Source organism: Ignavibacterium sp., assembly GCA_032027145.1.
Taxonomy (GTDB): domain Bacteria; phylum Bacteroidota; class Ignavibacteria; order Ignavibacteriales; family Ignavibacteriaceae; genus IGN3.
On sequence record JAVSMP010000001.1, the window covers coordinates 230,687 to 288,357 of the forward strand.

Annotated in this window: 50 protein-coding genes (2 of these 50 running past the window's edge); 14 read left to right on the forward strand and 36 right to left on the reverse strand. The window is 33.7% G+C overall.

Translation table 11 applies throughout. From position 1 onward, the window contains the following. The 5 genes from leuS to fbp all read left to right on the forward strand — a co-directional run. Nucleotides 1-1,726, forward strand: the 3' portion of a protein-coding gene (gene leuS, locus ROY99_00870) for a leucine--tRNA ligase (GenBank protein MDT3694909.1). The gene continues 740 nt to the left of window position 1, outside the view; the window shows 1,726 of its 2,466 coding nt (coding positions 741-2,466); its start codon lies off the left edge, out of view; it ends in the stop codon at nucleotides 1,724-1,726. Nucleotides 1,727-1,968: 242 nt separating this feature from the next. Continuing rightward, nucleotides 1,969-3,246: a serine--tRNA ligase gene (gene serS / locus ROY99_00875; protein ID MDT3694910.1), complete on the forward strand. Its 1,278-nt coding sequence runs from the start codon at nucleotides 1,969-1,971 to the stop codon at nucleotides 3,244-3,246. A 179-nt stretch (nucleotides 3,247-3,425) separates the two neighbouring features. Further along, nucleotides 3,426-5,174: an ABC transporter ATP-binding protein gene (locus ROY99_00880; protein MDT3694911.1), complete on the forward strand. Its 1,749-nt coding sequence runs from the start codon at nucleotides 3,426-3,428 to the stop codon at nucleotides 5,172-5,174. Between the two features lie 115 nt (nucleotides 5,175-5,289). Beyond that, nucleotides 5,290-7,080 carry an ABC transporter ATP-binding protein gene (locus ROY99_00885; protein MDT3694912.1) on the forward strand — a complete coding sequence of 597 codons (1,791 nt, stop codon included), beginning with the start codon at nucleotides 5,290-5,292 and terminating at the stop codon, nucleotides 7,078-7,080. A 23-nt stretch (nucleotides 7,081-7,103) separates the two neighbouring features. Then, nucleotides 7,104-8,129 carry a class 1 fructose-bisphosphatase gene (gene fbp / locus ROY99_00890; protein MDT3694913.1) on the forward strand — a complete coding sequence of 342 codons (1,026 nt, stop codon included), beginning with the start codon at nucleotides 7,104-7,106 and terminating at the stop codon, nucleotides 8,127-8,129. 69 nt (nucleotides 8,130-8,198) lie between these two features. Here fbp and ROY99_00895 read toward each other — a convergent pair whose 3' ends face one another. After that, a complete protein-coding gene (locus ROY99_00895; GenBank protein ID MDT3694914.1) occupies nucleotides 8,199-8,462 on the reverse strand; it encodes a hypothetical protein in 264 nt (87 codons plus the stop codon). 234 nt (nucleotides 8,463-8,696) lie between these two features. On the opposite strand from ROY99_00895, the gene ROY99_00900 reads away from it, so the two are divergent. Continuing rightward, the gene (locus ROY99_00900) at nucleotides 8,697-9,584 is read left to right on the forward strand and encodes a glycosyltransferase family 9 protein (GenBank protein ID MDT3694915.1); all 888 of its coding nucleotides are present in this window, start codon (nucleotides 8,697-8,699) and stop codon (nucleotides 9,582-9,584) included. After that, nucleotides 9,581-10,858 carry a glycosyltransferase N-terminal domain-containing protein gene (locus tag ROY99_00905; protein MDT3694916.1) on the forward strand — a complete coding sequence of 426 codons (1,278 nt, stop codon included), beginning with the start codon at nucleotides 9,581-9,583 and terminating at the stop codon, nucleotides 10,856-10,858. Before ROY99_00900 ends, ROY99_00905 begins: the two co-directional genes overlap by 4 nt. 1 nt (nucleotide 10,859) lies before the next feature. Here the strand turns inward: ROY99_00905 and ROY99_00910 are convergent, their stop codons facing one another. Beyond that, entirely contained in the window at nucleotides 10,860-11,366 is a 507-nt protein-coding gene (locus ROY99_00910) for a DinB family protein (GenBank protein MDT3694917.1), read from the reverse strand. A gap of 27 nt (nucleotides 11,367-11,393) precedes the next feature. Continuing rightward, a complete protein-coding gene (locus ROY99_00915; GenBank protein MDT3694918.1) occupies nucleotides 11,394-12,371 on the reverse strand; it encodes an isoaspartyl peptidase/L-asparaginase in 978 nt (325 codons plus the stop codon). An 83-nt stretch (nucleotides 12,372-12,454) separates the two neighbouring features. On the opposite strand from ROY99_00915, the gene ROY99_00920 reads away from it, so the two are divergent. Then, on the forward strand, nucleotides 12,455-13,063 hold the full coding sequence (locus ROY99_00920) for a DUF2459 domain-containing protein (protein MDT3694919.1): 609 nt from the start codon (nucleotides 12,455-12,457) through the stop codon (nucleotides 13,061-13,063). Between the two features lie 26 nt (nucleotides 13,064-13,089). Here the strand turns inward: ROY99_00920 and sugE are convergent, their stop codons facing one another. The 3 genes from sugE to ROY99_00935 are packed head-to-tail and all read right to left on the reverse strand — an operon-like array spanning nucleotide 13,090 to nucleotide 16,108. Further along, nucleotides 13,090-13,419 carry a quaternary ammonium compound efflux SMR transporter SugE gene (gene sugE / locus ROY99_00925; GenBank protein MDT3694920.1) on the reverse strand — a complete coding sequence of 110 codons (330 nt, stop codon included), beginning with the start codon at nucleotides 13,417-13,419 and terminating at the stop codon, nucleotides 13,090-13,092. After that, nucleotides 13,419-13,982 (reverse strand): DUF4476 domain-containing protein, encoded by a 564-nt coding sequence (locus tag ROY99_00930; GenBank protein ID MDT3694921.1) that lies wholly within the window; start codon nucleotides 13,980-13,982, stop codon nucleotides 13,419-13,421. Before ROY99_00930 ends, sugE begins: the two co-directional genes overlap by 1 nt. Further along, on the reverse strand, nucleotides 13,979-16,108 hold the full coding sequence (locus ROY99_00935) for a S46 family peptidase (protein MDT3694922.1): 2,130 nt from the start codon (nucleotides 16,106-16,108) through the stop codon (nucleotides 13,979-13,981). Before ROY99_00935 ends, ROY99_00930 begins: the two co-directional genes overlap by 4 nt. A 115-nt stretch (nucleotides 16,109-16,223) precedes the next feature. Here ROY99_00935 and ROY99_00940 point away from each other — a divergent pair, with 115 nt between their 5' ends. Beyond that, nucleotides 16,224-16,559, forward strand: coding sequence for an ArsC family transcriptional regulator (locus ROY99_00940; GenBank protein ID MDT3694923.1), 336 nt, complete (start codon nucleotides 16,224-16,226; stop codon nucleotides 16,557-16,559). Between the two features lie 91 nt (nucleotides 16,560-16,650). Here the strand turns inward: ROY99_00940 and glnA are convergent, their stop codons facing one another. From glnA to ROY99_00985, 9 genes are all read right to left on the reverse strand, one after another. Beyond that, on the reverse strand, nucleotides 16,651-18,081 hold the full coding sequence (glnA, locus tag ROY99_00945) for a type I glutamate--ammonia ligase (GenBank protein ID MDT3694924.1): 1,431 nt from the start codon (nucleotides 18,079-18,081) through the stop codon (nucleotides 16,651-16,653). Between the two features lie 29 nt (nucleotides 18,082-18,110). Continuing rightward, nucleotides 18,111-18,557 carry an Lrp/AsnC family transcriptional regulator gene (locus ROY99_00950; protein MDT3694925.1) on the reverse strand — a complete coding sequence of 149 codons (447 nt, stop codon included), beginning with the start codon at nucleotides 18,555-18,557 and terminating at the stop codon, nucleotides 18,111-18,113. Between the two features lie 635 nt (nucleotides 18,558-19,192). After that, complete coding sequence (locus ROY99_00955) at nucleotides 19,193-19,501, reverse strand: YCF48-related protein (protein ID MDT3694926.1); 309 nt, start codon at nucleotides 19,499-19,501, stop codon at nucleotides 19,193-19,195. A 187-nt stretch (nucleotides 19,502-19,688) separates the two neighbouring features. Then, a complete protein-coding gene (locus tag ROY99_00960; protein ID MDT3694927.1) occupies nucleotides 19,689-20,501 on the reverse strand; it encodes a glycosyltransferase in 813 nt (270 codons plus the stop codon). Continuing rightward, nucleotides 20,494-20,655, reverse strand: a complete 162-nt coding sequence (locus ROY99_00965) for a hypothetical protein (protein MDT3694928.1) — start codon at nucleotides 20,653-20,655, stop codon at nucleotides 20,494-20,496. Before ROY99_00965 ends, ROY99_00960 begins: the two co-directional genes overlap by 8 nt. A gap of 46 nt (nucleotides 20,656-20,701) precedes the next feature. Continuing rightward, nucleotides 20,702-20,860: a DUF5989 family protein gene (locus ROY99_00970; GenBank protein ID MDT3694929.1), complete on the reverse strand. Its 159-nt coding sequence runs from the start codon at nucleotides 20,858-20,860 to the stop codon at nucleotides 20,702-20,704. Nucleotides 20,861-20,947: 87 nt separating this feature from the next. Further along, the gene (locus tag ROY99_00975; GenBank protein ID MDT3694930.1) at nucleotides 20,948-21,364 is read right to left on the reverse strand and encodes an SxtJ family membrane protein; all 417 of its coding nucleotides are present in this window, start codon (nucleotides 21,362-21,364) and stop codon (nucleotides 20,948-20,950) included. Nucleotides 21,365-21,367: 3 nt separating this feature from the next. Next, complete coding sequence (locus ROY99_00980) at nucleotides 21,368-23,185, reverse strand: carbamoyltransferase (protein ID MDT3694931.1); 1,818 nt, start codon at nucleotides 23,183-23,185, stop codon at nucleotides 21,368-21,370. Nucleotides 23,186-23,201: 16 nt separating this feature from the next. After that, nucleotides 23,202-25,019 (reverse strand): hypothetical protein, encoded by a 1,818-nt coding sequence (locus ROY99_00985; GenBank protein MDT3694932.1) that lies wholly within the window; start codon nucleotides 25,017-25,019, stop codon nucleotides 23,202-23,204. 111 nt (nucleotides 25,020-25,130) lie between these two features. Between ROY99_00985 and ROY99_00990 the strand changes: the two genes are divergently transcribed. Continuing rightward, nucleotides 25,131-27,068, forward strand: a complete 1,938-nt coding sequence (locus tag ROY99_00990) for a hypothetical protein (protein MDT3694933.1) — start codon at nucleotides 25,131-25,133, stop codon at nucleotides 27,066-27,068. Between the two features lie 68 nt (nucleotides 27,069-27,136). On the opposite strand, the gene ROY99_00995 is transcribed toward ROY99_00990, so the two are convergent. The 8 genes from ROY99_00995 to ROY99_01030 all read right to left on the reverse strand — a co-directional run bounded on the left by ROY99_00995 (nucleotide 27,137) and on the right by ROY99_01030 (nucleotide 37,793). Further along, the gene (locus ROY99_00995; GenBank protein MDT3694934.1) at nucleotides 27,137-28,570 is read right to left on the reverse strand and encodes a T9SS type A sorting domain-containing protein; all 1,434 of its coding nucleotides are present in this window, start codon (nucleotides 28,568-28,570) and stop codon (nucleotides 27,137-27,139) included. A 58-nt stretch (nucleotides 28,571-28,628) separates the two neighbouring features. Continuing rightward, a complete protein-coding gene (locus ROY99_01000) occupies nucleotides 28,629-29,633 on the reverse strand; it encodes a PorV/PorQ family protein (protein ID MDT3694935.1) in 1,005 nt (334 codons plus the stop codon). Nucleotides 29,634-29,643: 10 nt separating this feature from the next. After that, complete coding sequence (locus tag ROY99_01005) at nucleotides 29,644-33,207, reverse strand: hypothetical protein (GenBank protein ID MDT3694936.1); 3,564 nt, start codon at nucleotides 33,205-33,207, stop codon at nucleotides 29,644-29,646. An 18-nt stretch (nucleotides 33,208-33,225) separates the two neighbouring features. Further along, entirely contained in the window at nucleotides 33,226-36,018 is a 2,793-nt protein-coding gene (locus tag ROY99_01010; protein ID MDT3694937.1) for a TonB-dependent receptor, read from the reverse strand. A 320-nt stretch (nucleotides 36,019-36,338) separates the two neighbouring features. Next, on the reverse strand, nucleotides 36,339-36,626 hold the full coding sequence (locus ROY99_01015; GenBank protein ID MDT3694938.1) for a rhodanese-like domain-containing protein: 288 nt from the start codon (nucleotides 36,624-36,626) through the stop codon (nucleotides 36,339-36,341). Nucleotides 36,627-36,728: 102 nt separating this feature from the next. Further along, nucleotides 36,729-36,971: a zinc ribbon domain-containing protein gene (locus ROY99_01020; protein MDT3694939.1), complete on the reverse strand. Its 243-nt coding sequence runs from the start codon at nucleotides 36,969-36,971 to the stop codon at nucleotides 36,729-36,731. A 19-nt stretch (nucleotides 36,972-36,990) separates the two neighbouring features. Continuing rightward, a complete protein-coding gene (locus ROY99_01025; GenBank protein ID MDT3694940.1) occupies nucleotides 36,991-37,236 on the reverse strand; it encodes a hypothetical protein in 246 nt (81 codons plus the stop codon). Continuing rightward, the gene (locus tag ROY99_01030; GenBank protein MDT3694941.1) at nucleotides 37,233-37,793 is read right to left on the reverse strand and encodes a sigma-70 family RNA polymerase sigma factor; all 561 of its coding nucleotides are present in this window, start codon (nucleotides 37,791-37,793) and stop codon (nucleotides 37,233-37,235) included. The genes ROY99_01025 and ROY99_01030 overlap by 4 nt, the downstream gene beginning before the upstream one ends. A gap of 160 nt (nucleotides 37,794-37,953) precedes the next feature. Here ROY99_01030 and ROY99_01035 point away from each other — a divergent pair, with 160 nt between their 5' ends. From ROY99_01035 to ROY99_01050, 4 genes are all read left to right on the forward strand, one after another. Further along, the gene (locus ROY99_01035; protein MDT3694942.1) at nucleotides 37,954-39,882 is read left to right on the forward strand and encodes a cyclic nucleotide-binding domain-containing protein; all 1,929 of its coding nucleotides are present in this window, start codon (nucleotides 37,954-37,956) and stop codon (nucleotides 39,880-39,882) included. A gap of 12 nt (nucleotides 39,883-39,894) precedes the next feature. After that, nucleotides 39,895-40,803: a tRNA (adenosine(37)-N6)-dimethylallyltransferase MiaA gene (gene miaA, locus ROY99_01040; GenBank protein ID MDT3694943.1), complete on the forward strand. Its 909-nt coding sequence runs from the start codon at nucleotides 39,895-39,897 to the stop codon at nucleotides 40,801-40,803. Nucleotides 40,804-40,880: 77 nt separating this feature from the next. After that, a complete protein-coding gene (locus ROY99_01045; protein ID MDT3694944.1) occupies nucleotides 40,881-42,164 on the forward strand; it encodes a hypothetical protein in 1,284 nt (427 codons plus the stop codon). Next, nucleotides 42,165-43,649 (forward strand): FAD-binding oxidoreductase, encoded by a 1,485-nt coding sequence (locus ROY99_01050; protein MDT3694945.1) that lies wholly within the window; start codon nucleotides 42,165-42,167, stop codon nucleotides 43,647-43,649. Nucleotides 43,650-43,934: 285 nt separating this feature from the next. On the opposite strand, the gene ccsA (ROY99_01055) is transcribed toward ROY99_01050, so the two are convergent. The 13 genes from ccsA (ROY99_01055) to ROY99_01115 all read right to left on the reverse strand — a co-directional run. Then, on the reverse strand, nucleotides 43,935-46,337 hold the full coding sequence (gene ccsA / locus ROY99_01055; protein MDT3694946.1) for a cytochrome c biogenesis protein CcsA: 2,403 nt from the start codon (nucleotides 46,335-46,337) through the stop codon (nucleotides 43,935-43,937). A gap of 424 nt (nucleotides 46,338-46,761) precedes the next feature. Next, nucleotides 46,762-47,151 (reverse strand): cytochrome c maturation protein CcmE, encoded by a 390-nt coding sequence (locus tag ROY99_01060; protein ID MDT3694947.1) that lies wholly within the window; start codon nucleotides 47,149-47,151, stop codon nucleotides 46,762-46,764. Beyond that, nucleotides 47,141-47,290 carry a CcmD family protein gene (locus ROY99_01065; protein ID MDT3694948.1) on the reverse strand — a complete coding sequence of 50 codons (150 nt, stop codon included), beginning with the start codon at nucleotides 47,288-47,290 and terminating at the stop codon, nucleotides 47,141-47,143. The genes ROY99_01060 and ROY99_01065 overlap by 11 nt, the downstream gene beginning before the upstream one ends. Before the next feature lie 2 nt (nucleotides 47,291-47,292). Then, nucleotides 47,293-47,997, reverse strand: a complete 705-nt coding sequence (gene ccsA, locus ROY99_01070; GenBank protein MDT3694949.1) for a cytochrome c biogenesis protein CcsA — start codon at nucleotides 47,995-47,997, stop codon at nucleotides 47,293-47,295. 32 nt (nucleotides 47,998-48,029) lie between these two features. Then, nucleotides 48,030-48,695, reverse strand: coding sequence for a heme exporter protein CcmB (locus tag ROY99_01075; protein ID MDT3694950.1), 666 nt, complete (start codon nucleotides 48,693-48,695; stop codon nucleotides 48,030-48,032). A 153-nt stretch (nucleotides 48,696-48,848) separates the two neighbouring features. Next, the gene (locus tag ROY99_01080) at nucleotides 48,849-49,481 is read right to left on the reverse strand and encodes an ABC transporter ATP-binding protein (protein ID MDT3694951.1); all 633 of its coding nucleotides are present in this window, start codon (nucleotides 49,479-49,481) and stop codon (nucleotides 48,849-48,851) included. Beyond that, nucleotides 49,474-51,171 carry a hypothetical protein gene (locus ROY99_01085; protein ID MDT3694952.1) on the reverse strand — a complete coding sequence of 566 codons (1,698 nt, stop codon included), beginning with the start codon at nucleotides 51,169-51,171 and terminating at the stop codon, nucleotides 49,474-49,476. Before ROY99_01085 ends, ROY99_01080 begins: the two co-directional genes overlap by 8 nt. Then, nucleotides 51,171-53,297, reverse strand: a complete 2,127-nt coding sequence (locus ROY99_01090; protein ID MDT3694953.1) for a VCBS repeat-containing protein — start codon at nucleotides 53,295-53,297, stop codon at nucleotides 51,171-51,173. The genes ROY99_01085 and ROY99_01090 overlap by 1 nt, the downstream gene beginning before the upstream one ends. Beyond that, nucleotides 53,248-53,718: an acyl-CoA thioesterase gene (locus tag ROY99_01095; protein ID MDT3694954.1), complete on the reverse strand. Its 471-nt coding sequence runs from the start codon at nucleotides 53,716-53,718 to the stop codon at nucleotides 53,248-53,250. Before ROY99_01095 ends, ROY99_01090 begins: the two co-directional genes overlap by 50 nt. Then, the gene (bamD, locus tag ROY99_01100) at nucleotides 53,718-54,476 is read right to left on the reverse strand and encodes an outer membrane protein assembly factor BamD (protein ID MDT3694955.1); all 759 of its coding nucleotides are present in this window, start codon (nucleotides 54,474-54,476) and stop codon (nucleotides 53,718-53,720) included. Before bamD ends, ROY99_01095 begins: the two co-directional genes overlap by 1 nt. 67 nt (nucleotides 54,477-54,543) lie before the next feature. Beyond that, a complete protein-coding gene (locus ROY99_01105) occupies nucleotides 54,544-55,170 on the reverse strand; it encodes a hypothetical protein (protein MDT3694956.1) in 627 nt (208 codons plus the stop codon). 96 nt (nucleotides 55,171-55,266) lie between these two features. Next, nucleotides 55,267-56,109 carry a zinc metalloprotease HtpX gene (htpX, locus tag ROY99_01110; protein ID MDT3694957.1) on the reverse strand — a complete coding sequence of 281 codons (843 nt, stop codon included), beginning with the start codon at nucleotides 56,107-56,109 and terminating at the stop codon, nucleotides 55,267-55,269. Between the two features lie 214 nt (nucleotides 56,110-56,323). After that, nucleotides 56,324-57,671, reverse strand: the 3' portion of a protein-coding gene (locus ROY99_01115) for a S8 family serine peptidase (protein ID MDT3694958.1). The gene runs 884 nt beyond the window's last position; the window shows 1,348 of its 2,232 coding nt (coding positions 885-2,232); its start codon lies beyond the right edge, outside the window; the stop codon is at nucleotides 56,324-56,326.

Genomic DNA, 57,671 nt, shown 5'->3' on the forward strand with positions numbered 1-57,671 from the left:
CCGCCCTGATACTTTATTCGGTGTTACTTATGTTGTACTGGCTCCCGAGCATCCGCTTGTTGATAAAATTACAAAGCAGGAATTTAAACCAGGTATTGATAAATATCGTGAATCAACAAAGTTATTAACAGAAATTGAGCGAACTTCAACTGTAAAAGAAAAAACCGGAGTACCAACAGGTGCCTTTGCAATCAATCCTGTAAACAACGAAAAAGTTCCTGTGTGGATAGCTGACTATGCGTTAATTACTTATGGAACAGGCTGTGTTATGGCTGTGCCCGCCCACGATGAAAGAGATTTTGAGTTTGCAGCTAAGTTTAATCTTCCAATCCGCAAAGTAATTTTGCAAAACGGTACAAACGAAAATGATAAACTTGATACTGCATTTACAGAAGTCGGAACGATGATTAACTCAGGAAAATTTAATGGTGTGCGTTCTGATGAAGGAATAGGACAGGTAATAAATTATCTTGAAGAAAATAATCTTGGAAAAAGAAAAATAAATTATCGTCTGCGCGATTGGCTGATTTCAAGACAGCGTTATTGGGGAACACCAATTCCGATAATTCATTGTCCAAAGTGCGGCGAAGTTCCGGTTGATGAAAGTGAATTACCAATTAAACTTCCATATGATGTTGATTTCAAACTCGGCGGTGAATCTCCTCTTGCAAGAAACGAGAAGTACATCAATGTTAAATGCCCTAAATGCGGTACAGATGCAAAACGAGATCCAGATACGATGGATACATTTGTTGATTCATCATGGTATTATCTGAGATTTCTTGATCCTGAATTTTCTGATGCACCATTTGATAAAAACCTTGCAAACAAATGGACTCCCGTTGATATGTATGTCGGCGGAAAAGAACATTCAGTTATGCATCTTCTTTATGCAAGATTCTTTCACAAGTTTTTACGTGATATCGGTTTAGTTAACAGCGATGAACCATTTGCAAAACTTGTACATCAGGGTGTTATTACAAAAGACGGTGCTAAAATGTCCAAGTCCCGCGGTAATGTTGTTAATCCAAATGATTTTATCATTAAATATGGAACTGATGTTTTCAGAATGTACCTGATGTTTATGGGTCCTTACGATCAGGGCGGAGATTGGAGCGATAAAGGAATCTCCGGCGTTGAAAGATTTGTAATGCGGGCTTATGAACTGTTTAATGAATATAAAAATGTAAACAGAGATTATCACTCAAAAGATCAATATGATATCGCATCGCTGTCGGACAATGAGAAGAGAGTTTATAGAAAGGTAAATCAAACTTTAAATAAGTTTAATGAAGAGATAGAACATTTCAGATTCAATACTGCTATTGCTTCTTTAATGGAACTGATAAACGAACTTAAAGTTTTAGAATCTTGCAGTAAAGAAATTCAGAGTTATGTTCTTGTAAGATTTGCATATATGTTAGCACCAGTTGCACCGCATCTTGGAGAAGAATGCTGGCAGATAATCGGGAATGAAAGATCCATTTTTGAAAATCAAATTACGTTTGGAATTGATAAAGATGCATTGATTGAGGATACAGTTAACATAGCTGTTCAGGTTAATGGAAAATTGAGGGCTACAATTCCTGTTGCTATGAACAGTGAGCAGGATGCGGTTAAGCCGCTCGTTTTCGCTGATGAAAAAGTAACCAAGTTTACAAGTGGTAAAACAATAATAAAAGAGATATTCGTAAAAAATAAAATTTATAACATTGTGGTTAAATAAATAATCGCAATGGTGCACTGATTATCAGATCAAAACTGATTAATTATGATTAATGACAATTACACTCACACTAACATAACTGATTTAATCATAAAAGCGTTTTTTAATTAAAGTGGGTTTACTTTTAAACTTTGGTAAAGAGCCAAAGTTTAAAAGAAGAGTGTTAATATCTGAATTTAAAAATCATAAGAAATCATAGACATCATAATAATCAGTGTACCATTGGTTTAAAGGAAGTATAAATGTTAGACATAAAGCTTATTCGTGAAAATCCTGAAATTGTTAAGCAAGGAATCGCGAACAAAAACGAAAAAAATCGTGTTGATGAACTTCTTGAACTTGATAAACAAAGAAGAGATTTCATTGCACACGCTGATGAACTGAAGTCAAAGCGAAACACGGTTTCTCAGCAAGTTGGACAAATGAAAAAATCCGGACAGGATGCAACAGAAATTATTGCCCAGATGAAAAGAGTCGGAGAAGAAATTGCTGAATACGACAGCAAACTCAGAAATATTGAAGAAGAGATTGATACAATATTAAGATTTATTCCAAATCTTCCGCACTCTTCTGTACCTGTTGGAAAAACCGCAGACGAAAATGTTGAGGTAAAACAATGGTTACCCAAAGGATTTAAATTTGAAAATGATTTTAAACCGATGGATCATGTTGAACTTGGGAAAAAACTTAACATACTTGATTTCGAGCGAGGTGCAAAAATCAGCGGTTCAGGATTTCCACTTTATAAAGGCAAAGGTGCAACACTTGAGCGCTCCTTAATCAACTTTATGCTTGATTATCATTTACAGAACCATAGCTATTCAGAGATCTTTCCGCCGTTTTTGGTTAACAAAGAATCAATGCGCGGAACGGGTCAACTGCCTAAGATGGAAGAAGATATGTACCACATAGAAAAAGATGGTTTGTATCCGATACCGACTGCTGAAGTTCCGGTTACAAATATTCATAGAGATGAAATATTGAATGAAAAAGATCTACCTATAAAATATGTAGGATACTCAGCCTGTTTCAGAAGAGAGGCTGGATCTTATGGAAAAGAATCAAAAGGATTTTTACGGGTTCATCAATTCAATAAAGTTGAAATGGTGAAGTTCGTTAAGCCTGAAACTTCTTACAACGAATTAGAATTACTTGTAAAAGATGCTGAAGATATTTTGCAGGCGTTAAATATTCCTTATAGAATTTTAATGCTGTGTTCAGGTGATCTTAGTTTTTCAGCAGCTAAGTGTTATGATATCGAGACCTGGTCGCCTGCAGAAAATAAATGGCTAGAAGCCTCATCCTGCAGCAACTTTGAAGATTTTCAGGCAAGAAGATCGGGTATCCGTTTCAGAAACGAGCAAACAAAAAAACCTGAATTTGTTCATACATTAAACGGCAGCGGTTTAGCAACAAGCAGATTGATGGTTTCACTTTTAGAAAACTATCAAACACCAGAGGGAAAGGTAATCGTTCCAAAAATTTTGCATAAATACACAGGATTTAATGTTATTGAATAATAAGATGACTAATCTTTTTATTCTTTGGCTTGATTTGACTTAATATTACCCTGTCAATACATTTTTGAGATTTTTATCACCCCGAAACAAAGTCGGGGTTTTTATATTCGCACTATTATTTAGCGATAACACTTTTAATTTGTAACAACAAATAGAAATCTTTCTTTTAGTTTTCATTAATGAAGAATCTTCTAACTCTTAAAAAATATTTTCTGAGATATAAAACCAAATTATTTTGGGGAATTGCTTTCATTCTGATATCCAATTCAATGACAGTTTATCTTCCAATTTTATTAAAAGATGCAATTGATGAACTTCAGAAAAATACAACCTCAGCTATACTGTTAAAATACGCTGCGCTAATCGTTGTAACTTCTGTTGTAGGAGGAATATTCAGATATTCAATTAGACAAACAATAATTGTTGTTTCGAGAGAAATTGAATATGACCTTCGGGGAGATTTCTGGTCACACATTCAAAAACTTCCGCTAAGATATTTCCAGAATAATTCAACCGGAAATATTATGTCGCACGCAACCAATGATATTAATGCAATCAGATCATTTATTGGTCCGGCGGTTATGTATTCCATTGATACTTCAATAAGATTATTAATTGTGGTTGCGATAATGATGTCTATGAATTTTTCCTTAACGGTATATGCACTATTGCCGCTGCCGTTTCTATCTTACGGAGTTTATCGCGTAGGTAAACTGATACACGAAAAGTATGTTAAGATTCAGGAAAATTTTTCACAGCTTACAACACGCGCACAGGAAAATTTTTCTGGTATCAGAGTAATCAAATCTTATGTAAGGGAAGAAAATGAAATAAAACGCTGGAGAGAATTAAGCAAAGAATTCTTAAGAAAGAATATGAACCTTATTCGCATTCAGGCAATGATAACACCTATTCTGACTGTTATAACAGGAATTTCAATTATTGTTGTCATCTGGCTTGGGGGCGGAAAAGTTATCAGCGGTGAAATGAGTCTGGGAGAAATTGCTGCCTTCGTAGCTTACTTATCCATACTTATCTGGCCTGTTATTGCATTCGGCTGGGTAATGAATATTATCCAACAGGCAGAAGCTAGTATGAAAAGATTAAATAAGATTTTTTCAGAACCGTATGATATTGATGATTCAGAAAAAACAGATCTTTCAATTAAAGAATTAAAAGGTGAAATAGAATTTAGTAATGCCTCTTTCAGATATTCTGATAACTTACCCAAAGTTTTAAATAATATTAATCTTAAAATTCCCGTTGGCTCCACTCTTGCAATCATTGGTCATACCGGATCAGGAAAAACAAGTCTGATAAATCTTATTCCCCGTTTATATGATGTAACTGAAGGTGAAGTAAAAATTGATGGAAAAAATGTTAAAGAAATTCCGCTTGATATTTTACGTACAAACATTGCTGTAGTTCAACAGGAATCATTTTTATTTTCTGATACTGTTAACGGTAATATTTCCTATGGTTTAAGAGAAATTGATACAGATAAAGTTAAAGAAGTAAGTCATATTGCAAACTTTGAAAAGGACGTAGAATCTTTTACCAAAGGTTACGAAACAATGGTTGGTGAAAGAGGAATTACTTTTTCAGGCGGACAAAAACAGCGGGCATCACTTGCAAGGGCACTTGCAACCAATCCAAAGATTTTAATTCTTGATGATTCTTTCTCTGCAGTTGATACTCAAACAGAGGAAAGAATACTTAAAAACCTAAAAGAGTTTATGAAAAACAGAACAAGCATAATTATCAGCCACCGTATTTCCACAGTTAAGGATGCCGATAATATTATTGTTATTCATAATGAAACTATAGCTGAACAAGGAACTCATAACGAGCTTGTTGCATTAAATGGTATTTATGCTGATTTACATTACAGACAATTATTAGAAAAAGAGCTTGAAGAATTGAATTAGAACACTTCAAAATAATCTTTTGTTCAAGCATTGTCTGAAAATATTGAATAATTTGAAGATCAAAACAAAGCGGTAATTTTAATCTGTTTAAGTGAAAATAGAAAATTAATTTTAAATGTCAGAAAAAGTTCAAGAAGAAGAAATATTAGGCAAAGCGTACGATTCAAAATTGATGAAACGCTTGCTGGTTTATATTAAACCATATAAAAAGTATGTAATACTTGCTATTCTTCTTAACATATTTGTAGCAGCATTTGGACCCCTGCGTCCATATCTTACAAAAATCGCAATCGACGATTACATATTGAACTCAAATTATAGCGGTTTAAAAATAATTGCTTTACTGCTCTTTGCATCTTTGATTCTGCAAGCTATTATTCAATATTTTCTTACATATTACACACAATATCTTGGGCAGAGAACTCTTTATGATATCCGGACACAGATCTTCGAACATATTCAAAAGCTTGCATTAAAATATTTCGACAGAACACCGATTGGCAGAATTGTAACACGCGCTACAAACGATGTTGAGTCATTGAATGAATTGTTTTCTTCCGGAATCGTAATGGTATTCAGTGATGTGTTTATTATTATCTGGATACTTGTTTTTATGTTCTCTATGGATATTCCGCTTTCACTTGTTACGCTTTCTGTTCTGCCTGTATTGATTTATGGAACATTTCTTTTCAGAAAAAAAGTCAGAGAAACATATCGTGATGTTCGTTTTCATCTTGCAAGATTAAATTCATATATGCAGGAACATGTTATCGGCATGAGTGTTGTGCAGATATTCAGAAAAGAAAAAGATGAGTTTAAAAAATTTTCAAATATTAATGCGGATCATCGGGATGCAAACATCAGATCAATTTTTTATTATGCAATTTTCTTTCCGACTGTTGAATTACTCAGCTCAATTGCAATCTCATTGATAATCTGGTACGGAGGGGGCGAAGTTATTCAAGGCACTGTAAAACTTGGCGATCTTTTTGCTTTTATCCAGTTTACAGAAATGTTTTTCCGTCCGATCCGAGATCTTTCTGAAAAGTATAATATACTTCAAACTTCAATGGCATCATCTGAAAGGATATTTAAGCTGCTTGATAATCAGACATTTATAAAAGATCCTGATGTGCCTGTTAAACTGAACAGCGTAAAAGGTGATATTCAATTTAAGGATGTATGGTTTGCTTATGATGATGATAATTATGTTTTAAAGAATATTAATTTCAGCATTAACCCCGGCGAAGTTGTGGCAATTGTCGGGCACACCGGCGCTGGCAAATCCACACTTATTAATATTCTGACAAGATTTTATGATATTAAGAAGGGGTCAATATTATTAGATGGAATAGATATCCGGCAGATTAATAAGAAAGATCTGAGGAAATATATTTCAATAGTATTGCAGGATGTATTTCTATTTTCGGGCACAATAGAATCTAATATAAATATGGATAATGATGAGATATCTATCGAGCGGGTTATGGATGCCGCAAAAACAGTCGGTGCAGATAAATTTATTTCCAACCTGCCCAATAAATATCAGGAAGAAGTTAAGGAAAGAGGTGCAACTTTAAGTGTCGGGCAAAAACAATTAATTTCTTTTACAAGAGCTTTGGCTTATGATCCTAAAATCTTAATTTTGGACGAAGCAACATCAAGTATTGATACTGAAGCAGAAAACCTGATAAAATCAGCAATTGAAAAATTGTTAATCGGCAGAACTGCTATCGTGATAGCGCATCGTCTGTCAACTGTTCAAAATGCGAATAAAATTATTGTTCTGCACAAGGGAGAAATAAGAGAAATCGGAAATCATCAGGAACTTTTAGCAAAGCGAGGAATTTATTATAAGCTTTATCAACTCCAGTATAAGGATCAGGAAATAATCAAAACCAACTAATAAATAATAAAAGGGAGAGAATAATGAAACGAATGAAATTCAACACTCTTGCTCGTCATATTTATGAAGAAGAAAGAAAATATCCTGAAGCAACAGGTGAACTTTCTGATCTCCTTCACGATCTTTCATTAGCTGCAAAAGTTATCTCACTTGAAGTAAATAAAGCGGGTTTGGTTGATATACTCGGATTTACAGGTGATGAAAATGTACATGGTGAAAAAGTTAAGAAGCTTGATATTTATGCTCACGAAATGATGATTAAAGCTATGGACCACGGCGGACATCTTTGTGTAATGGCTAGCGAAGAAGAAGAAGATATTATTCATATTCCACAAGAGTTTCATATTGGTAAATATGTTTTACTATTTGATCCGCTTGATGGTTCTTCTAATATTGATGCTAACGTTAGCATAGGTACAATCTTTTCTATCTATAGAAGAGTATCCCCCGGAAATGAGCCCGGCACAATGGAAGATTGTTTACAGCAAGGTCTCCATCAGCTTGCAGCAGGTTATATAATTTACGGATCGAGTACTTTATTCGTATATACTGCAGGCAATGGTGTTCATGGGTTTACTCTTGATCCTTCATTCGGTGAGTTTATTTTATCACATCCAAACATTAAAACTCCCAAGAAATCCAAAATATACAGCATCAACGAAGGTAATTATCTGTACTGGCATCAGGGACTAAAAAAATATATTAAATGGCTGCAAGATGAAGATAAAGCAACCAGCAGACCTTATTCAGCACGCTACATTGGTTCTATGGTTGCTGATATTCATCGTAACCTTCTATATGGCGGTATTTTTATGTACCCTGCTGACTCACGAAACCCAAACGGTAAATTAAGATTAATGTATGAATGCAATCCGATGGCATTTCTTGTTGAGCAAGCTGGTGGCAGAGCATCTGATGGAAAACGGAGAATACTTGAAGTACAGCCAAAGTCATTACATCAGCGCACACCAATTTTTATCGGCAGTGAAGAAGATGTAATGCTTGTAGAAAAGTTTTTAAGAGAATATGAAATGATAGAGGTCAAGTAGTTTTTTAAAATGAGGCTGTTTCAAAAATCAGTTGATATATGCAGAATAGAAGAAACAGCCTCTTAAGATTTATTTTATCTTTGCTAACCCTTCATCAAGCTTTTTTGCAAGTTCTTCGAACGATATACCTGAAAAATTTATCTTTGCATTCTTTAAAGTTATCTTCGGTTCGTCGCCCTCATTATTAAGATATTTGTAGAGACAGTAAGCCAGCCTGTTTCTGTCATTTGGAATCTCAATATATTTCTCAAAGCTTTCTACAAGTGCATAAACTTTCGATTCAACCGAGTCTTCGGGAAATTTCTTTACTTTGGGCGGAGGTAAAGTCGTCATATAAAATCCTTAATTTTCTGTGCTGCAAAGTTAGGCACATATTCAAAAAGTTCAAATTGATTTATGGATATATCTATGTGAAATGATAAATTTACGTGAACAATTTTTGTTAATCATTTGACAACGGCAGAATTATCTAAATACCAAAAAATATTAATCATCAGACTTAGCTCTCTTGGTGATATCCTTTTAACAACTCCATTATTAAGAGCAATTAAAAACCTGTATCCTCTTATGAATATTGATTTCTTGTTACGTGCCGAATATGCAGATGCAGTAAAACTAAATCCTCACTTAAACAAATTTTATTTGTTCAACCGGATAGATGAAAAGAATAATTTGTTATTGGATGAACTGATACAAAATAAGTATGATGTTGTTATTGACCTTCAGAATAATCTTAGAACAAAGAAAATCACTAATCAGTTATCAGGTAAAGTCTTAAGATTTAATAAAAAGAATTTTGATAAATTCTTGTTAGTGCAGTTTAAGATCAACAGACTAAAAGACTCTAAGCAAATTCCAATAAGATATGCTTCTGTGATTCCGGATTTAATTCTTGATAAAAGAGGTCTGGAGTTAGTTACGGATAAACAACCAGATAGCAGAATAGATAATACAAAGATAAATATTGGTATTTGTCCTGGTGCTCGTCACTTTACCAAACGCTGGATTCCTGAATATTATATTGAACTTGGTAATAAATTTGCGGAAAATAATTTTCAGGTATTCTTGATGGGGGGGAAAACTGACCGGGTTATATGCAGAGAAATTAGTAAAGCAATTCCGGGTTCAATTGATTTATCAAATGATGATGATCTGCTTCAAACCGCTGCAAATATGAATTTGTGTTCGCTGGTGGTGTGTAACGATTCCGGTTTAATGCATGCTGCTACATCAACAAAAGCAAAGGTTATCACAATTTTCGGATCATCGGTTAAGGAATTTGGTTTTACACCTTATCACTGTAATAATATAATTTTAGAAAACAAATCTTTAAATTGCCGCCCGTGTTCTCATATAGGAAAAGACTATTGTCCAAAAAAACATTTTAAATGTATGATCGAGATTAAACCGGATCTGGTATTCAGAACTGCAGTTGAGTTTTTAAGAAATCAATGAAAATAGTTTTTTACATATTTTACAACTTTCTGCTTTTACCTGTACTTTATGCGGCTTTAAGACTTGCGGGAATCTTTAACAAAAAAATACGAATCGGTATAATCGGACGAAAAAGAGTTTATGAAGAATTAATTCTTAATGCGTCTGCTATTGATAAAAATAAAAAGCTTGTCTGGTTTCATTCATCTTCATTAGGAGAGTTTGAACAGGCAAAACCAATTATTGAACAGTTGAAAAAAGACAAAGATGTTAATGTTTTAATTACCTTTTTTTCTCCATCAGGATATATTAATTCAAATAAATATCCGCATGCTGATCTTATCTCCTATATTCCTTTCGATACAAGACAAAATGCAAAAAAGTTTATCTCAATTACAAATCCTGCATTAGCAATTTTTATGAGATATGATTTATGGCCAAATATTATAGAGACACTCAACAAAAAGAATATCCCTGCTTATTTGGTTGATGCTACATTGCGCGGAAACTCTCCGCGAAGCTTTCCGGTAATAAAATCATTTCATAAAATTCTTTACAACTATCTTGATAAGATTTTAACCGTTTCTTCAAAAGATGCCGGAGAATTCAGAAAATTCGGAATATCAGAAAACAAAATCGTTATAGCAGGTGATACACGATTTGACAGGGTTTATAAACGAAGTTTATTAGCAAAAGAAAAAAAATTAATCTCAGATAATATTATTAAGAATAAAAAAGTATTTGTTGCCGGAAGTACCTGGGAGCAGGATGAAGAAGTGATTTTTCCGGCATTTATTAAACTTGCAAATTTTGATGATAAAGTGATAATGATAGTTGCACCGCATGAGCCTACAGTAATCCATCTTGAAAAAATTGAAAATGAATTTTCTGGTAAGCTAAAGACTATCCGCTTTTCACATCTTAACAATTATTCTGATGAAAAAGTTATTCTGATTGATTCAATCGGCATATTGCTTACATTATACACTTATGCTGATGTTGCTTTTGTTGGCGGAAGCTTTAAGCAAAATATTCATAATGTACTTGAAGCTGCAGTATATGGGACTCCGGTTTTGTTCGGGCCGAAGATTGAGAACTCTCAGGAAGCAATCAGGCTTGTTGAGATTGGCGGAGGAATAATTATAAAAGATAAAAGAACTGCTTATAAAAATCTCAGAAAATTATTTTCAGAAGAGAAACTTAGAAAAGAGACCGGACAAATTTCATCTGAATATGTAAAAACCAATATAGGTGCAACTCAGAAAATACTTAGCATGATATATCCTGCTATCTGATTTACATATATCTTTCCATTAAAATATTAAGATGGTGCTTTTCGTGTCCTGCAATCATAAAAATCAAGGCAAGAACAGTTGTAACATTTCCGTTAACATTGCCTTTGTTTTGTAAAACCGACTTATCAAAACTGCCGAATAACAGTATATTGGATTCTCTGACCAATCTATACTCATAAATTAAATCAAACAATTGTCTGTTATTAAAGTTACCGTTTTTTACGTAATCATCCTGCTCCATAGAAGGAAGCGGTTTAGTTTCTCCGCGTGCAACGCATAAGGTGCGGTATGCAAATACTCTTTCAACATCCATTAAATGTCCGATAACCTCCTTCACAGTCCACTTCCCTTCGGCATAGCTAAAATTACCTTTGCTTTCAGGAAACGAGTTAAGAATATTTTGTGATTCCAGATTTTGTTCAACAAGCACTCTAAAAATATCATCCCCTTTTATTAAGTCAATATAAGGCTGATAATATTCTGCATAATCACCTTTTACGGGTCGCATAAATCCTCCAATAGAAATAGTTAAAGATTACTTCCAGATTTCTACCTTAAATACTCCTTTATCATTTGCCACCGCTCTCATCATACTAAAAGTGTTAAACGGCATTTCGAAATTTCCTTCGCTATCAACGGCAATAATTCCTCCGCTGTTTTCAGGCAACCGCTTATAAATTAATTCATCGCAAGCTTGTTTTAATGTGTATCCTTTATACTCCATCAACGCAGAAATATTAAAGGCAACAGTATTTTTTATAAACAGTTCTCCAATTCCAGTTGCTGATACTCCGCAAGTTTTATTGTTTGCATAAGTACCTGCATTAATAAGCGGTGAATCCCCAACTCTTCCCGGCATTTTGTTTTGTCTTCCACCAGTTGATGTACCTGCAGTAATATTACCATATTTATCAAGAGCAACGCATCCAACTGTTTCTCCCTGCTGCTTTGGTAAATTTGATTTTAACCATTTAAAGTAATTTGTAGAATCATGGAAATATGAATTAGGAACTATATCAACTCCAAACTGAATACCAAGCTCATCAGCACCTCTGCCAGCAAACAAAATGTGTTCGGTTTTTTCCATTACTAATCTGGCAAGCGAAATTGGATTTTTAATAATCGTTACACCGGCAACTGCTCCGCTGGTAAGATCTTTACCCTGCATAATTGAAGCATCGAGTTCATGCTTCCCTTCGGATGTAAATACAGCACCCCTGCCAGCATTAAATAAAATATTATCTTCCAAATAATTGATAACTTTTTCAACAGCATCTAAACTGGTTCCTCCAGTTGAAAGAATATTCTTTCCGATGTTTAATGCTTCGGTCAAAGAATTAATATATAGTTGTTTAAGTTCTTCAGGTGTGTCTTTAGAAAAATATCCTGCACCGCCATGAATTACAATTGTATATTTGCTGCTTTCCTGCTGAGCAATTAAGAAAAAAGAACTAAATGGAATGAATGATATCAGAAAAAATATTATTATTATCGGGTAGATTTTTAAGTTCAAAACGGTCTCCTCTTTTATTAGAAAACAAATAACGAGCGATGAACACTTATAACTTAATAAATATTTTTCTCATTTTCCTCTTTTTGAATCTCTCATCTCAATTTTTTGTTAAAGATAGTAAGTTAAATTCCAATCAGAAACACACAATCTACTTTATTAAACAGAACTGGCACACTGCAATTGTATTTGATACAAAAGACCTGAATTCTGTTAAATTCTTAGAGTATGATAATTTTAAAAAATATACTTTAATAGATATTGGCTGGGGCGATGAAGAATTTTATCAATCCCCCGGATTTGATTTGGGTTTGGCTATTAAGGCTTTATTTTATTCAACACCATCCGCTTTACGGGTTGAAGGACTTAATCTTACCAAAGAGCAATATTTTGATTTATCGGAAATTGTTATTGAGCTTGAGATAACAAAAGAACAGATTTCCAAAATATTTGAATTTATAAACAATTCGTTTTTGTTGGATACAAATAATACCCCGATCATTTTGAGCAATAAAGCTGAAGGCAAAATAGTTTTTTACAAAGCAAAAGACAGCTATCATCTTTTTAACACTTGTAATACTTGGCTTGCCAGATGTCTTAATAGTGCGGGAATAATAATTGATGAGAATGTTGTTCTAACTGAGCAATTGTTTAATGAACTTTCAAAAGCCGGAAGAATAATTAAACCAGAATAATTACTAATCCGCAGATTAAGTAAGAGCTAATTACTCAAATCATCAGAAAACACTTTCAATCCCACAATACCAACAACAATTAAAAAAATAAAAAATATTCTTATTAATTCTTTTGATTCGCTAAACAGAATCATTCCGAGTATTGCAGTTCCGATAGCTCCAATTCCTGTCCAAACTGCATAGGCAGTTCCAACTGGAAGATGTTTTACAGAATAAGCAAGCATTCCCATTGAGATAATCATACTTGCAATTGTAAACACTGAGGGCCAAAGTTTTGAAAAGCCTTCTGAATATTTCAATCCGACAGCCCAGGCAACCTCGAATAATCCGGCAATAAATAATATTAACCAGTACATTATCTGCCAGGATATGAACTAATAATTTTCTTTACTTCTTCTTTATCAGATGAAAACGTAAAGGCACTAATTAGTCTAAAATTATTATTCTTATCTATTACATTGGGATAAGTCATCTTAACAACTTCCAGTTTGCTGTCAGACATTACAAACAGATCCATTAATTGCAAAACCTGCTCAACTAAAAAATAATGATAATCAGCTGCAATGGAGATAACATTGAGTCTGTCAGAATCAAACCCTTCATTTTTTACACTTTCTATCAGTCCGTTAAAATCTGAATTAGAGATTGGTAAAGGCAGTTCTTCATAATGATCATCCTTTAACGGTATTGAATTAAGAAGATCATAACTATCAATCAAAATAGATTTGGCACGGTTATAATCACGATAACTTAATTTTGTTAAATACTCTCTTTCAAGCTTTTCGAAATTTGATGATATAAGCAACACGATTTCTTTAAGCTCGATATCCTGATATTTTTTTCTTTCTTTACGATGATGCTCTTGTGCAAAGGATATACTTATAAGAATAACAACTATGATTATGATTTTTAGTTTCATTTTTCCTCTTGATTTATTTTTCCATTTAAGATCTCATTAGCTAAACTATTTATTTTGTAAAGATCACGAATTGCTTCAATCATTCCCACTGCGCTTACACTAACAGTTCGGTTTGCTTCGGTTGTGTATATAAAATTACTCGGTAAACTTTCAATGTTCCCATCAAATGCGAGTCCGACAATCTCGCCTTTAACATTAACAACCGGGCTTCCTGAGTTTCCGCCGACAATATCATTTGTGCTTACAAAATTTAACGAAGCTGAAGGATCAAATTCTTTCGGAAGATTTTCCCAATATGCCGGTAAATTAAACGGAAACTTTTTATTAAACGAATAATAACGATCTAATGAGCCGTAAAAAGTAGTCTTAATTGGCGCTTCAGTACCATTATAATTATAACCTTTTACAATCCCATCAGCCAATCTTAATGTGCCTGTTGCATCAGGTGGTATAGCATCGCCATAGACTTTATATAAAGCTTCACCAAGCATTTGATTAAGGATTTCTTCTTTATCTATGCGGGATTTATTTTCATCCAGTATTTGTGCTAGCTCATCCTGAGTGTTTAATATAAAAAAGATAAAAGGATCATCAGAATTTAAAACTGCATCGGCACCTTTTCTTACAAGTTTAAGTAATTTTTCTGATGAGGTGAATACAGAATTTCTTATCATTTCATCAGCAGCCTGCTTTGTTGATTTATCACCGATCAACTTCGAAACTATTTTATCATTATCCGGCAGATTATTCTTAACAATATTCAGCTTGATAACCATTAATGTATTTTCTAATTCTTTATCAAAGTCTTGAGGAAATAATTTTGCACTTAATGAATCGAATTCTTCCTGAGTGATTTTATCATCTTTTAAATTTTTTGCATACTGAACAAGTTTATTAGCCATAGTTAAATATTGTGGTGAAACAAAGCCGCCAATTGAGTATGCAAAAACTTTCCGAAAATTTTTTCCCATTTCTTTTCTCAATTTTTCTATTTCGCTCCAAATACTTCCATAGTTTTCGTTTAATTTTTTATCGCCTTGTACTTCTTCTCTGAAGTGTTTTTCAAAATCCATCTTTCTTGCAACTAAATAAGGATCAAGCAAAGCTTTATAAGTTCCATCATACACTTTAAGTGCATTTCCAATTCCGTAAAGTCTTGCGATTAAATTAAAATCCTGTGCATTATCTTCATCAACCTTTTTTTCATAAACACTATTCATTTCCTTAAGCATATTTACCAGCATGGGATATTGAATATCTCTTGCAAATTCGATCTGTGCCATAGTATAAATTCTGTTCGTTCTGCCGGGATTTCCAATTACGAACACGGGCTGATTTTCAACAATATCCTCGCTATTCCATTTAAAATAAAAATCTGTTTTTATTGGTTTTCCATTTTCATAGGCACGAAGGAATGCACAATCCAGACCATAGCGTGGGAAAGTAAAATTATCCGGATTGCCGCCAAGCTTCGCAACAAATAACTCAGGCACAAATACTAATCTTATATCATTGTAAACTTTGTAGCCATAAAGAGAATATTTACCGCCGTTGTATAAAGAGATCACTTTAAAAGTTAATTCTGGATTTTGCTCTGATGCCTGAGATTTAATTTTATTTATTTCACTATCTCTCAATTCAACTTTTTCCTCATCAGTTTCACCTTTATCCATTGAAGATTGAACCTGATCTGTAACATCTTTAATAATTAGTAATTGTTCAACTTTCAATTTGGGTACAGCTCTTTCATCATTTAAGCTGACAGCAATAAATCCATCTCTTAAAATATTTTCATTCTCTTTCTGAACACTTTTCAATATATCGCGCACACAATGATGGTTAGTCATAATCAATCCATTTTCAGAGATGAAAGAAGCTGAACAGCCGCCGCCAAACTTTAACGCACTTTTCTGAAATTTCTCAAGTAACTCTTTTGATGGCTTAAATCCATATTCTTTTTCAAAGTAATCAATAGGCGGATTTTCAAAAGTCCACATTTTTCCCATATCAAATTTCTGCGCCTTCACAGTATCAGGATTTAACCCGTAATAAGTTTGCGGATAAGATAATTGAAAAAGGAAAATTATCAGAACAAAGAAAAAGAGAAACACATTGTTATTTTTCATATCATTACCAAATTGATTATATATTTATTGCAAATTAATTATTAAGATGCTTATTAGAAAACAGTAATCACATTCTTTGCTGATAATTTATTCTAAATATTTCTGAGGGATTTAAATGAACATCCAGATAATCGGGACTAAAAAATGTAAAGAAACTCAAAAAGCTGAGCGCTTTTTTAAAGAAAGAAGAATTCATTTTCACTTTCGTGATTTAACTGAAAAAGGATTAGCTAAAGGTGAGCTTGATAATATTACAAGAGTAATTCCTCTGGATGATCTAATTGACAGGGAAAGTAAGAGATTTAAAGATCGTGGAATGCAGTATAAGGTTTTTGATATTGAAGAGGAATTGTTGTCCGACTCGCTATTACTCAAAACGCCTGTTGTTAGGAGTGAGAAATTTGTAACGATCGGTTATCAGCCTGATGTTTGGAAAGAGTGGATAAAGTGAAAATTATTGCGAAGGAGTCTGCGAGTGAAGCAATCTGCATATTGCAAAACAGATTGCTTCGTTACACTCGCAATGACAAACGGAGAATTAACTAAACATCATAATACAAATTAAACTCATAAGGATGCGGCTGAAGAGCCATTGGTTTTACTTCTTTATCTATTTTGTATTTTATCCACGCATCAATTACATCTTCAGTAAACACATCACCCTTTAACAAATACTCGTGATCATTTTCTAAAGCTTTTAATGCGGCTTCTAGACTTCCCGGAGTTGACGGAACATCTTTTAATTCTTCCGGATCCATGTCATAAATATCTTTATCAAGTGGTTCACCCGGATCAATACGATTAATTATTCCATCCAAACCAGCTAATAGCATTGCAGAAAATCCAAGATAAGGATTACCGGATGCATCAGGACATCTAAACTCAACTCTTTTTGATTTTGGAGATGTTGAATACATAGGAATTCTGATTGATGCACTTCTGTTTCTCTGTGAGTAAGCAAGATTAACGGGTGCTTCATACCCCGGAACTAACCTCTTATAAGAGTTTGTAGTTGGATTAGTAAATGCAAGTAAACTTGGTGCGTGTTTAAGTAATCCTCCTATAAAATATAATCCCATTTCACTTAAACCTGCATAACCGGAGCCGGCAAATAAGGGTTTTCCTTTTTTCCATAACGAAGTATGAACATGCATCCCGCTTCCATTATCGCCAAAGATAGGTTTTGGCATATAGGTAACTGTCTTGTTGTGCTTCTTTGCAGTATTTTTTACAATGTATTTGAACATCAATAACTGATCGGCAGCTTTTACAAGTGGTGCAAAATGTAAATCAATTTCACACTGTCCGCCGCTGGCAACTTCATGATGCTGTGCTTCTACATCAATACCGCAATTGATTAAGTTAGTTACCATTTCATTTCTCAGGTCTAACAAAGCATCAGTTGGTGGCACAGGAAAATAACCTTCTTTATATCTTGGTTTGTAACCTAGATTTGGATTTTCTTCTCTACCGGTATTCCATTTCCCTTCGATTGAATCAACAATATAAAAACTTCCGTTTGGCTGGGAATCAAATCTTACATCATCAAACACAAAAAATTCTGCTTCCGGTCCATAGTAAACTGTATCTGCAATTCCTGTTAAAAGCAAGTAAGCTTCTGCTTTTTGTGCTATGTTTCTTGGACATCTGGAATATTTTTCTCTTGTTGCCGGTTCGTAAACATCACAAATCAAACTTATCGTTGGTGAAACAATAAACGGGTCAACAAACATTGTTTCAGCTTCTGGAATTAATAACATATCACTTTCGTGAATTGATTTCCATCCGCGGATAGATGAACCATCGAATCCATATCCATCTTCAAAAGATGAAGCGTTAAAATTTGTAACCGGAATTGTAAAATGCTGCCATTGCCCAGGAAAATCCATAAACTTCATATCAATAAATTTGATACCATTATCCTTTATAAACTTAAGAACATTTTCAATCGCACCATTAGAAGATTTTGCCATATATTTTCCTTTATAATTAGTTATTTGTTTTAAACATTAATTTCAAAAGTTTCTTTAACTGTGGAAAGCACATAAGTTGTTTTTGTACCTGTTACACCCTGCCAGGATTGAATTTCGGAAAGAATTTTTTCGAGTGCTTCTGTATTTTTAACAAGAGCTTTTAATAAATGGGATCCTTCGCCAAGTACTGCATGACACTCAAGTATCTCAGGTATCTTTTCAACTTTTGTTATAAGATTTTTATAGTGTTTTGAGGAATCCATTATTACAAGGATAAACGCCATTATATCATAGTTAAATTCCTTACGATTCAGTTTTGCGTAATAGCCTTCAATGATTCCTTTCTCCTCAAGTTTATTCAACCGCTCACTTACAGAAGGAATAGAAAGTTTAACTTCATCAGCTAGTTCATTTCGTTTTGTCCTGCCCTTTTTTTGCAGAGTGCGGAGAATCCTTAAATCTATCTCATCTACCATTATAAGCCTTAATTATTTAGGATTATTTGAAATTTCGGTTTCGAATATAAGGGGTGACAATAATTGTTCCAAATTAATTATGGTACTTTTTAATGTTTTACTAAAATAGTTGAGCCAGAATGAGATTTTGTATTATTTTTTTAGACCGATAGAATTGAATGGATATAATATTTGATCTAACAAAACAGGGACAAGCTGTAACTTGTCCCTAAAAAAGAAGTCTATCTGAGGTACAACATTTTTTTGGAAACAGAATGACCATTTGTTGTCAGATTATAAATGTAAACACCACTTGGAATATTGCTTGCATTGAATTCAACTGAATGAAACCCTGAACTTTTTTCTTCATCAACAAGTGTCGTTATTTTTTCTCCCAGGAGATTATAAATGATTAACTTAACTGGCAGCGGACCTAAACCAAAATCAGGGATGCTATATGTAATAGTAGTGCTTGGGTTAAAGGGATTTGGATGATTTTTTAATAAAATTGTATTACTTAAATTAATTAACGGTTCTTCACTTACATCTGTAACTGAATCTGGAATAACGAAGACTGATCGAAGGTCTAGTGAAGTGCCGCTACTTTGACTAGACCAATTCGTACCTCCATTGATCGACTTTATAATTTTACCGGACTAACCAACAGCCCAACCAGTGGTTTCATTAACAAAATAAACTGAGTAAAGATCATTTGTTGTGCCGCTACTTTGAGTTGTCCAGTTAGTGCCACCATTAGTAGTTTTTAAAATTTTCCCAGTATTTCCAACTGACCATCCGATTGTTGACGTAACAAAATAAACTGAATATAAATCATTTGTTGTGCCGCTGCTTTGATTTGACCAATTAGTACCATCATCAGTTGTGTTTAAAATTTTTCCGGAAAATCCAACTGCCCAACTATAATATTGTTGAGCGTTAACAGCTGAATGAAAAAATAAGAGCAAATAATCTAATCATGTAATCCTCCCAAATAATATTTGATAAAATTTTAAATTATTTTAATCTATAATATTTATTACAAAAATCATTCCCGTATATTTTATACAATAATAAAAATAAAAACGACTTTTACTAAACTACTATAACAAAATTACCGAACATAGAAAGCAGTTTTTTTTATAAATATTATTTCTACTCCTTTATTAATCCATGCTTTGTAAAGGATAGTTCAGTCTTTTTAATTTCGTCAAACAAGTCAAGATTTTTTTGTAGTCTTTCCTGAAGTTTATGATAAAGATGATATTGAACAGCGATATGATTTAGTGATTTTACTTTTATGCCGTTTAATTCCAATCTGAATTGCACATCGGAATCTTCTCCAATCGAGGGAGCTTCATAACGTTCATCAAAACCGTTTATCGCAAGCATATCTTTTTTGAAGAGGGAAAAATTACAGCCGAGAAGTCCGCGCACTTTTTTATTTAATAGTTTTCTTAAAAACTTATTTTCAAAATAAAATCCTTTTTCAACATAATTGGATTTACCAAACAGAGCATCTTCGAGCAGTAAAATATTATTTGATTCAAGAAACCCTTCTTTGATCTTATCTTCTGTTAATAAGCTTGTTATCTTTTGGGAGAGATTAACTCTTCTGCCAGTACAAACTGTGTTTGCAGAGCTTTCTCCTAAATGTTCTTCTACAAATTTAGAGTGCGGTACACAATCGGAATCAATAAAAATCAAATGTTCTGATTCGGAAACAAGAATCGCCTGATTAAGAATTTTGTTTTTTCTGAATCCTTTATCAGGATGCCAGACATGTTTAATCCGAAAAGAATAATTGGAGGAAATGCGTTCAATCTCTTTAACAACTTCTTCCTTTGAGCCGTCATCAGCAATTATAAATTCAAATCCTTTTTCGGTTTGTCTTTCAAATCCGGCAAGAATAAGTTTTAAATACTTTATGTTATTATAAAATGCGGCAATAACAGAAGTCTTATTCATTCTCGTTTAAGTCTTCCTGAATTTTCTTCTTTATCTTTTTCTTCTCCTCATCCCTGTCATAAGCTTTTACATTCTTTTCGATCTTCGGCGGTTTTTGAGGAACAGGAATTCGTTTCTTTTTCTTTTCCACAGATATTTTAGTTTTGGTTTTCATATTATCCAATTGCAGCAGATACTTTGTTCTGTCCAGCAAAATAAAATTAAAATATTGCGTAGATAAATGGTGCAAGCGCAGAACCCTGTGTTACAATTATCAGTGCACCAAGCAGAACTAAAAATAAAATGATCGGCAACAGCCACCATTTTTTTCTTACTTTTAAAAAATCCCAAAGCTCTGATAGTATTGATAGTTTGCTCATATTTTTTTCCTCTCTGTTCTTTGAGAACTTCGTGCTCAATCTTCGTGCACTGTGTTGTTAAATATTTTTACCACAAAGGACGCAAAGTTAGAATTGTCTTTCATAATTAATTTGTTGCTTTGCCGGATTTTCTCTTTTCTCCCAGTATGTTGATGCGTCTTTATCAAATCCTAACGGCATAAACTTTTTACCAACAAATTTTGCAACTAGTCCTATTGGCGTAAGAATAATGTAAAACAATATTGTTAATATAATTCTCGACATTATAAATCCCAGTACTAAGGCAAGCATCATCCAGAGTGTATGGAATGGACGCAGTACCGGGATTGCAATGAATGCAAGTATAACAAATAATCCACCAATGATTGAAAAATAAATAAATGATGTCTTGACCAAATACCATAAAAGCAAAGAGATAAGAATCAGTACTACCCCAACTGTAATTCCTGTCTTCTTTACTGCTTCATCTGAGTTATCAATATGTTTTAGTTCTTCTTTTAGCATAGCTTAATCCAGTACAAATTCTTTTTTCCAATCAACATTTTTTTCAACCGGCTTTTGATCTTCCTTATTCAAAATGTAATTGCCAAGCACAAGATAATCCATATTCGTTCTCATAAAACATCTGTAAGCATCTTCAGGTGCACAAACAATCGGTTCGCCTCTAACATTGAAGGAAGTGTTGATAATTACTGCATAACCAGTTTTCTCTTCAAACTTTGAGATAAGTTTGTGATAACGAGGATTTGTTTCCTTATGCACTGTCTGCAGTCTTGCTGAGTAATCAACGTGTGTTATTGCAGGAATATCAGATCTTACAACATTAAGTTTTTCAATTCCCCATTTTTTATGTTCATCATCAGTCATCGGAATTCGGCGTTCTTTCTTTACATCGGCAGTAAGAAGCATATATGGACTTTCCTTCTCTATCTCAAAAAAGTCACTTACCTTTTCATACAGCACAGATGGGGCGAATGGTCTGAATCCTTCCCTGAATTTTATTTTGATATTCATAGTTGCCTGCATTTTAGGTGAACGTGCATCACCAATTATTGTTCTTGAACCTAATGCACGGGGACCAAACTCCATCTTTCCATCAAACCAGCCGATAACTTTCTCTGAGTTGATAAGATTTGCAACTGTTTCAATCAATTCGTCTTCATCATATCTCTTTGCAGAAAGATCAGATGAATGAATGAATGATTTTATCTCTTCTTCTGAGAACTTAGGTCCTAGATAAGATCCTTTTTGTGTGTCTGTTTTATCGTCTGCAGTTCTTGGTTTGTTATGATATTTATACCAGCCAATTAATGCCGCTCCAAGTGCTCCGCCTGCATCTCCTGCCGCCGGTTGTATCCAGATATTCTCAAACGGTCCTTCACGAAGCAGTCTTCCGTTTGCTACACAGTTTAGTGCAACTCCTCCTGCAAGACAAAGATTTTTTAATCCTGTTTCTTTATTAACGTGGCTGCCTATCTTCAAAACTATTTCTTCTGTAACTTCCTGCAGTGATCTGGCTATGTCCATTTCTTTCTGGGTAAGATTTGTCTCTGGAACTCTTGGCAATCCTCCGAATAACTTATTGAACTTTTCGTTTGTCATTGTAAGTCCCTGACAGTAATTAAAGTACTCCATATTCATACGGAAGGAGCCATCTTCCTTTACATCTATTAAATGATCATAGATCAACTTTTTGTATTTCGGTTCGCCATAAGGAGCTAAGCCCATTACTTTGTATTCACCTGAGTTTACTTTGAAGCCTGTATAATATGTTAACGCTGAATAAAGCAATCCAAGTGAATGTGGAAATTTTATATCTGCTAAAAGCTGAATATTATTACCTGCACCAATTCCATAACTTGTTGTCGTCCATTCACCAACTCCATCCATTGTGATAATAGCAGCTTTGTTATATGGAGAAGGATAAAATGCAGATGCTGCGTGCGATTCGTGATGCTCAGGAAATATGATTTTACCTTTGTAACCAAGTTTATCTTTTATCATTTCCTTCATCCACAATTTTTCTTTAATCCACAACGGCATAGCTTTGATAAAAGACTTTATTCCAACCGGAGCATAAGTAAGATAAGTTTCAAGCAGCCGTTCAAATTTTAAAAATGGTTTATCGTAGAATGCAACAAGATCAAGCTGATCAGCTATTATTCCTGAATCAGCAAGACAAAACTCAATTGCTTTTTGCGGAAAATTGTGATCGTGTTTTTTTCTGGTAAATCTTTCTTCTTGAGCAGCAGAAAGTATCTCGCCATCTTTTACAAGACAAGCGGCACTATCGTGGTAGAATGCTGATATACCGAGTATATACATGCTATTTGATTACATTTTATTGAATAACATCTGATTTATTCTTCCAGTCCTGAACCCACTCCATGTTCATATTTAATAACGGCACTGCGAGTATTCGCCCTCCAAATCCCAGATAATTATAAGCAATTGACTGGAGTGATAAAACCTGAATGTTGTTTAATACATCAGGAAATATTTTTAAGTTGTATTTAACAGCAAGGTTCGAAATAAAATTATTGAAAGCTTTATGCTGTTTTTTATATCCAAGTTCGCGTCTTAGTTCTTCATTTGCATTTAAGCTGACTTTAACAGAGTCCTCTTTTATATCAATCAGTTTAAAGATTAAAAATCTGTTGTCAACTGAAACAGGACCATATATTTCATTTATGTTCATCTTATCGGCAATCCTGCCGATCTCTCCGTTTTCAGTTACAGAAAAATAACCGGATTCAATCTTATCCTGATTTACTGGATACAACGATGAATAATACTCTGCTATTTCTCTGAAATCTTTTCCAGACTCAACCTCAGCAAGGACTTTTTCCATGGTTTCAAGATTTTCTGAAAATATCTGAATGATATTCACTTTTTTGGTTTTGATATTTTTGCTGCTGCTCTGCAGATACGCTTGTAATTCCTGATCAGTAACATCAGCAGAATCAATAAAACTGGAAGTTAGAAGCTGCATATAATAATTATCTTTCCACATTTTTATTTGCTCTTTTACTAAATCAGAGTTTTGCAGCCCTAATCTGAATCCTTCATCTGCAAGCATTTTATATTCAGTAAATTTTCTAAGCTTGTTACTCAAGGCATTAAAAATATAACTGTTAACTATTTTATCCACAGAAAGAATATCAAATCTTAAGAAAGAAAGAAAGTTATCAACAGAATAGTTTTTAGAAACCATATCAACAATAGTAAGACCCAATGTATCAGGACCGAGTTTCTTTTTAATATAAGGTATATCGAAAATTGAAAGTGAATAAGGAGGCGACGACTCACCTTCTGAGTATCTGTTATTCAAAACAGAATATATTTCTGAAGTTACAATTCTGAGGAGTTTTGAATTTACATGCATCCTTTTTTCACTCAAAAAATCTTTTATGTAGATATCATAAAGGTCAGATTCAGCTCTTTCAATAGCAATCCTTTCAGAGCTTTTATAATCATTTTCCCATCCTCTGGATTTATAAAGAACCGGATTATATCTCCTTAAAATTTTAAATATATACCAGCCATCTTCCATCCGAATCGGATTTGAAACAGAACCATCCGGAAGCGGAAACAACTGATCTTCAATGAATTTATTCAATTCGCCTACTGATACGACTAATGTATCATTCTTATCAGTCTTTAACTCTGCAAACAAGCTGTCAAACGAAACGCCGAGTTTGATGAGATTATAAATATTATTTATCTCTTTTACATCTTTGGAATAGATATAGATCATCTGCACATTATTTGCATTGGCAAGATAAAATGATAACAATGAATCAGCTTTTGATCTTGCTTTTTCCCTTATAACTTTCTTATAAAGAGCATCGCGCACAAACATTTCTTCAAAATATTCTAGCGATTCTTTAACAACGGCAGAAGTATCAAGTTTTATTTCATCACCATATTTTGAAAATAATTTTTCAGCAATCAATGAGTACAAAAATTCAAGTTTTAATTCTTTTACGATTTTTTTATTCTCTCTGAATAATTGAGGCGTTAACTCATATCTTACTTTAAACTCCTGTTCAGTAATTACTTTATCTCCAATTCTGGCAAGTATATTATTCTCCTGCGGATAGATCATCAGTAACGGAAATACTGCAAAAAATGTAATATTTAATATAGATTTGATCATTTAATTCTATTGTAGATTTGTTTCCGGCAAAATATGCCTTAATACATAAAAATAAAAAGTAAATAAATTTATATTTTACAACTGTAAAATAAGCATCTATCAGGAGATATTTTGTCTAAACCAAAGAGAGTAAAAATCAACAGAGAACAAAAAAACTCTGACTCAAATAACAGTAATGATTTAAAAAAATCAATCAAAAAACCACCATTTTGGTTTAAGATAGTTTTATTCGCAATTCCATTTGCACTTATTTTTCTGATAGAACTGTCACTAAGGATTTTCGGTTACGGAAAAGATTATTCACAATGGGTAAAAATTGCTCCCGGTCAATTAGTGCTCAATCCTGATGTTGCATACAGATATTTTCATTCAACCGAAGGCGTTCCTTATTCAAATCAAAATAGTTTTTTTTCAGAAAAATCTGAAACTACATTCAGAGTCTTTATTATGGGCGGCAGCAGTGCAGCAGGCTATCCTTATACACCAAATGGTGACTTTGGATTATACTTAAAAAAGAAACTCGAGATACTTTATCCAGCTTTTGATATTGAAGTAATCAATATTGCTTTAACTGCAACAAATTCTTATACGGTTAGAGATTTATTGCCAGGAGTAATAGATCAAAAACCTGATTTAGTTTTATTCTATACAGGACATAATGAATTTTATGGTGCTTATGGTGTTGGTTCAATGGAATCAATCGGGCAATCAAGGGTAATTGTAAATTTTATTTTATCACTTGAAAAGTATAAAACTTTTAATCTGCTCAGAGACTTTCTTCAATGGATTCAAAAATTATTTGCTGGCGGTAATTCAGACGGAGCATTAAAGAAAAGCGGTACATTGATGTCCCGAATGGTTAAGGATCAAACAATACCATTTAATTCCGATGTTTATGACTATGGCATTGAACAATTCCGCGGTAACTTTGATGACATATTAAGTATGTGCAAAGAAAGTAAAATTCCCGTAATAATATCTACACTCACCTGTAATTTACGGGATCAACCGCCATTTGTTTCATTAAAGGTAAAAGAACTGCCCGAAGCTAATGATGTTTATAACAGAGCTAAATTAAATCAGAGTGATTCCATCCAGGCGTTAAAAGATTTCATTTATGCAAAAGACCTTGATGGATTGCGTTTCAGAGCTCCGCAAAAAATTAATGATATAATAATTGAGTACTCAAAAAAGTATAATATCCCGATTGTCGATATTGATTCAGTTTTCAACTCAGTCAGTCCATATGGAATTACAGGCGATAATCTTATGACTGATCATCTTCATCCTACATTTGATGGATACAAGTTAATCGGAAAATCTTTTTTTGAAGTAATGAACAAAAATAATTTTCTTCCAAAAACTCAAAGAATAAAAATTGAACCCGCTGTTATAGACAGTCTGACAAATCAGAATGTTTATATCACAAAATTGGATTCAATTATTTCTAAATACAGAATCCTTGTGTTGAAAAATGACTGGCCTTATAGTGAACCTAAAACTGTGGCTTATATGCTGAAATTATTTAATCAGCAGAACAAAATAGACAGCATTGCAGTAAAAGTACTGGATAACCGGTATTCGTGGGAACGCGGACACCGCGAAGCGGCTGAATATTATCTTCATAAAGAAGACTATAATGAATTTGTAAAAGAAGCTAATGTTTTAATTACACAGTATCCGTTTATAAAAGAATATTATTCTTTTACTGTAGAACAATTATTGTCTGCTAAAAAATTCGATGATTGTTATCCGTTTTTAATCAAAGCATATAAAAGATTTCCGGATGCTTTATTTGCTAAATGGATTGGTATCATTGATCTGTCAAAAGAGAGAATTGATAATGCAATTTTTTATTTAAATGAAAGTCTCAAATACTCTTCAAGAGATGCACAAGTTTATTTTAATCTTTCAGGTGCTTATTCAAAAAAGAAAATGTATAACGAGGCTCTTAACTCGGTAAATAGCTGTCTTGCTCTGAATCCAAATTATTCAGATGCTTCAAGATTAAAGGAACAGTTAAGTCAAATTATCAGATTACGGAAATAAAACCGGCTAATGGTTTAAAAATAAAAAGCCGATCATCCGACCGGCTTTTGCTCAGAAAAACACTATGCTTACTTCAACAGCATCATCTTTTTAGTTAATGTAAAGTTGTTTGAAGTTATAGTATAGAAATATACACCGCTGGTTAAACTTGAAGCATTAAAGTCAACTTCATAGTTTCCTGCAGTGCGGTACTCATTTACTAAAGTTGCTACTTCCTGACCCAAAGTATTAAATACTTTTACGTTAACCATTCCTTCCTGTGGAATAGCAAAACGAATCATAGTTGTTGGGTTAAATGGATTCGGATAGTTCTGAGATAACTCATAAGTAACCGGTGTGCCATTTTGCAAATCTCTTACATCAGTAACCACGTTAACAAGGTCATGATCACCCATTGTACCAAATACATTTTCGACTGTAGCACTAATCATATTTGACGTTAAATTAATAAAGTGATCAGCACCTACACCGTTTTCATTATCATTACCACCCTGGTTTGAAGGTAATCCCCAGTTTGCGCCATATTTATACTGAATTCTTAATGGTGAATACTGTGGAAAAGTAACATCACGAGACCAAATGTTATCGCCTGCTGTTACGTCACCATTAGTACCGTTATCATATAATTTAATTGTCTTGGTACTATCAGCATTTGGCCAGCCGCCATCAGGCCATTGTAATGGTGCATTGGCACCGCATAATCTAACATCATCAATAGATGTAAATGGCTGTTGGTTAATTGCAGAAACTGCGCCTGCCATATTAACAGTAAACTTAATGGTAACAGCGAAGTTTGTAACTGTTGATAATGTTGCATCATTAAATGTTCTGGAAATAAATGCTGCTCCAAAAGACATATCATCTCCGGTAACAGTATAAGTTTTGTTAGGATCATTTTCCCAGGTTGTGCCAGTTGTTCCTATGTAAGCAAATTTATAACTAAATACTTCGCCTTCAAATGTGAAAAGTCTAAAAGTACCCTCATAGATGTTTGGATCGGTTAGGCTTTGGAACAATAAACTATTTGATCCCCATCCATTAAAGCTTCCTCTTACAGACAGGGTATCTGTTGCAGGGTTGAAACGACCGGAAACTATTTCAAACTCCATGTTACAAGAAAAGGTAACATCAATTGAATCCGGTACTGCATATTGATTATCATCGTTAAAATAAGCTGAAAAAATGCTGCTGCCTGCAGGTACTATATATTCCCTGTTGTTAACACTTTCCCATCCATCTGCACCTTTGATAAACTTGAAAAATAATGTATCACCAACATTAAAAGTTTTGGTAATTGTATAAATTGTATCTCCATCAGTATCAGTCATAACATCAGCACCATTGTTCCATCCGTTAAAATTGCCAGCAATCTTAACCGGATCGCCGATCGTAAACTGACCTTTTGAAGCCTGAACTCCCATATCTACTTGAAACTCTACGGTCTGAGCTAACGCAAAGTTTGCAAGCAGCATAAAGAAAAATAACCCGAATAATTTTTTCATTTTTTACTCCTTTTTTTATGGATTGTTAAATTTATTAGAAATCATGTTAGTTACAAAGTTAAAATTTAATACCAAAAGCAAATTGTTGAGTATATTCAAGTACTCCAAAATCCTGGTATGCATAATCAAACACTAAACCGAGTGTGGGCGTAATATCGTATTTAAGTCCAACGCCGAAAGTTAAACCCTCTTCAGAATTATCAAGATATAAAGATTTATAACCGCCCCTCAATGATATTACATCAAAAACAGAATACTCAATACCGAGATTAAGTGATTCGGCATTATCATTAGGATGATATGCATCGACAGCTAATGTAACCTTATGGTTTTCGATATCAACAACATCCATTGCTATACCTACTTTAAATGTCAGTGGAATCGGATAAGAATCAGTGTTAAGCTTTGCAAGTATCTGATCATTATTGCCATATATCTGAGAATTAATATCATACTGAACAAAAAGATCTTTTCCATCAAGCTGCATATCAGTTCCAAAGTTAGTTATAGCAGCACCAATCCTTAATCCGTAGATATCAGATAAGAATAATACCCCAAGATCAACTGCAAAACCATTAGCTGTTGAATTCCAGATTTTTTGATTAATATATTTAAAGTTAGCTCCGATAGAAAACCTATCAGTTAAATTATATGCATAAGTTAAAGAAAAGAACATATCGTGAGGCGTAAAAAACTCACCTGTTCCATCAGGCTCTGTCATTGTGGTAACTTCAAGATCGCCATAATCAAGATAACCAACGCTTAATCCGACAACCCCCATATCACCAATTTTGAGCATTGAACCAGCCCAGTTATAATTAATATCAGCAAACCATGATAAATGTGTAAACATTGCCTCATTTGATTCAAGTCTTGATGCACCGGCAGGATTCCAGTAAAGAGCTGAAATGTCATTTGCAGTTGCAACAAATGCTCCACCCATTGCAGAAGCCCTTGGACCAACACCTATGTTTAAGAATGGTGAAGCAGTTGATCCAACTTTTGTTTGACCGGCTAAGCTTACTGCAAAAATAAAACTAAATAATAAAATAAATCTTTTCATTTTGTCTCCATTATTTTATAAGGGCAAACTTGCCGATTTTAGATCCAACATTCGGAATCTCAGCTACAAAAACATAAACACCGTAAGCAACATCAAGATTTTCTTCAGTTCTCAGATTCCAATAAACATCGCCAACATACAGATCATCATGATAAAGTGTTTTAATCAGCTCACCTCTTACTGTAAAAATTGAGATTTTTGTACCAGGCGGAATGTAAGTAAACCTGATCTCTCTTTCGCCCCGTCCGCTTGTTTGAGTACTTAGCAATCTGGATTCACCCTGATGAGTAACTACATAAGGATTAGGCACAACTTTAATTTTATCCAGCTCGTTTGAAGCGAGACTATTGTTGATAGTTGCACCTGAAGTAATAAATGTTATAAAATCATTTCCGTTAAACGGTTTTTTAGTGTATAGATCAAGTGTACCTCCTGTCGGCAATGGTGTATTAGCACCTACATAATACAGATCAACCTTCCAGGTGTTTCTTAATGTAGTATCAACCATATCCCTGAAATAAATTGAATAAGTTGTAGATACTGTTCCTGATTTTTTGTAAAAGAAATCAATGTATCTGTTTTGTGTTAAATTTTTGACTTTAAAACTAACAGGTGTAGCAGGGAAAAAGTTTGACGGATTATTTGGCGGAAACAACCTGTATTCTACTGAAGTATCTACAACTTCAGTATAGAATTCAATTGAATAATCATTCGGTAAAGTTAATCCATTATTCTGAGGATAATTTGTACTTTTCATTATATCAAAAGTAAGGTTACCCGCTGTTCCGATAATATTAGAAAATCCTGATTTGTCCTGATCAAGTTTTATCACCATATCGTTTTGCATCTGCAATCTGAATCCATGTCTTATAGGTGTATTGCCTGAAAACAACTTTGATCTGGCTACCAGACTATCATACGGGGCAGTATATGATGTACCTATCAGTTTAAATGGAAGTCCATTAACATAAATTGTATCATTGCCAGAGGGAATCTCAATAGTTTCCAGCGGTGCAACAATATATTCTTTATTTATTGAAGGAATATATACTGTATCAGGCGTTTGCAAATCTATAAGCGACCAGTTAATCGTGTAACCTTCATTACCAGAATCCTGAAATGCAACTTTATACTTAAAATTATTCTTTATTGCTTCATCATCTACAACCTCAATATTAAACGAACCAGTCCCGATAAAGGGCTGGGATTTTTGAACATCAAGAATTGCTGCGGGGGTATAACCAGCAGGTCTTACGCCCGGAGTAATAAAACCAGTATTATCATCTGTTATGATTAATCCGGTATTATCTCTTCTGATAAATTTTGAATTTTCAGTCGGGAAAATATCCTGTGTTGCATCACCTTCGTCATAAGCACAAACTGCGTAATAATAAGTCTGTCCCAGAACAACACTCGAATCAACGAACTTATTTACTAATCCAGTATTTGAACCAAGATAAAATGTTGTACCGCCAACCTGTTCAAGCAGTCTTTGCGATGGATAAAAGAACCCTTGTATTGTATCTACAAGATCATACTGAGCTATAGGTCTGTCAAATGATAACACCCCAAGTGCATTAGTAACTACTCTGGAATCGTGAAAGTTTGCATCTGTAGCTCTGTATATTCTATATCCCTGAAAATCTTTCTTCTTGGTTATAAAATCTCTGTCGTTTTCTGTTTTTTCACCATCCCAATAAATAACTACCTTACCATCTTCCTGGGTTAAAGTTATCTTTGGTTTTTTGGGGGGCTGAGGAAATTTGTAACCAGAATTATAAATCTGCTGAACGATCTGCTTGTTGCCAACGATATCGTTAAGATCTTCTCCAAAGAGAAGTGAAACAGAAAATCTTTCTTTTATATCAGGATTACCATAACCTGGCACAAGCGGAAAAAATCCTGAAGCATAAATAAAATCTCCATCCTGCGGAACCGGCGGAATTACATCAAATCTACCCGGGGTCATTCTTCCCCAAAGTAATGAATCTTTGGAAAGATCCGGTGCAGCGTTAATATTGAAGAAATTAAAACTTGTTAAACCGATTTGATCAGATTCATCCGGATCAGTTCTGCCGAAGTTTGGTTCTCCCTGATCAGGAATACCATTGCCTTCCCCAAAATCTGGTCCTGGATAACCATTATCGCCAGGTCCTAAACCATCAATACCAATATCATCAAATTGTGGGTCCCAGTCGCCATCTTCATCAATATCATTATCTCTTCTTTCATCTATCATTAAATCATTAACCCCTGCGCCTGTTCTGTAATTTTTATATTTAAGTCCTGATAATCCTTTTAAAATTCTTGCTGTGTAGTGTATTGCCTGATTTTCATCAATCAGACCATCAAGATCATTATCTATTCCATCATAAGCAGATGGATGTGGAACTGAAACTCCGTTTACAATTGAACCGATGTGCCCTTCGCGAAAATACTTGCCTGACTCGATAATAAACTGCACACCCATGGAAGTTACTGTATCAGGTAAAGAAGAGATAGTATATAAAGATCTTTCATAAGTTTGTGGATCAATAAGTACAATAACACTTCCAACTGTATATGTTACTGAATCAAAATCAGACTGAACAAAGGAAGGTGATGGGCTTTTAGAATCATCATCATTATCAATACCATCAAACGGATTGCCTGGTGATTCCAAAAATGAGTATCCGACATACCCTACTTTCTGTCCTTTATTCCCGATTCCATCACTATCCCACGAATAAGTTATCCATTCATCTACATCAAAATAACCAAGGTCATCTCCACTATCGCCATCTCCACCGGCAAGAGTTCCAACCACAGTACCAAAATTTGCTTTACGGTAAACTGTTGTTCCGTCATTAGTTATATCATAAAGCCAGAATATCGCATCTTCAGCAAGGAAGTTTGACCATTGAAAGCCTCTTACTCTCATCTTCAAAGCCATACCATTTCTGCTCTGATCTCTACTATCGGGTGTAAATATTCTATTTAATTGTGTATTTGGATCACTAAAGTTAAATTCATCGTCAGATTGATCATCTGCATCAAACAAGGATTCCTGATCTGCGTTTTGAATACCGCGCCCAAAATATCCAAACCACTCAGTTTTTCCAAAATCATCTTTCCACGAAGAAGCTATTGGATCATTCCAGCCTTCCACAGGCCAAGAATTGGGTAAATGACTCATTGCAACAGTTTCAGCATTAGGATTAACAAAACCAGGGATTGGATTCCATCCCCAGAAATAATTTCTTGATGGATGTCTTTCATCTGATTGACCTTTACGAGGACCTCTCGAAATTATAACTGAGTGCAAAGTATCGCCTAAAGTATTGACGAACTCAACTCCAATCAAAGGGATACAATCTCCGATGTAATTTTCGCCTGAGCCTAAGGGCCATTCACCTCTGATATCTATACCTTGATTAAATCCGGCGATCTGTCCATCATTATAAAATGAAATTCCAATTCGATTGCCGGTATGTTTACCCATTCTTAAAAGAGTAGGATCACCTCTTTGTGCCAACAACTCTGTATTAAGCAAAGTGAACAGAAGTAATATTATTATTAAAATTGTTTTGTGCATTTCAATCTCTTTCAATTTTTAAAAATTATATGAAAAACCGAGTTCAACTCTTCTGGGCTCTGAGAAGAAACCGGGATTAGTATATATTTCATCCAGAGTGTTGTAGTATAATTTTGGTTTGATCTTCTCCGCTTCCAAACGGCTAAATGTAAAAAGCGGATCACCTGAATCACTGTAAACATTTCGGGGATTATCCATATCTAAAAGGTTATAAACTTTCAGGAATAGTGATAATGTGGTACTGCCGATTATAAAATCTTTATACACTCTTAAATCAAGATTTAAAATACTTGGTTTTATTTCGCTGTTCCTCGGAAAAGCATTTTGTGTTACGTTAGTATTTTTATTAACCTGTGGAGTATAGGGCTGACCGGTATAAAAGTTACCGATCAATGAAAAGCCGTAATCTCTTTCAACTGAATAAGCAATAGAAACATTTAAAGTATGAGCCTGATCCCAATTAAGCGGGGCAATAAATGTTTCGGGTAAAGCACCGCCAAGTAATGCATTTCTTGCATCTGCCGGATTTGATGCATTACCTTTTGTTACAGAATAAGTGTAATCAATACTTGCTGCTAAACCGCCCGAAAATCTTTTTTCTAAACTAACTATAAATCCCTTTGAGAATCCAAAATCAGAGTTTGCATATCTGCTGTAACTTGAAGCACCGCCAAACACTAATATTTCATCACTTTGGGTACCCGTAAGATCTCTAAAGTCTTCAAAGAATACCGTAACATCTACAGCAATATCATCACCTATCTGCTGCTGAATACCAATTTCACCTTTTACTGTTTTCTGAGGTTTTAAATCAGCGTTGCCAAATAACCCCTGATTACCAGAACCAACACCTAGTTCAAATTCAGGGTTGGTATATAAAAACTCATAAGAAGGTAACTGGAAGAAATGACCATAAGAAAAATGAAGTACGCCTTTATCAGTAATAGGAAATGCGAGTCCAACACGAGGACTAACCTGAAATTTTACTGAAGCATCTTTGTACCAGTATTTTTCACGGTCGGCAATTGTTTTCATAGTTTCTCCTTCGCCCGGATCATAAACGCCATCACCATTTAAATCATTAAACTGATTTGAGGGTTTTAATGGATTTGCAATGTTCGGATCAGTTGGATCATTAAGCACAACACCATCAGGATTAAAAATATCCAATCTTGCACCGATATTAAAAATCAAATCAAATGCTTCAAACTTCGATTGAACATAGAATGCCCCTTCAACCGGATTATGCAAATATTCATTATTTAATGGCGAAGTTATCGGGGCAATATCTACAGTATTAGTACCTTCAATTGTTGTTGGGTATAATGTGATATCCTTAAAATATATACTGTGTCTTTTGAATTCACCGCCAAATTGTAAGTTGATTTCCTGAGAAAATTGCGTGGTCCAATCTAATTTTGCTGAATATGTGCCAGTACTTCTTTTAAACCTGCTGTAATCAGTTCCGCCAATATCAAAACTATAAGGCGGAGTTTGCAAGGCTGTGTTATTAACATATTTAGTTTTAAAAGTTTTAGGATCAGTATAAATGTCTTCAAATAAAAAGTGTTTATACTCTTTGTAGAAATAAGAAAAATTAAGATTATAAAAAGATGAGTTTGATATTGCATGATTGATAGAAAATATGTTGGAATATCCTTTTCTAAATCTCTGCAGATTATTATCAGGAGTTAATCTTCTCGAATGATTATAATCCTGATATTCTTCTCTATCAAGAACATAGTTGTAATTAAGTTTTACTCCGGGCAAAAATCTATAAGTTAGTTTACCCTGTCCATAAATTTTTTCATTAGGATTCATAGAAATGTATGAATCATCGCCATTCTTTGTAATATTAAAATCGGATCCGCCGCTTCCGGATACTTCTGTTGCTCTGTCGGTAACAAGAAAAAATCTTTTCCCGTATAAGTAGCCGGTGTTATAATAATATCTTCCATTTATGTAAAAGAAAAGCTGATCCTTCAAAATCGGTCCGCTTAGGCTTCCTTCAAAATTTCTTATAGCAACCGGGTTGATGCTTTTAATATTCCAGAACTTATCATCTCTGTTTGAAAAATAATCGCCGGTATAGGTCTGGAAGCTCCCATTAAAACTGTTACTTCCGTCTTTTGTTACAATATTGATAATTCCGGACATTGCCTGTCCGTATTCTGCATTGAATGCACCGCTAATTACCTGTAATTCCTGCACTGCATTTGCATTAACATTAATAACAGAACTGCCATCATAGGCATCGGTAAGAGGAACACCATCAACCTGATAAGCAACCTGCCCGGATCTGCCTCCTCTAACGTGAAGATCGCTTCCGGATGATACAATACCAGCCTGCAGTGAAAGTAAATCTGTTATTTCTGTTACAGGAAGCTGTGATATCATATCTTCTCCGACAACAGAAGTAGTTGCAGTAACATCTTTCCGGATTAATGGTTTGGTTGCAATCACTACTACTTCTTCATTAAGCTCAAGCGCAGTTGAGTGTAGTGCAAAATCCTGTGTTGCAGTAAAACCGCTAGCTACCTTTATACCTTGTGCAGTAATTGAATTATAACCAATTGCAGATGCCTTTACTGAGTATGTACCGGGCGGCAGGTTAATTATAAAATAATTTCCATCTAAATCGGATGCCGCACCTTGAGTTGTGCCTTCTACCATCACGTTAACAAAAGGAAGTGCTTCACCAGTACTTGCATCGGTAACTTTCCCGGCAATTTTCCCGCTTTGCCCAAAAGTGATTAGTGAAGAGAAAAATAAAATTATAAACACAGTAAAAAACTGTAAAGTAAACTTCATAATATTCCTCCGGGAGGTAATTTTTAAATCGTTATTGAATTTTAATGGTAAGAGTATCAAATACTATCTTTTACTCTCAACAAAACTTTACATTTAACAAAACTTACAAAAACATTGATGTAATTTAATAAAAGAAACATTCAATTTTATCAAACCTACCTCTTCATAAAACATAAGGTTCTGATTGAGATCAGATTGCCTTATTTTTTTAAGAAATCTTGCTTTTATGTTAAATAATTAAAGAAAAAGCAATTGATAATTGATTCGCTTTTTTTGGGACGAAGACTTTATCTAATGCAATAAGAAACATTATTGAAAGGTTACTGTTTGCTGAACTCGACCATACCCCCTAAAATATACTTTGCATTGTATCCTGCTCTTTTTAAATAATCAACTGCTGCTGCAGATCTATTCTGTGTCCGACAGATCACCAAAATTTCTTTATCTTTAAATTTTTCCAGTTCATCAGCCCTTTGATCAAGACTTTGTAATGGAATATTTATTGACGATTTAACTGTACCAAGCGGTCCAGCATATTCTTCAGGGGTTCTTACATCAAGCACAATAATATTGCTGTCTGATTTAAGTTTCTCTTTAAATTCAGACATCGTAAGCGAATTATTAGATTTATGTTGAGGGAAATTCAAAAAGTTCATGATCAGGAGAAAACCTAAAATGTTAATAAAAAATTTTATCATTTTTATCCTTCTTTAATTTAATCCGCAAAGACCAGAAGAACATCCGCCACCGTATGATGGCTCTATTCCACAATTACCTGTTTCACATCCTGATGAGGAAGCTGAAAAGCCAACTGAACTAAATGTTGAAAATATTTTTTGGTTTTCTTTTGAATTACATTTTGGACAAGCTGCATCTTCCTGGTTTGATAATGATTTATGAAATACTTCAAATTTAGTATTACAGTCTTTACATTTATATTCAAATATGGGCATGGTGTTTTTCCTATTATTTTTATTTATCACAATCGTTTAAATCTAAAAAATTCATCAATCTTTTATGTATATCATCAGTTATCCTGACATTGTATTTTTTGTAGTAATCAATTGTTAAACCGATAGTATTAAAATACTTCTGACAATCGGTGCAATTATCAAGGTGATGTTTAATTGCAGCACACTTATCAGATTCAAGATCCTCGCCAAGGCTTTCGCATATATGCTGCATTACATCTTTACAGTTTGGATTTTGCTCACTCATCTACTAAATGCCTTATTTAACTCTTTTCTTAAAAACGCTCTTGCTCTGTGTAACCTGGATTTTACCGCCGGAACTGATAATTCAGCCAGTTTTGCAGTTTCTTCAGTGGATAATCCTTCAACATCACGAAGCAAAAAAACCATCCGGTACTCAGGGTTAAGTTTATTGATTGCTTCATCAAGATTTTTTTTCAACTCAGCATTTTCAATATTCTGATTAGGAATAGTTGACCAATCTGCTGTGTAGCGGTCCTCATAAAGTTCATCATCGTTATCAATTGAAACAAATGATCTGTTTTTATCTTTTCTTGCCAGCATAAGACAATGATTTGAGACAATTCTATACAGCCATGTTGAAAGTTTTGAATTTCCATCAAACTGATGAAGACTTTTAATCATACTGTAAAAAGTTTCCTGCATTATATTCTCGGCTTTATCCCTATCCCTGCAGATTTTAAATGAAAAGTTATAAACAGTCTGTTCATTATTTTTTACTAAACTTGCAAGCGCTTGTCTGTTACCAGACTTTGCCAGTTCTATCAGTTCTCTTTCTTCCATCCGTAAGATGCTCTATGTAAAAAGTGGATTCTTATTGTAAACAAAAATAGCAAATAATTCTTTTATTGCTAAATATTCAAATTTTTAAGCTTTTTAAGGCGTTTTTTTGTTGCACAGTATTTGCTCTAATTTAATAAAAAATATTTTTCAGGTAGGAATTATGAGTTCAAATAAATATTTAGAAGCAATTAAAGAAAATGAACTTTTCAGGGGAATTGATCTTAATTCAATTAACTTCTCGTTTGATAGTAAAAGAATTGTTGAGCTTAAAGAAGGTGATTTGGTTTACTCTTCAGGACAGCCGGCTGACTTTGTTTATCTGATACTTGAAGGTGAGGTTAAACTTAAGTTAACAACTTTAAAACGGCTGGTTTTTAAGAAGGCTAAGCAGTTCGTAGGAGAACAAGAAATAATCTCCGGTACAGAAAGAAACTCTTCGGCTCTTGCTAACAGCAACTGCACACTTTATAAACTAGACGCTGATGTTTTAAAAAATAATTTAGAGTCTCCAGTAAATTTACAATCACGAATAAATACAGAAGCTGAAATAGTTACAGAAAAACCAGCGATAGAATTTAATCTCCCGCTTATAACTCCTGAAAAAACAGCTCCTGTTATAGCTGCCGAACCTAAGAAGTTCGATTTGAATCAATTCAAAGATTTTGAGCCGGATAGGAAAACGGTTGTAGATATTGATAACATTAAGGTATCTCATTATCACAGGGAACCTGACCTTGATGATATTATACAAGAAAAATATCTTAAAAGTGATAATCAATCTTTAAAAAGTCAGTTGTTAGATAATTCAAATGATCTTGGTAACTGGGTTATTACTGAAACAAATCTTGATATCTCGCCTTCCTCCAAAAAGACCTCTTTCCACGATAATGAAAAAATTGAAGTTGACGAAGTTATTACTCCATCTGGAAGAAGGCATACTGAATCAACAGAACAACAAAACACCTTGCTTCCAAACACCGGTGACCTGCAATTAAATGCTAAAAATATAGCTGAATTTCTGACGCAGAAAACTAATTCATTGGTTGGCGCTGTATATGTGGTTTCTTCGGATAAAAATTATCTGGAAGAATTATATCAGACAAATGAATCTATTTATAAAGGTAAGAAATCGCTTAAGACCGGTTTGATCGGTGCAGTAGCAAAAGATAAGAAAATAAGATACGCTGTATCATTCAAAAATGATGTTAATTATGATCCTGAAACTGACCTGCCGAATGATTTTTCAGGTAATACTTTAATATTTATTCCTTTCGTTGATGATAAAAATGAACTGCTTGCAATCGCTCAGCTTGGTACTAATGAAACAATGTTTACAAAAGCAGAAGAAAGTAGTTTAAAGGATTATGCTTCTAAATTAGTTGGACTGTTTAAACCGGATCAAATGCCTGTTCAAAAGGCTCTGATTAAAATAGCTCAGTCAACAGATATCTCGCAGTTTGCAAAATTTTTACTGAACGATGTTAAAGCTCCGCTGTTAACAGTTAGACATTATTCTTCTATACTTTCCCGTTTTGATTTGGCAGATGAGATAAAGAAAGTAATATCTTTATTGTCAACACAAGCCAACAAGGTAATTGACCTGATTCAGGGAACACTTGATTATGCGGAGAAGAATACAAAACTGAAGATGGAAGTGGTTAACTTTAATGAATTTATGGAACAATCACTAGTTGTCTTATCCGAATATACCGAATCAAGAAATATAAAGCTTTTCAAAAAACTTGGTATGGATGCAAGGATTAAAATTGATACAAGAAAATTTTATGTCGCATGCTTTTATATTTCCAAGTTTGCCTGTGATGTTATGAAAAGCGGAAGTAATATATATTTCAGCTCAGAGTTAAATGATAATACACTTAATCTGATTATTAAAGATGAAAACAAAATCATAAAAGAATCAGATGTTGATAATTTATTTAATCCCAATTTGTTCAATGATAACGGAGATAATATCGGATTGAGCCTTGCTATTTCAAAATCCATCATTGAAACAATGAATGCAGATATAAAATTACAATTCAACAACCCAGGATTACTTTACCAGATTTCAATTCCAGTTTCTTCGTAGTAATTTTATGGAATGAAATTTAATCTTGTCACTATACTTGGTCCAACAGCAACCGGCAAGACAAAACTTGCAGTTCAGCTTGCTGATTACTTTAACGGTGAAATAATCTCCGCTGATTCGCGCCAGGTTTACCGTGGAATGGATGTAGGAACAGGAAAAGATTTATCTGAATACAATTTCAGAGGGAAACAAATACCATATCATCTGATTGATGTTATTAATCCAAGTGATGAATTTGATCTTTATAAATTCAAGCAGTTTTTTTTAGTTGCTTTTGAAAAAATCTCTGCTAAAAACAGGCTTCCTTTTCTTGTTGGCGGAACCGGAATGTACCTGAGTTCGGTTCTTCAGAATTATAATCTAAAAAAAGCAGACTTTGAAAAAACTCAACATGAATATTCTTCGTTGAATGATGACCAATTAAGAGATATTCTTAAAAAACTTAATCCTGCTTTGCATAACACTACAGACGTAAAAGATAAAAATAGAATTTTAAAAGCTATTGCTGTCAGTAAAGCACAACATGATAACTTAAAAAGCACAGAGATTAACTCTTACAATCTTGGAATAAATCTTTCGCGCGATGAAATAAAGACTAAGATTACTTCAAGACTCAAAAAAAGACTGGATGAAGAAGGAATGATTGATGAAGTTAAGTCACTCCTGGATTCCGGTGTTAGTTATGATAAAATGATTTTCTTTGGTTTGGAGTACAAATTTATTGCCCAATATATTAAAGGTGAATTAAATAAAAATGATATGTTCCAAAAACTGAATGCGGCAATACATGCTTTTGCAAAACGGCAAATGACATGGTTTAGAAAAATGGAGAAAGAAGGAGTTGTAATTAATTGGATTAATGGCTCTGATTTTAATAAAGCTAAAGAGTTAATAGAATTAAATGTATTTAAAAAGTTTTAGTATTTCTTCGTACTATGGAACCTTAGCGGCAAAAACAATTTCTGCCACAAAGTAACAAAGCTTTAAGGTTAATAATTATGCTGATTCCTGAAAAAATTATTACATACCTAGATAAAAGATCATCCAATATTTGGTGTATTGAGAGAGATCATCAGAAATATTTTCAAAAAATAATTGTTGTTCCATCAATAGCTGAATCTGACAATCTTCCAGAATTGATAAAGTCATTAGAAAAAAATGATAAGCTGGAATTACATAATACACTACTGTTAATAGTAGTAAACAACGCAGTGTCTTCATCCAACGAAGTTAAAGAGGATAATAAAAAGACTCTTAAATATTTAGGAAAACTTAAAACCAAACTAAATCTGTCATTTATTGATGCCTGCAGTGCCGGAAAAGAAATGGATGATAAAAATGCAGGCGTTGGATTGGCACGAAAGATCGGGATGGACCTTGCATTAACAAAGTTCGATTATTTGTCATTAAATAAAAATATAATGATATGCACAGACGCTGACTGCATTGTTGATTCTAACTTTCTGATTGAGATCTCAAATGATTTTAACCGTAACAATTACGAAACTGCGGTTGTTAATTTTGCTCACAATATTTCCGGAAATGATAGTGAAACAAAAGCAATTATCTGTTATGAAATATTTTTACGTTACTATGTTATGGGGTTGAGTTTTTCAAAATCAGAATACGCATTTCATACAATTGGTTCAACTATGATCTGCACACCTGAGGCTTATGTAAAAGTCGAAGGCATGAATAAATATAAAGCTGCCGAAGATTTTTACTTTTTAGAAAAGCTTGCAAAGATTTATCCCATCGGTCAGATTAAAACAACATTTGTTCATCCCTCAAAACGTGCTTCGTGGAGAGTACCGTTTGGAACCGGACGGAGTATAGAAAGATATTTATCCAATAAACGAAATGAATATCAGCTTTATGATCCTAAAGCTTTTATCATTCTCAAAAATTGGCTAGAAATTTATTTTGATCAGTCACTGCTTGACCAAGAGAGTTTAATAAAAATCTCCAGGAATATTCATCCTGCTTTATATCTTTTTCTGAATGAACAGGGTTTCGAAAAATTTATTCATAGAGTTTTGTTAAATAATAAAAATGCAACGGAGATTGATAAGCAAAAGCATTACTGGTTTGACGCATTCAAAACTTTAAAACTAATTCATTATCTTCGTGATGTTGTTTATCCCAATATTAATATGTTTGATGCAATTGACGAGCTGTTAAACTTACTAAATATTGAAAATAAAATATCAAGAAGTTCGGCAATCCCTGATTTAAAAATCCAAAAAGAATATTTGTTGATGCTTAGAAAGATACAGAGTTAAATGATTGTTAAAACAAATCCGGATGAATTTGAAAATTTTTTAGTCGATGCATCAAACTTTAAAGGCAGTTGTGAAGCAGTTTACTTCCCTGAAAATTCTGATGAAATAGTTTCTTTAATAAAAGAGGCTAATAAAAAAAAACTTACTGTTACAGCAGCAGGAAACAGAACTGGTCTGACAGGTGCCTGCATACCGCAAAATGGAATTGTAATTGCTACTGATAAACTGAACAAAATAATCGAGATCAATCAAAAGCAATTTTATGCTATAGTTGAACCGGCTGTTTTGCTGGCAGATTTTCAGAAGGAATTGAAATTGCAGAACCTTTTTTATCCGCCAGATCCAACAGAAACAAATTGTTATCTCGGCGGAACTGTTGCAACCAATGCTTCAGGTGCAAAAACATTTAAGTACGGACCAACACGCAATTATGTTATTGGCTTGCAGGTTGTTCTTCCTGATGGTGAAGTGATTGATATTGAGAGAGACAATCAAAAAGCTAATGGATATGAGCTTATATTGTCTGCTCAAACAGGCAAAAGTATTTACTTACAAATTCCCGATTATACTTTTCCAAGCGTTAAAAATGCCTCGGGATATTTTGTAAAGAAAGATATGGATGCAATTGATTTGTTTATTGGATCTGAAGGTACGCTTGGCATAATTACAAAAATCAAATTCAGACTTCTTCCGCAGCCTGAAAATACAATCTCGTGCGTTTTATTTTTTGAAGACGAAACAAATGCACTAAATTTTCTTGAAGAAGCAAGAGAAGCTTCTTACAAGAATAAATTGAAAAGCATAAATGATAATGTAAATGCACTTGCACTTGAGTTTTTTGATGAGCGCGCTCTGAAATTCTTGGCAAAAGATTTTTCTGCAATTCCGGATAATGCACAAGCTGCAATATGGTTTGAACAGGAATCAACTTCTGATTCTTTTGATTCTATACTTGAAACCTGGAATGTTCTGATGCAAACTCACAATGTCAATGAAGAGACAGCGTGGTTCGCTTTTAGTGATGTAGATAAAGAAAGGATAAAAGATTTTCGTCACGCTATTTCATTAAAAGTAAACGATTATGTAGCACGAAACAATTTTAGAAAACTTGGTACCGATACAGCTGTTCCCGATAAAGTTTTCCGTGAGTTTTATTTAACACTGCAGAATTGGGCAAAACAAAGTAAGATTGATTTTGTGGCTTATGGGCATTTTGGAAATTCTCATATTCACTTGAACTTTTTACCAAAGGACGATGATGAATTTAATGAAGGTAAAAAAATCTATAAGCAAATTTGTGAAGAAGCTGTAAGGCTCGGAGGAACAATTTCTGCTGAACACGGAATTGGCAAAACCAAACGGGATTATCTTTTGATGATGTATGGTGAGGCTAACATTCGTAAAATGGCTGCATTAAAAAAAACTCTTGACCCGAATCTAATTCTTGGTATTGGAAATATTTTTGAAGAGAGATTCTTAGAGTAATAACTCTGATGATTTGAGCAAAGACCGTTTCAGCTTTTGGTGAAATAAAAAAGCTCTTCAATGGATAACACAAAGCTGATTATATTAGTTTATTATTCGTTGAATCGTGTCAATGAGATTGATTATAAGTAAAGTAACTGCACACATAAGAATTTATCGCATACAGATAAATTATAATTGAAACGAAAAATGGAACACTGATCAACCGGATACAAAAAGCCGAGTCAATGCTCCATTATTAAATTTAAACAAGTAATCTTATCTGATTTAATATTTCAATTATTATTACTGTAATGATTCTTTCAATCTTCTTGCAACTGCAATAAAAAAGCCAGCCACCATAACAATAACTCCAATCCATACAAGACTGATGTAGGGCTTAATACTTGCAGTAACAAATAATACTTCTTCCTTTGGCTTCTCAACAGAATGGTCATGTGTATCATTTATTGGATTAATTGATACCTCAATCATCTCTGCGGTAAGATTATTTAACTGTAATTTTAACCCGGCATTTTCAGAAATGTACTGTGTAAATACAGCCTGACCGCTTACGCTTTTTCTCAGCAGTTCAAATTCTTCTTTTTTACCGTTTACCTCCAGTGTAAGCATTGCACCCATTTGAAAGTCTTTACCTTCCTGCATCAATTGCATTGTCTCGGGCAGAATATCAAATTTATTAAAAGTGATTTTTACATTTTGATATTCTGTTGTAACACCTTTCTCTAATTTTACAACATCACCATGCGTGTGGTCATCTTTTCCTTCATCATAACCAAGCGGGGCAAGATAAACATCCTTTGAAAATAAATTTAAAATCGCCGGTTCTCTCATTAAACTGTTGTTATATTCGGCAATGTACATAACAGGGGCAACTTGATAACTATCATTATCTTTCTTCATCAAAATATTAAAAGCATATTTAGTATTATTTTCTATAGGAGTATATCCGGTAAAAGTTAACTGATAGCCAAATGCACTTACTGGTTGGTTCTTAACCAAATCGAGATTGACCGTTGAACTATATGCACCTGAGCCAATAACACCAAGGATAAACAATGCTATTCCGATATGTGAAACATAAGCACCAAGATTTTTTAAGTTCCTTTTAACAATTCTGATTGCAATTTCAGCATTTACTACCAAAGCAAATGCAGACGAAAAGCTTAACAAAATCATCATAGGATTTGTTACACCGCCTAAGATTATAATCAGCGCTGTAATAAAAATACTTAAAATGACTGATAAAGCTGAATCTTTAAGAAATGCTTTGGCATCCGTTGTTTTCCATTTTAATAACAACGACAAACCATTTAACAATCCTATAATAATTGCGATTGGCAGATGCAATTCATCATAAAAGAAAGTATCAACCGACTGACCGAAAAGCGGTGCAGAGGTGCCTCCTAAAACAATTATTGCTGAAGCAACGAGAACAATTGCAGCCGTAAACAATGAAAGCTCTCTTGAGAGAAGACTTTCATCATAAACAGTTTTATCCTCAAGATATTTCCATCTGTAAACAATTCCTCCAAACCCGATTAGTATAAACGTTGTAATAAAGATAACTAAGAAAAAGTAAACAAGATTTCCCGGGTCAACAAACGAATGCACCGAAGCATCGCCAAGCACACCGCTTCTTGTTAAAAATGTACTGTATAAAACAAAAATGTAAGTTAAGATACTGAGTATAAGATTTGTTTTAGCATATCTTCCAACTCCATCAGTGCTTTTCAAACTTCTTTTTTGTACAAGCATTGTGTGTATGGCTGCGACACCAATTAACCATGGAATCAAACTAGAATTTTCGACAGGGTCCCAAGCCCAGTAACCGCCCCATCCAAGCATTTCATAAGCCCAATAGCCGCCAATCATAATTCCTAAACCAAGAATTGCAACTCCGGCAAGCATCCATGGTAAAGACTGATTAACCCAATCCCTGTATTCATTTTTCATCAGTGCAGCAATTGCAAAAGAAAAAGGAACAGTTGCCATAGCAAATCCTATAAACAACATAGGAGGATGAATCTGCATCCAGTAATTAAGCAATTGCGGATTTAAACCCTTTCCGTCTGCAATAAACTGATTAACTGAAACTCCAGCCTGCGACAATGCAGCATAAAGCTCTTTACTCATCTGAATATATGTTGTATTGCTTTGCTGATCAGTGAAGATAAAATTCTGTAAAAAAGACAGGTTGAAATATTGCGGATTAATACTTTTTGCATCAATAAATATCGGCGTCATCCAGATATACTCAAATGGATTTTTGAACCACGGGGAAACCATTACTAAAAGGAATGATGTTGCAAGCGCAAATACTGCCATTACTCTCGGTTCAAGATCGCCTCTTTTGGAAGAATACGACTGAAGTATTATTCCTATTATTACAGTAAGCAGAAGCCACAGCATAAAACTGCCTTCTTGTCCTCCCCAAAAAGATGAGAACAAAAGACCGGTTGAAAGTGAATTATTACTGTAACTAAAAATATATTTATACTGATATTGATGAGTAAGTATTGCGTACCATAAATAAGTTGATGCTGCAATCACAAAAATTGCCATTCCATGATAACTGTAGCGTGCAAAGTTTAATGTGTTTTTATATCCTCTGAATGAGAGAAAATACATTACCATTGCAATAACACTAAATACTAAAGCTGCGCTTAAAAAAATACTTCCAATCATTTTACCTCGCTAAGAGCATAGTGCAAAGGGCGGAGATTATATTAGAAAATGCTGTTAACACCACTGCTCATTTTTTTAATGAATTTCTAAAACTTGTAATTTTTCCTGATAACAAATCTAACTGTTCTAAAAGTCTATTAAGTTCAATATCACTTAATATTTTTTTTCGATTGAGAATGATCAAAATGTTTGAGACCTCAAAAACCGATCTTTGAACAAAATTTAAATACAGTTTGAACTCTGTAATTGATAAAGAGACCTGATATTTATGAAATGCTTTTGTTAATTGATATTCCTGAGTAATTTGATTTCAAAATCATCGGCTTAATCAAAAATTCATTCACTTATCACAACAGATTATTCCCGAATTTCAAGGCTCCAAGGTTCAAACTTTTCAATTTTGTAATCGTTACGCTCTATGCCATCATAAACTTGAAGACTTAACATCTTGCTGTTCGTATTTGCTTGGACATTTTGTCAAAATATCTTTTGCATGAAAGTAGCCATTCCGGTAAGATCCGGTTACAACAACACTAGTAGCAGTTTCAAAATTATTCGGCATTGCACCTTCGTATATCACTTTCATTTCATTACCGTTTGCATCGGACATATAAAATGAAAATGTGTTTTGTTCACGATTCATTTCATAATTTTTTGCTTTTACCCAGCTGCCTGTTGCCTTAACTGTTTTATCAGTTGTTTTAACTACTGCAAAGTTATCTTCATATTTTATATTGCTTTGTGTAAACAGATAGCCCATTATGCTGAGAAACAAAACAATAATAACTCCGCCAAAAATATATTTACTTTTCATTTTTATCTCCTGACATTTCTTTTTCAACTTTTTTAATTCTTTTATCGAGGCTGATCATATAACTGAATATTCCCGTCCATACAATAAGCACAATAATCATTACAATATAGATTGAATTTTTTGATAGAAACTCTTCCAAAGTTAACCTCTGATTAATTGTTTATCTAATTTATCTTTTAACAAAATTGATTTATATCCAACACGCCACATCCAGAAATACAAGATTGTAAATCCAATCAGCGATAAGAAGAAAATCAAAAGCATATTTCCATTCATTTTAAAATCTACAACCGGACCGGCATTTGAGTCATCAGCAGAACCGGGGTGCAAGCCGGTCATTATTCTTGGCATAATAAAAATAAAGAACGGAACAGTTACAAAAGCAATCATTGAATATACTGAAGAAAGTGTAGCACGTTTTTCTTCAGATTCAATTGATGACCTTAAAGCAAACCAGGCACCATAAATTAGCAATAATGCAAAAATACTTGTTTCTCTCGGGTCCCAGTTCCAGAAAGATCCCCATGCAAATTTAGCCCAAACTGAACCTGTTATTGTAGCAAGAATACAAAATATCATCCCAAGCTGTGCAGATGCATAAGATTTCAAATCGTCATCCAAGTTCTTTTTACGCAAATATTTAAAACTATACAGCGTAGACATTAAAAACGCTATTACAGTTAACCAAGCAGTAGGGACGTGAAAGAAGATAATTTTTGCATTTTCTTCTAATCCCGGGATTAAAGGAAACTCATACCACTTTGTCGGATTCTCTACTATGGGAAAAGAAATTCCAGCTACAGAGACAAAGGCAAGCAACAGAAATAAAAATATTTTCCAGATCATAAATATTATTGACTAAATTTTTATTAAAATCTTTATTCTTTCCAAATAAAATCAAATAACATATAAGATGCTGTGAGCATTATTACATCATAACTCACAACAATTGCTAATTCAAATTTAGCACTTTCAAAGGAAATGCCATCAATAGCAAACAATGTTAATTGAACAGAAGCTAAAATCAAAGGCAATAAAATAGGAAAAGATAACACAGGATAAAGAGTTCCTTTTGCACCGGCTTTTGCAATAATCGCAGCAATAATAGTAGAAGAAATTGCAAGCCCAATATTGCCGAATACAAAAGATGTTAAGAACAATAAAAAGTTCCTGATAACAAATTCATTAAACAATGCAGAGTATAGAACTGCAATTACTGTGTTCATTGCAAAAACAAGAAAAATATTAAAAATCAGTTTACCTGAAAAAACCGTAGTTGGTGATGCTGTTAATTGTAGGGCTAATGTAGTGCCCCTTTCCTCTTCAGAAACAAATGCCCTCGATAAACCTGACATTGCTGTAAAAAATATTACTACCCAGAAAAGTCCGCCTGTTAAGCCAGGACTTATTTTCTCCTGCCCGACTGAAAACAATATTACGCTGATTGCAATAATAATAAACATAGCTAAAGCGTTAATTGCATAGCGTGTTCTCAGTTCAGATTTTAAGTCTTTTAAAAATAAGCTGTAAGATTTTGAGTTCATTTAATTATTAGTTTGCTATGTAAAGTTTCTCTCATGTAAAAAACAAGTCAGTATCAAAATGTTTGTTCATCATTGGAGTGCCCATTTCGACAAGCTCAAACTGACAAAAATTAACTTGTACAAAAAAGCAGTTATCAATAAATATTTTAAAGTTTAGTTTTTATACTTTTCAAGCAATAAAATTTCACTGCACAATTCCAAATCATTTCTTTCGTTAGATGCAATAATTACAATATTGGTTTTTGATTCTTCCTTAACGATTTCATAAACTGAGCTCTTCCCTTCTTCATCAAGATTTGAAGTCGGTTCATCTAGTACCAATAACTGCGGAGAATGCATCAAGGCAAATATAAATTTAGCTCTCTGTTTCATTCCGGATGAATATGTTTTTAACAGATCATCTTTTCGTTTGTACAACAAAAATTTATCAAGTAAATAATCAACACGTTCTTTATTAAACACTATTCCGCGGATATCGGCAAATATTTTCAGGTTTTCTAAAGTTGAAAATTCTTCATACAAAACAAGATAAGGAGAAACAAATCCAATATGATTATGCAGGTCTTCTTCGGCTAATATTTTTCCATTTAGTAAATGGATTATTTTACCTTTAGAAGCGCTGATAATACCTGCAATAATTTTAACAAGCGTTGATTTACCCGAACCATTGGGTCCTGATATTCCATAAACTCCGGCTTTATCAAATTTAAAATTCAAATCATTAAAGATAAGTCTCCTTCCAAATGATTTATTTAACTGCTGTGCTTCCAGAGAGTAATTAATCATTGAAGATTACCATCTTACCTTTATAAACTTTATTCCCCGATTTAATTGTATAAAAATAAACGCCTGTGGGAAATTTAATCTCTTCAGCAGTTAAAAGTACTTCGCAATATTGCTTATTATCTTTAAAGTATGAAGATACTATGTTTTTATTGCCTTGATAATAAAGGCTCAAACCGGCTGAATAAATATTTACATTTACTTCTTTGTTCATCTCAGCTTTATCCTGAAAAACTATTTTAAGGTTATTACGCGTTGATCTTTTAATCGGTGTCGGATATGCAAATGTTTCTGAATTAATATCAGGTATTATATAACTGGTATCACCGTAAACAACAGCATTATTTAATATACCGGCATTGTTCCAGTATTGCTGATTAGCTTTGTCAAATAAAATTGAATAGTTGTTATTTATTGAAATCATCCCTGAAGCAGTATCATTATAGATTGTAAAAGAGAAATCAATAAACTGACTGGAATTATTAATTGCAGAATTGTAATCAGAGTTTGTAACTATTGTTGTAAAAACGCCGTCCTGATTAGGAAGGTTAATCTGCAAAAAATAATTTGCTGCTGCTTTTACGGACATATTGTAAGTTTTATCAGGAGGTGTAAAATTCATTACTGCTGTGGGGATAAGCAGTGGATAATTACCGGCTTCCTGAAAATACTCACCGGGATAAATATTTCTTGTGTTTGTAAAATAACTCCAGATCCCAAAACGATTAAGTTCATTCCCGAAATTAGTTCCTGATTCATCCAGACTTAATGCAATTACCTTAAGTGCGGCATTGCCCGGAATCAAGTCCCATTGTCTTTTAAGAATTTCAAATCCAAAGTTTTTCTGAAGATAAATATTCCATATCGCAATACTGTAGCCGTCAGTAGTGGGCATAGATTTTTCCGGTCTTAAAAAATACGAGCTCATATAAGCGTAATAATCGTTAACATAATCAAAAACAAATTCTTCCATTGCAGTTGAACTCATTTCATAATAAAAAACATCTGAACTTCTAAAAGGTGCATTGATCTCAGAAGGGGCGTAATTTCCGCCTTGTATTGCGTGATGAAATTCGTGTACAGCAGTTACTCTTGCTCCATTAATTCCTCTTGAATAATATCCTGCCAGATAATCATTATCAACTACCATAAATGATGTCCAGCTTGATTGAGAGACCTTATTTTCAAACTGTGTGTAACCATAAAGACCAGAAAGATTTTGCAAATAAACATCATATTTATTATCGCCTCCTTCTGATCCGTCAGCCGGCGGCGCAGCATAACCTAATTGCTCAACTTCAAAAGAATATGTTGAATCAAGAGCCTGCATAAACTGCATCAGATCGTATCCGGGTGCGTTTACACCGGCAGTATCGTAGTGTACTCTGAAAAAGCCTTTCGGTGTTACTTGACTTTTATGCATCTGAGGTCTTTGTAATAAAGGTGCAACTATTTTTTGCTGAGCTGTATTAAGCAAATCAAAATTCTGTTTGATACTGTTTACCATATCAAGACCGCATTTAATAACAGAAGGATTGTTCTCGATCTGTTTTTTAAGATATTCTGATGTTTGAGCACCCTTGAAGTATGTAAATAAATTTACAAGTGAATCTAATTTACTTTTGGAAATATCCTGTGCCGAAAGTTGAACAGATATAATTAACATTATAGTAAAAGAGTATTTAATAATCATTATAACAGCTCTTTAATTCCTATTGTCCCATTGCTACTATTTGAAAAAATTATGTGTTCTTTACGCTGATCAAAACTAATTATCAAATAATCATCTAAGTTTATATCAGATAATTTTTCTTTAATATCATTTACTCTGCCTGAACTTGAAAAAGATAATTTAGTTAACTTCAACTTTTCCTCTTCATACACAAATAAAGAGTTGTTTTTTCCAAAAAATAAATGATTTTTCTCTGTTATCCTAAACACATAAGGCGAAGTATATTGGTAAATCTCATCTGTTATGGTATTATTAAAAAAAATCTTTTGCTGATTATTATATGAAACTATTGAATAAAAGCTTCTATCGTCCTTTAAATTAGCAAACGAAGTAATAGTATATAAGGAATTAAAATTTCTGTTTATCTGATAATGCTTTTTATTCTGCAAATTTTCTCTTCTAATTTCAATAGTGTTAAGTATAGAATTATCGCTTTCAAAATTAAAGTAACCAATTGTTGGATAAGTAAGGCTGATGAAAAATGCATCACTGAAATTTTTAGTTAAAACTCCAGATGATCTGGAATTATATTTTTCATCTGCTCTAAAATACTGCTGAAAATAAAGACCTCCGTTTTGCGAATAAAGAATATATATAACTGGATCTTTATTCAGATCAGGTTTTACTGCAATATCTTCAATCGGGCCATCAGAATAAATTATCCGCCTGTGAAAGGAAAATTTTTCACAATCAGCTTCAATAGATTCAATTGCTCTCCCGCCATCATTGTATAGATAAAACAACTTGTTTGTCTTTGATTGATTGAATGTTAAAATGTTTTCATAATTATCATTAAGCTTTATACTAAAGAACTTTTCCGGTAAACCATACGCATCTCTTAATATTATATTTAAACTTGAATTGAATTTATCTGTAAAAGCAATATCTGTAATTCCGTTATCCTGATAATCGAATTCGATTATTTTATCAGGTGTTATCCCCAATGCCAATGTCTGTGATTCGGATAAGGAATGAACTTTTGACAAAATCCTTATTTCTCCTTTATCACTTATCACCGCAATACCATAAATAAATTTGCTGAAGTAAGGAATCAGGTCTTTGATTGATTTATCTTTAAAATGGATCAAGTCTGAATTGTAATTGATAAAATCATTTGCAAATATTGTTGCAACAATGCCGGTTTCGCGGTTAAGATAAATAAAATCAAAAAAGCCGTCTCTGTTAAAATCCCCAATAGCAATTTTATCTGCCTGATACAGCGTTTTAATCTTTGTTAATTTTTTGAATGAAGAAAAAGAATCGCCGAATATAATTACTATCGAAGAAGATGTTGATATAATTATATCTTTAAACTGATCATAATTAATGTCAAAGACAGTTAAAGAGATAATCTGCTCATCAAAACTGATTTGTCTCAGGTTTTCAAATTCGCCTTTTGAATTTCTGAAAATAAAATTAAGCTGATTATTAACTGCATCAACAGCTATAATATCTTCGGCACCATCGGAATTCAGGTCAATAAATTTAGCATTCTGATAAATCTTATCAGCAAACAACTCAGTTGCTTCAAGTTTTTTGTTTATTTTTTTAATTACAGATAATCCCCGGAATGTATTACCGGAAATAAGATATTCATAATCATTATCTAAACTGTTAAACGAAACACTCAGATTTTCGGGATATGTATCAAACCCGATTTTTTCTTTTACTGTAATTGAACCATTTGCATTAAAGTTGATTACACAAAAGCTTCGCTGTCTTCTGGAAGTAACCGCATAGTTTTCAACTTGATTATTATAGTTTAATACAGGTTCAATGTTAGATATTTCAACCGGTGACTGTTTTTTTAAGGGAAGAGAAAAATCTGCACCTGATAAACCTTTATTTATTTGTATTGATTTATGGACAGGAGAAAATAATAATAGATCAGAGTACTCATCATTATTAAAATTAAAACTGAATAATTTTGTAAAAGCAGAATCAACTTTAACAGTGCTTAGCTTACCAAAACCTTTAAAAGGAATTTGAGAAAAACTATTTTCTGGAAATAATAAAAGGAAGCATGTAAGAAAAACCTTAATGTATTCTGTTCTTAAGCCGGTTTTCTCTGCGCTGAAGAGCTTCATCATATCTTCTTTTTTCGTCTTCTGTTTCTGGTATTCCATCAATTGCTTCAACAGGCTTTCCATCAGCATCAACACCAACAAAAGTAAGATAAGCCGTATTGGTATGCACCTTTTTATTTTCTTTAAAATTTTGTGCAAATACTTTAACACCAACTTCCATAGAAGTTTTAAAAACCCTGTTGATAGATGCAACCAGAGTTACTGCTTCGCCAAGTTTTATAGGATGATGAAAATCTATTCTATCAACCGATGCTGTAACACAAACTCTTTGATTATGCTTTGCAGCGCTTAAAGCAGCACAAATATCTATCCAATGCATCAACTGACCGCCTAGAAGATTACCAAGCTGATTTGTATGATGAGGAAGTACAAGCTCAGTCATTGTTATCTGCGAATCGCTGATTTTTTTTGATTTTATCATTAAGGTTTTGCTGTCAGTTTACTTTCCAAAGATGATTTTATCTTTTGGACATCAGAATAGTTTTTATTCTGAGGATATTTACTCAAAAATTTTTCTGCCTCAGACAGTGCTTCTTTATCTCGTTTACGTTCAAGCAGCAGATTTATTTTATCAAACAAAGCTAAAGGTGCATATTGTGTATCGTGATATACTTCCATTACGCTGTCATAATATTTCTGTGCTGCTAAATAGTCCTCAAGTTTATAATAAATACGTGCAGCTTCATATTCTTTCTTTGCCAATTTATCATTTAACTCTTTTATCTTATTTTCAACTTCAGCAACCTTGGAGTTTAGCGGAAAAAAATCTATAAACACCTGAAATTCCTCAATGGCTTTTTTTGTATAACGCTGGTCTAAAGAAAAATCCGGTGAAAGTTCGTAATAGCAGTCAGCAAGCATATATTGAGCATCAGCTAAATACTCACTAGAGGGCATACCTTTTATTAACTTGCTGAATTGATAACCGGCGAGAATATACTCTTTACGTTTAAATCTGGACATCGCAAGATAATATTGTGCATCATCAACTATACTGCTGCCGGGATACTGCAGAATTATTGCGTCAAATTCCTTTACTGCTTCTTCATAATCTTCCTGTTCATAAAGTTTAATTGCATAAGCAAGCCGTTCTTCAGGATTAAAATTTGTTGTGTCTATTGAAGATGAACAAGCAAATAAAAATATTGTAAAAAATATCAGAGCGAGTATGTTTTTCATAAAAATTAAACTGGTTTTTGATATGCAATTATAACCAAATTAAAAAAGCCTTCAAAGGTAATAAAGTTTACTTAGACCTGACAGTAAAAAACAGAATTACTGTTAATGCAGCAGCCCCGATTGCTGCTATTGGTTCCCAAAGAGTGGAAAAGAAAGGTTCAGCTGGTAAATCTCCGTGGGTAAAAGGATAAGATCTGTTTTCTAATTCTTCAATATCATCAACTTTAATTATATCATTATCTGTAAAGACAAATTCTTTTACCTCAGAATTTTTTGAAATAAAATAATTGCCCGAAAGTTTTATAGTTCTTTGAGTATAAAAGTCTCCGAACATTCCGTCTTTTTCAGGTTCAGAGTAACTGACATAAGAATTATCAAGAACAAGATTAACTTTAACAACACCTTTACCTTCAGTTTGCTCGCTTACTAACTGAACTCCGCTTCTTAATAATTTACCTCTAACACGATTTGCAAAAACAGAGTAGTCAATCCCAAAGTTAAGCTCAAGACTTATCGTTTTAACATCTTCAAGATCTCTTATCACTAAATCTGCGGCAGAATCAACAAGAGTATAAAACACATCAATGTTCGAAGGGCTTTCTGATTGAGCAGAGAGAGAAAAAGGAATCAAAAAAAATAAAAAACGGAGCGATTTCTTTATCACTCCGTTTATATTTAAAAAATTATACTTCATCTTAATGTAAATATCCACACAAAGAATTTCTTTATCAAGTTGAATATGTTGCTTGCTGTCATCATCAACTTTTAGCTTACAATCTTCTGCTAAGGATTATCTTCTTCCGGCAGCTATTTCCTGCAGTCTTGCAATTCTTTGTTCAACCGGCGGATGTGTGGAAAATAACTTGCTCATTCCGCCAAACAAAGGACTAATTATAAACATATGTGCAGTAGAAGGTGAAGTATTTTTCAAATGCTGAGCTTCATTGCCTCTTGATATTTTTTGCAAAGCGGAAGCAAGCGCCAATGGATTACCGCTTATCTCTGCACCGCCGGCATCAGCAGCAAATTCACGTGATCTTGAAATTGCCATTTGTAAAAGCATTGCAATAATTGGTGAAAGAATTATCAGGAATAATCCGCCAAGTCCGTTTCCTTCTCTGTCATTACCTCTACCAAACATAGCAGCCCAGCCGGCCATCTGTGCAATGTATGAAATTGTTCCTACCAGGGTTGCAGCAATTGTACTGATTAAAATATCTCTGTGTTTTAGGTGTGCAAGTTCGTGCGCCATTACACCTGCAAGTTCATCATTGTTTAATCCTTGTAAGATTCCTGTTGTTGCAGCAACAGCCGCATTCTTCGGGTTTCTACCGGTAGCAAAAGCATTTGGTGTGGGATCATTAATTATATAAACTTTTGGCATTGGCAGATTTGCATTTTGCGTAAGCTGCTCAATCATATCATAAAACTTTGGCGACTGCTCTCTTGTAATTGGTTGTGCACGATACATTGCAAGCACAATTTTATCCGAAAACCAGTAAGAACCAAAATTCATTATTAATGAAAATATAAATGCAATTGTCATTCCGGATTTTCCGCCAATTGCATAACCAACAAGCAGAAAAAGCGCCATCATTGCTGACATTAGGAATACTGTTTTAAGTCCGTTCATTTTTCTTTTATTTCTCCGTTTTTGCGTTTCAAAGTTATATGGTAAAATTTGACGAATCAAGTTAAACCGGATTCACAGCATTTTAGATGAGATTCTTGTCACGAAAGATTCAAAAAAAAAGCGGTCCTAAGACCGCCTTATAAATGTTAAGCTTTGAATGTTCAATTATTAAAAACGTTAACCAGTTATTGAACATTCAATATCCAAATGATTTTTATTTTAAAAGTATCATCTTCTTTGTTGCAATAAAACTCTGTCCTGAGTTCGATTCTGAATTACCGGCTTTTAACTGGTAATAATAAACTCCACTTGAAAGTTCAGAAGCGTTAAAATTAATTTCATAATTTCCGGCTTCGCCGTAATCACTAACTAATGTAACAATTTCATTCCCAAGAATATCATATACTTTCAAAGTCTGCCAGCTTTTTACTGGCAGCTGCCAGCTAATTTTTGTAGTTGGATTAAATGGATTCGGGTAGTTCTGCGAAAGTGAAAAAGTTTCAGGTATTCCAATTTCAGCAAAAACATCATTACTATATTCAACAGTTCCATCATAATCAATTTGTTTTAAGCGATAGCTGTATAAACCACTTGCGAGATTATCATCTGTAAATGAATAATTTCTTTTTTCAGTGGTTGTTCCGAACCCGGGTACAAAACCAATTTCAATCCATCTCTCATCTACTGTGGTTTTTCTTTCAACTGAAAAACCAGCATTATTGGTTTCAGTAGCAGTTGACCAGTTTAATAAAACGGAATTCTGATCAGTTGAAGCACTGAATGAAGTAAGCTCCACGGGAATCATTGAAAGCGCTAATAGGTAAGCAGCATAAGCATTTATTCTTCCCGCACCATATCTGTTATCTTTACCGGCAACTCCTTTTTCAACTGCTGTTGTCTGAAGAATCATGCTGACATCAGCAGGAGTTAAATTGGGATTAACTGATAATAATAAAGCTGCTGTACCGCCTGTATGAGGTGTTGCACCTGATGTTCCACTAAAAGAGCCATAGCCGGTTCCGTTAACTGTTGAAGTTGTGCCATTACCAGGAGCACTTACATCGGGTTTTATTAGCCCAATTGCACCTGAAACAGTTTCATACGGATAATCCTGATATACCACAGGCATAACATAAGGATAAGATGGATGGTTTGTTTTTATTTCTTCCCATGTTGTAGGACCATAAGGAGAACTACTAGCTATTATATCAGTAGAGGCATCTACATTTCCAACCCCGATAACTGAACTTAATCCGCCAATTAAAGATTGATCAGGGTGAAGCCATGGTGATGGTGAGTTTCCTGGAGCCGAAATATTAAATGGAATCGGAGCACTGCCTAAATTATTTCCATCATTACTTGTAGAATTTGTGTGAACAACTCCAGCTGCCAATTCAACATCAGTTATTTGACGGAACATCGGATAATTTGGCTGAGGATTAAAATACCATTTGTAACTTAACGAACTTGTTATAACATCTACTCCTTTATCAATTGCATATTGTTGCGCTAACCAGTATTGGGATTCGCCATTTGGTCTTAAAACTAAAATTTTTGCTTTT

Coding starts and splice junctions, on each gene's coding strand:
- bamD (MDT3694955.1), bottom strand. CDS start 54,476: ATGAAAAACATACTCGCTCTGATATTTTTTACAATATTTTTATTTGCT.
- fbp (MDT3694913.1), top strand. CDS start 7,104: ATGAAACGAATGAAATTCAACACTCTTGCTCGTCATATTTATGAAGAA.
- ROY99_01075 (MDT3694950.1), bottom strand. CDS start 48,695: ATGAACTCAAAATCTTACAGCTTATTTTTAAAAGACTTAAAATCTGAA.
- glnA (MDT3694924.1), bottom strand. CDS start 18,081: ATGGCAAAATCTTCTAATGGTGCGATTGAAAATGTTCTTAAGTTTATA.
- ROY99_00900 (MDT3694915.1), top strand. CDS start 8,697: ATGAATATTGATTTCTTGTTACGTGCCGAATATGCAGATGCAGTAAAA.
- ROY99_00905 (MDT3694916.1), top strand. CDS start 9,581: ATGAAAATAGTTTTTTACATATTTTACAACTTTCTGCTTTTACCTGTA.
- ROY99_00940 (MDT3694923.1), top strand. CDS start 16,224: ATGAACATCCAGATAATCGGGACTAAAAAATGTAAAGAAACTCAAAAA.
- ROY99_01095 (MDT3694954.1), bottom strand. CDS start 53,718: ATGATAAAATCAAAAAAAATCAGCGATTCGCAGATAACAATGACTGAG.
- ccsA (MDT3694946.1), bottom strand. CDS start 46,337: ATGATTGGAAGTATTTTTTTAAGCGCAGCTTTAGTATTTAGTGTTATT.
- ROY99_01085 (MDT3694952.1), bottom strand. CDS start 51,171: ATGATTATTAAATACTCTTTTACTATAATGTTAATTATATCTGTTCAA.
- ROY99_00970 (MDT3694929.1), bottom strand. CDS start 20,860: ATGAGCAAACTATCAATACTATCAGAGCTTTGGGATTTTTTAAAAGTA.
- ROY99_01080 (MDT3694951.1), bottom strand. CDS start 49,481: ATGATTAATTACTCTCTGGAAGCACAGCAGTTAAATAAATCATTTGGA.
- ROY99_00985 (MDT3694932.1), bottom strand. CDS start 25,019: ATGATCAAATCTATATTAAATATTACATTTTTTGCAGTATTTCCGTTA.
- ROY99_00880 (MDT3694911.1), top strand. CDS start 3,426: ATGAAGAATCTTCTAACTCTTAAAAAATATTTTCTGAGATATAAAACC.
- ROY99_01025 (MDT3694940.1), bottom strand. CDS start 37,236: ATGAGTGAGCAAAATCCAAACTGTAAAGATGTAATGCAGCATATATGC.
- ROY99_01035 (MDT3694942.1), top strand. CDS start 37,954: ATGAGTTCAAATAAATATTTAGAAGCAATTAAAGAAAATGAACTTTTC.
- ROY99_01105 (MDT3694956.1), bottom strand. CDS start 55,170: ATGAAGTATAATTTTTTAAATATAAACGGAGTGATAAAGAAATCGCTC.
- sugE (MDT3694920.1), bottom strand. CDS start 13,419: ATGTACTGGTTAATATTATTTATTGCCGGATTATTCGAGGTTGCCTGG.
- ROY99_00995 (MDT3694934.1), bottom strand. CDS start 28,570: ATGAAAAAATTATTCGGGTTATTTTTCTTTATGCTGCTTGCAAACTTT.
- ROY99_00935 (MDT3694922.1), bottom strand. CDS start 16,108: ATGAAAAATAACAATGTGTTTCTCTTTTTCTTTGTTCTGATAATTTTC.
- miaA (MDT3694943.1), top strand. CDS start 39,895: ATGAAATTTAATCTTGTCACTATACTTGGTCCAACAGCAACCGGCAAG.
- ROY99_00965 (MDT3694928.1), bottom strand. CDS start 20,655: ATGAAAACCAAAACTAAAATATCTGTGGAAAAGAAAAAGAAACGAATT.
- htpX (MDT3694957.1), bottom strand. CDS start 56,109: ATGAACGGACTTAAAACAGTATTCCTAATGTCAGCAATGATGGCGCTT.
- ROY99_01020 (MDT3694939.1), bottom strand. CDS start 36,971: ATGCCCATATTTGAATATAAATGTAAAGACTGTAATACTAAATTTGAA.
- ROY99_01010 (MDT3694937.1), bottom strand. CDS start 36,018: ATGAAGTTTACTTTACAGTTTTTTACTGTGTTTATAATTTTATTTTTC.
- ROY99_00960 (MDT3694927.1), bottom strand. CDS start 20,501: ATGAATAAGACTTCTGTTATTGCCGCATTTTATAATAACATAAAGTAT.
- ROY99_00910 (MDT3694917.1), bottom strand. CDS start 11,366: ATGCGACCCGTAAAAGGTGATTATGCAGAATATTATCAGCCTTATATT.
- ROY99_01000 (MDT3694935.1), bottom strand. CDS start 29,633: ATGAAAAGATTTATTTTATTATTTAGTTTTATTTTTGCAGTAAGCTTA.
- ROY99_01060 (MDT3694947.1), bottom strand. CDS start 47,151: ATGAAAAGTAAATATATTTTTGGCGGAGTTATTATTGTTTTGTTTCTC.
- ROY99_01005 (MDT3694936.1), bottom strand. CDS start 33,207: ATGCACAAAACAATTTTAATAATAATATTACTTCTGTTCACTTTGCTT.
- ROY99_00975 (MDT3694930.1), bottom strand. CDS start 21,364: ATGCTAAAAGAAGAACTAAAACATATTGATAACTCAGATGAAGCAGTA.
- ROY99_01090 (MDT3694953.1), bottom strand. CDS start 53,297: ATGAAGCTCTTCAGCGCAGAGAAAACCGGCTTAAGAACAGAATACATT.
- ROY99_00980 (MDT3694931.1), bottom strand. CDS start 23,185: ATGTATATACTCGGTATATCAGCATTCTACCACGATAGTGCCGCTTGT.
- ROY99_00950 (MDT3694925.1), bottom strand. CDS start 18,557: ATGGTAGATGAGATAGATTTAAGGATTCTCCGCACTCTGCAAAAAAAG.
- ROY99_01030 (MDT3694941.1), bottom strand. CDS start 37,793: ATGGAAGAAAGAGAACTGATAGAACTGGCAAAGTCTGGTAACAGACAA.
- ROY99_01045 (MDT3694944.1), top strand. CDS start 40,881: ATGCTGATTCCTGAAAAAATTATTACATACCTAGATAAAAGATCATCC.
- ROY99_00885 (MDT3694912.1), top strand. CDS start 5,290: ATGTCAGAAAAAGTTCAAGAAGAAGAAATATTAGGCAAAGCGTACGAT.
- ROY99_01050 (MDT3694945.1), top strand. CDS start 42,165: ATGATTGTTAAAACAAATCCGGATGAATTTGAAAATTTTTTAGTCGAT.
- ROY99_00930 (MDT3694921.1), bottom strand. CDS start 13,982: ATGAAACTAAAAATCATAATCATAGTTGTTATTCTTATAAGTATATCC.
- ROY99_01015 (MDT3694938.1), bottom strand. CDS start 36,626: ATGTCTGAATTTAAAGAGAAACTTAAATCAGACAGCAATATTATTGTG.
- ROY99_00895 (MDT3694914.1), bottom strand. CDS start 8,462: ATGACGACTTTACCTCCGCCCAAAGTAAAGAAATTTCCCGAAGACTCG.
- serS (MDT3694910.1), top strand. CDS start 1,969: ATGTTAGACATAAAGCTTATTCGTGAAAATCCTGAAATTGTTAAGCAA.
- ccsA (MDT3694949.1), bottom strand. CDS start 47,997: ATGATCTGGAAAATATTTTTATTTCTGTTGCTTGCCTTTGTCTCTGTA.